Source organism: Pseudoflavonifractor capillosus (assembly GCF_016902575.1).
Classification (GTDB): Bacteria; Bacillota; Clostridia; order Oscillospirales; family Oscillospiraceae; genus Enterenecus; species Enterenecus capillosus_A.
This window is the reverse complement of the sequence record NZ_JACSNZ010000004.1, coordinates 1-57671: the sequence shown is the minus strand read 5'-3', so window position 1 is coordinate 57671 and position 57671 is coordinate 1. Positions and strand designations below refer to the sequence as shown.

Genomic DNA, 57671 nt, shown 5'->3' with positions numbered 1-57671 from the left:
TCCACCAGCAGAGGGATCTCCCCCGCCTGCCACACCTCATTGGCCTGTTCAGGGGTATGGATCCGGCGGCAGGTAACCCCCTCCACCTGGGTCACCCCATCGTACACCGCCTCACACACCGACACCTTCCGCCGGATGGCAGTGGGGTGGGCGCACTCCATGGCCAGAACAGAGAACCCGCACGCATGCAGGCGGAGAATGGTACCCGTGGCCAGGTCTCCACCCCCTCGCACCACAATACATCCGCTCACGGACGAACCACCTTTCCCGCCTTGGCCATGGTCTCAGCAATGACATACATATTGGTGACACTGCCCACCGCCAGCTTCTCTGTCAGACCGTAGTGGTTCAGGCAGGTGCCGCAGGTGAGGATCTCCGCCCCAGCCTCTTCCAGGGTCTTCAGATCCGCCACCGTCTCAGCCCCCTCCACCGACAGCTTGGCACCGCCGTTGTACAGCAGCACCGTAGCCGGGGCCTCATCCAGTTGGGTCAAAGCATACACAAACCCCTTCATCAGAGCACGGCCCAGGGTATCATCTCCCACACCCATGGCGTCCGAGGAGAGCACCACAACCGTGGGGCCCTGCACAGGCAGCGTACAGCTGGGCATCTCCTCCATGAGCTTATCCACCTCGGGACGGTTGGCATCAAAGTCTCCATCTTGGGCAGCGGTGAGGGTGATGCGCCAGCACCCCTCCTCCTTCTGGGTCTGGGCCAGCAGCCCCATCTGGCCCGCCATCTTCTCCACGTTTTGACGGGCAATGTCGTTGTCCACCAGAGTCACAACCGGGGCTCCGTGCTCCCGCAGGGCATTGCGGGTCTCAATCACCGGCAAGGGACAGGCCTTGCCCCGGGCATCCACCAAAATTCCCATATTCTTATCCTCCTTCATTCTGTTAAGGCTCCACAATGATTTCTGTCTCCAGGCGAGGCAGCAGCTGCCCAATGTCTCCACAGGGCAGCCCCAGGCTTCGCACCTCTTCCAGCAGTGCCGTAGCATCCTCCGCCGCCACCGCCAGCAGCAGTCCTCCCGAGGTCTGGGGGTCAAAGAGCAACTCCTCCTGCGCAAAACTCAGACCGTGGAGCGCTGCCCGAGAGACGGCAAAGTTGCGATTGCGCTGTCCGGCAGCTGTGAGGTAAAACTCGTTGGCGCAGTCATAGGCGGTGTCCAGCACCGGCAGTGCGTGGGCATGAATGCGGGCCGACAGATCAGGCCGCAGCATTTCATGCAGGTGACCCAGCAGACCGAACCCCGTCACGTCGGTGGCAGCGTGGACCTGGTACTTGGCCGCCACCTGGGCGGCGTACTTGTTCAGGGTGGTCATGGATTTTATCGCCCCGGCAAAGGCCCCGGCATCCACCTGGTCCAGCCGGGCCGCAGTGCACAAAAGCCCCACCCCCAAGGGCTTGGTGAGAATGAGGTGATCTCCCACCCGCCCGGTGTTATTGGCCAGAATCCGGTCCGGATGCACCACACCTGTCACGGACAGGCCATATTTCACTTCCTGGTCGGCAATGGAATGCCCTCCCGCCAGGGAGCCCCCGGCCTCCACCACCTTTTCACTGCCACCCCGGAGGATCTCACCCAAAATGTTCAGATCCATCTCCTCCGGGAAACACACAATGTTCAAAGCCGTCTTCACCTGGCCCCCCATGGCATAGATGTCGCTGAGGGCGTTGGTGGCTGCCACCTGTCCGAAAAGATAGGGATCGTCCAGCATGGGGGGAAAGAAATCCAGAGTTTGGACAATGGCAATCTGGTCACTGAGGCGGTACACCGCAGCGTCATCACTGGACTGGGCCCCAATGAGCAAATTGGGGTCTGTGGGCCGAGGCAGCCCTGCCAGCACCCGGCTCAGTGCAGCCGGCCCCAGCTTGGCGGTACAGCCACCCCCCCGGCAAAACTTCAGCGGTTCTCCCACGGGAACCCACCTCCTGCAAAATATTTCTCCGCCAGCTGGTCCAGGGCGGCTTTGGCCTCTCCTTCAAAGGCCCGCCATGCCCCAAGCAGCTGCGCTCCCTCCGGGGTCAGCTCCGCTCCTCCGCCCCCCACACCTCCAGCATGGCGGCGCAACAGAGCAAACCCCAGTTCCTTCTCACATTCACGCACTACGTGCCAGGCCTTATTGTAGCTCATGCCCAGCTCCATGGCGCTTTTACGCAGAGAGCCGTGGCTGCCCACCCCCTCCAACAAAGCGGCAATCCCCGGCCCGAACACCTTCTCCCTGCGCACCAGGCGCAGGGTGCTTTTCACTTGCAATCCCTGGTCCATTCCATTATCCTCTCTCAGGTATAACGCTCCATGAAAAAATAGGCTCAACGCCCTCTCATTTATTTGTATACACGTCAATCACAGTTCTGTCAAGGGTTCACCCCCGCTTTGCCTGTATTCTCTTGGCAAAACGGGGGTGTAGTTCAACTTATATGGGGGTTTCTTTCTCCAGCTGGGCCCGGACAAAGGCCAGCACCTGGGAGTACAGCTCATCTCGGTTTTCCTCCGTGATGTGGAAGGTACGGCATCGGGGATGGGTGCGCACTTGCTCCAGAAAGGGCAGCTGCTTATCCTTCACTGCCGCCAATACCGGAACACTGCCATCCAAATGGGTCAGGATGGCCTGACAGAAGGCGGGCGAACAGGTTTCCATGAACCCGATCTCATCCATCACCAACAGCCGCCCCCCTGCCATAGCTGCCACCTGGGGAGCCAGACGTTGGAAGGTCTCAGGGTACACCTGGGGACGGCGGTCTTTGCAGTGGCCCAGCAGGTATTCCGGGCTGCGCACCTGCTCCTCACCCTGGGGGTAGAAGTACACCGGGTGGCCCAGGGTGGGGTGATCTGCATCCTTCTCCTTCCGGGTGAGAAAGCCAGACACGGACACTTCCAATTCCTTCACCAGTCGGCGGATGAGGGTGCTTTTCCCCACGCCCGGAGCACCCACAAGGAGCGTATGGATCATGGCAGGAAAGCGTGAGCGGTGATGCTCTGGTACTGCTCATCAGTGAGCTGGCAGCCGTAGAACAGCTGATAGTACTCCATCACCTCGGCCTTGACATCGTAGTCGCAGTACTGGGGGTAGAGCTGGGCGGTGAGCCAGATGAGTGCCAGATACCGCTGCACGGCGGGCGGAGTTCCCATCCAGTTGTGGGGGCCCGTGGGAACCTGGACATACTGATGGTTTTGGATGGCGCTGATATCCACCCAGGTGTCCCGGGTGTCCACATCCTCATAGATGCTGCCGGGGGCAAAGAGAATGAAGTCGGGATTCCACCGGGCGATCTGCTCCATGGTCACCTCGTTGCCAGTGCCCTTGCTGGTGGGACTGTCCACCACCGCCAGGTTGTTGGTGAGCATGTCCATGACCTCGGCGTGGTAGGAGTCCTTGGCCAACACATTGAGCCCCTCCTGGCCCAGAATATACAGGGCATCCACCTTGTTTTCCCCCACCTGGTCCATGGTGGACTGGGTGCGGTCATACACCCGCTGGCAAAATTGGGCCAGCTCCTCTCCCTTCTCCTCCTTGCCCAGCAGCGTGCCCAGCGTGCGGAAGGTCTGGGGCATGTCGGCCAGAGTAGCGGAGACGTAGACGGTGGGAATGCCGGTCTGAGCTTGCAGGGTGTCCAAGTCCTCGTTGCCAGAGTCCTTGGGCTCTCCGATGTCCACAATGAGCTGAGGGTCTGCCAAGGCCAGTTCCTCCACATTCAGGTCCGCCGAGCCATACAGCTGACCAAAGACTGGAAGCTGGAGATATTCCTCAGCGATGATCCCCTGGGCGGAGTCGTCCCACTCAGATGCCAGACCCACAAACATCTCCGGAGCAATGGCAAAGAGGACGATCTGAGCCAAGGGGCCGGAGGGGACAATTCGGCTGACTTGAGCGGGGATTTCCACCTGTCTGCCACAGTCGTCCACCACCGTACGAGTCTCTGCGCTCTGACTCTGAGACTGCTGGGGGCTGTCCGTCCCCTTCTGTCCCGGTGCGGCACAGGCTGCCAAATTCAATACCATGGCTCCACATAACAAAATAGCCGCCAGTCTTTTCTTCTTCATTCCATACGCTCCTTCTCGTTTGATTCTTTCACCGGGAGAAATACCCGGGCTTTATCTTCCATGAAACTGAATCCCGCCACAGGTACCCCATACAGCTGGGAGATCAACCCATCCTGCATGGTCTCCTGGGGTGTGCCATTGGCCACCACCCGCCCCTGATACAGGGCCAAAATCCGGTGGGAATACTGGTAGGCCTGCTCCGGATCGTGGGTGGACTGGATGATGGCGTACCCCTTCCGGGCCAGATTCCCTATGGTCTCCATGACCCGAAGGCGGTTGCCAAAGTCCAAGCTGGCGGAGGGTTCGTCCATGACCAAAATCTTGGCCTGCTGGGCGATGGCCCGGGCAATGAGCACCAACTGCCGCTCTCCGCCGCTGATATGGCAGTAGCCCCTGTCCCGAAGGTGCGCAATACCCAGCTGAGCCAGGGCAGCCTCCGCCTGGGCCCGCTGAGTCGCCCCAGGGGCAGAAAAGCGCCCAATTTGGGCCGTGGTGCCCATAAGCACCATGTCCAAAACCGTAAAATTGAACACCGGGTTATGGGATTGGGGAATATAGGCGATGGCCTGGGACAGCTCTGATGCCCCCATGCGGGACACATCCCGCCCGTCGATCTGTGTCCCCCCCGCCGTGGGTGTGAGTAGGCCCAGCATACACCGAAACAGGGTACTTTTCCCCGCCCCGTTGGGGCCCAGCACCGACAACACTTCCCCCCGGCGGGCCTGGAAGGAGACATCCCGGAGCACCTGGCGCTGCCCGTAAGAAAAGGAAAGACCGTTCACACACAAGCTCATAACAGTTCCCCCTCCCTGGAGATGAGATAGAGGAAAAAGGGCGCTCCCAAAAAGGAAGTGAGAATGCCGATGGGAATCTCCACCGCCAACAGGTTGCGGGACACATCGTCCACCAAAAGCAAGAAAATGGCCCCCAGCAGCATAGAGGCAGGCATCAAATGCTTGTAGTTGTCTCCCACCAGCTTGCGCCCCAGGTGGGGAATGACCAGCCCCACCCAGCCAATCATACCGCTGGCAGACACGCTGGCGGCGGTGATGAGAGTGGCGCAAACAATCACAGTTCCTCTCAACTCCTTCACGTTCACACCCATGGTTCTCGCCTCTTCATCTCCCAGTGTGAGCAAGTTGATGCGCCAGCGCAGCAGACACAGACCCACAATGCCCACCGCCATGGGAAACAGGGCAAAGAGTACGTCTTTGGGCGCCGTGCCATTGAGGCTGCCCATGAGCCAATAGGTGATGGCAGGCAGCTGATCGTTGGGGTCTGCCACCAGCTTGATGAAGGAGGTTCCGCTGGACACCAGGGAACCAATCATAATGCCCGCCAAAATGAGACCCACCACCCGCCTGCCCCGGGCCCGGTTGCCCACGAACATCACCAAGGCCACAGTGAGCAAACTAAAGCAAAAAGCAGAGAGGGTAACACTTGCTCCGCTGCCCCCCAGCAAAATGGCCAGAGCCGCCCCAAAGGCTGCCCCTGAGGAGGCTCCCAGTAGATCCGGAGAGGCCATGGGATTTTGAAACACCCCCTGGTAGGCCGCCCCGGCCCCAGCCAGACAGCCCCCCACCAGGCAGGCCAAAATCACCCTGGGAATCCGGTGATAGAGCAGCAGGGATGCCTGGGTGGACGTCCACACCTGCTCCACCTCCAGCCCACGCAGTCCCAGCTTTTCCAGCAGGGACACCCCCTTCTGGCCCAGAATGCCCACCAACTCCCCCAACCCAATGGGGTACCGTCCCAGAGTCACCGAGGCCACAAGAGCCACCACCAGCGTTGCCACCAAGGTGACAAACAGGACAGAATATGGGCATCTTTTCATGGGTACACCCCCAAATTTTTCTCCTTCTCTATGACAAAGAGGGAAAACCGTTTGGTTTTTGGCAGATAGTAGGGAAAATCCTCCCGCCCAGTGGGGCACAGATGGGTCTTGAGGTAATCTTCCAGTTCCCACTCCTCCATGGGCTGACAGTAGGCACCCACAAATGCCCTGGCCTCCTCCCTGCTTTTTAGGGGCTGGCCGTACTCCAGGGCGTGGTGCTCCACGGTGTACACCACCCCCATCCTGTCCAGGGTCGCCTGCACCTGGGCGGCTCCGTGGTGCTTCTCCCGCTTGCGGTGGGCGGGGCCAAAGCTGCCCCGGCACTGGTCATACACCGCTAAAATCATCCGTTGCCGGGCGTGGGAAAAGTAGTGCTGCATCCAGCAGCTGCCCCCGTGGAAGAGGGCCAGCACCGTGTCCCACTCCCCTACCAACTCCGCTCCATCCTGACAGATGGGGGTAATATTTGAAACATTTCTCCGTGTGGCTTCCTCCTTCACGGCCTCTACGGCACAGGCGTCCACGTCCACACAGGTAATGTGGCGGCAGTGGGACGCCAGTTCCAAGTCGATGAGTCCCGCTCCGCACCCCACGTCACACAGCGTAGTGTCAGGGGGAATATGGGCACACAAAATCTCCCTCAGCGCCCGGTTGTACCCAGTATATTCCGAGGCGTGGCGGAACCAGTCCACCGTCTGCCTGTTCCATACAATGCGCATCTCTCCCGCCCCCCTCTTTTCTCCCAGTGACCTGGATATCTGTTCAAGTATACCAGATTCTCTCCCAGATGTATGTTGTCCAGACAACCAAACCATGGTATACTGGGCTCCATAGATGAAAGGAGTGGAAGCTATGCAGCCCCTTGCCGACTTACTCCACCGCACCGACTTGCTCCAGAGTTTTTCCCTGGACACCATAGCGCAGCTGCTGATCCCCCGTGGCAGTGTGTCCGAATACCCCAAAGATGCCACCCTGTTCTATCCCCAGGATCGGGTCAATCAGGTGCATGTGCTCCTCTCCGGCAAAGTGCATCTGCTCTACTTTATGTCTAACGGTAAGGTGGATCTGCGCAACGCCCTGGGCCCTCTGTCCATTGTGGGGCTGGACCTTATCTGCACCCGTACCCAAATCTCCCCCTATCAGGCTGTTGCAGCGGAGGGCTGTACGATCTTCTCCTTTCCCGTGTCCCTGCTCCTGGAGCCGGGGACTCTCCCGGAACAAGAGCGGCTGTCCGCCTTAAACCAGCTGCTTATCTCCCTATCCCACATGAATATGCAAAAGGAGTACCGCCTGGCCATTTTGACCCACAACAGCCTGCGGGAGCGAATCCTTATCTACCTGACCATGCAGGCCGCCCGCCGTCACACCCTCTCCTTTTCCATCCCCTTCTCTCGGGACGAAATGGCCAGCTTTCTCAGCGTCAACCGCAGTGCCCTCTCCCACGAGCTGAGCCTGCTGCGCCAGGAAGGAGTGCTGGACTTCCACAAAAACCACTTCACTCTGCTGCAATACCAGCTTCCCCTGGAGCACGGCATCTCCATCCCCTGACACCCACCGAAAAAAACTGCGTCCCAGGTACTCCCCCGGGACGCAGTTTTTTATGCACTTTTGGCTTTTCGGCCCAGTCGGGCATGGCGCAGCACGTGCACCAATACACTGACAAACAGCACCAGGCCGGACACGCCGTGTAAAATCCCCAGCCACATCCCAGGCATAGGCTTGAGCAGAATGCCGCTGACAACCACCAGCACCAGAGATACCAGCATGACCCAATTCAACATACCTTTCATAGAAACCTCCAATTAGTCTTTGCTAACTTCAAGGTCGTTAGTATATGCTAACTGTCATGAATTGTCAAGCCATTTTTTGAAAACATCCAGGGGCGGTGTCCCGCCCCTGGATGTTAGGCTCATTCCAAGATAAATTGATCGCTGTCGGTGATCTTCAAGTCGGTGGAGTAGAAGGCGGTGAGGGCCTCCACCATGTACTGGGAATCCTTCACCCCCGCTGTCTCATAGGCCGAGTGCATGGCCAGCTGAGGAAGGCCCACGTCCACCGTGTGCAGAGACACCTGCTGGGTGGACAGGTTGCCCAAAGTGCTGCCCCCCGCCATATCGCTGCGGTTGGCAAAGGTCTGCACCGGAACCTTTGCATCCTTGCACAGCTGCATGAAGATGGCGGCGCTGATGCCGTCGGTGGTGTACTTCTGGTTGGCAGAGAATTTCACCACGATACCCCGGTTCATGTACACGCAGTTCTCCCCATCGGTCTTCTCCGGGTGGTTGGGGTGGACGGCGTGGGCGTTGTCACAGGAGACCATGAAGCTCTTGGCCACAGCCTGGAAGTATTCTTCCTGGGCATAACCCAGGCCAGTGTGAATGCGCTGAAGCACATCCCGCAGGAAGGTGGACAGAGCGCCCTGCTTGGTGCCGGAACCCACCTCCTCGTTGTCAAAGCAGGAGAACACATTGACTCCGTGGGGGTTCTCCCCCTGCACAAAGGCCTTCAGAGAGGTATAGGCGCACTGGAGGTCGTCCAGTCGGGGAGACGAGATGAACTCCCCCTCTGCTCCCCACATGCTGGGCTCCACCCGAGGATAGAGGTAGAGGTCGCAACCCACCACGTCCTCAGGCTGCACCCCCAGCTCCCTTGCAATCAGCGCATAGTAGCTGTTCTCCCCACATTCCCCGGCGGAGAACAGGGGCAGCATATCCACCTGCTGGTTGAACTTCATGCCGGAATTGACCTCCCGGTTCATGTGGATGGCCACGTTGGGGATGAGGAGCAGGTCACGGTCGATATTCAGCAGCTGTGCGGTGATGGCATTGCCCCGTCGCACCAGCACCCGTCCTGCCAGAGACAGGGGGCGGTCCATCCAGCTGGCGCAAATCATGCCGCCATACCCCTCGGTATTCAGCTGCAAATAGCCACCCTTGCCCTTGAGTTCGGCCTTATCCTTCACCTTATAGCTGGGGGAGTCACTGTGGGAGGCGGTGATCTGGAAATGGTAGTTGTCCAGCTCCTGCCCCACATGGAAAGCAATGATGGAAGAGCCGTTGCGGGTGGTGTAATACTTTCCGCCCCTGACCAGCTGCCAGGACTCGCACTCACGAAGCCGCTGATACCCAGCCTTGTCCAGAATCGTGGCCATCTGAGCCACAGCGTGGAAGCAGCTGGGGCTTTGTTTGATAAAATCCAACACCTCACGGGATGTCTGTCGATACATGATGATGTTCCTCCTAGAAATCGCTTTCCTACATTATACATGAAATCGTTGGATTTTCAATCATACAATGGAAGGGCCGGGATGTGCTGTACCGCACGCCCCGGCTCTCCCCTGTTAAAACACAACCACCAGCAACATTTTGAACTTTTCTTCCCCATACACCCCATGAGGATGTCCTGCGGGCATGACAATGGATTCCCCCTCATGGAGCAGATGGTCCACTCCGTCAATGGTGATCTTGCCCACCCCGTCCAAACAGGTGACGAAGGCGTCCCCTCCCGACTCGTGGGTGCTGATTTCTTCCCCCTGATCGAAGGAAAACAGCGTGACGCTCAGGGCAGGATTTTGGGCCAATGTCTTGCTCACCACCTGGCCGTCCTGGTAAGAAATCTGGTCTTTCAGCACCAGCACCTCTGATTTACTGATGTTCTTCATTTTAACGCCCATATGTGTTTCCTCCTGAAGCCTTTTATGTGTTCTCGCCGAAGAAAAGTTTCATATCCTCCTCCACGTTGCCGATACCCGCAATGCCGAAGTTATCCACCAGCACCTTGGCCACATTGGGGCTGAGGAAGGCAGGCAGCGTGGGGCCCAGGTGAATGTTCTTCACCCCCAGGTACAGAAGAGCCAGGAGTACGATGACTGCTTTTTGCTCATACCAGGCAATGTTGTAGACAATGGGCAAGGCGTTGATGTCCTCCAGGCCGAACACTTCCTTGAGCTTCAAGGCGATGACAGCCAGAGAGTAGGAGTCGTTGCACTGACCGGCGTCCAATACCCGGGGAATGCCGCCGATATCGCCCAGAGGCAGCTTGTTGTACTTATATTTGGCACAGCCTGCGGTGAGGATCACGGTGTCCTGAGGCAAAGCCTTGGCAAACTCCGTGTAGTAGTCCCGGCTCTTGGCCCGGCCGTCACAGCCAGCCATGACCACAAACTTACGGATGGCCCCGCTTTTCACAGCCTCTACCACCTGGTCTGCCAGAGCCAGCACCTGGGCGTGGGCAAAGCCGCCCACGATCTCCCCGGTCTCAATCTGTGTGGGGGCTGCACACTTTTTGGCGTGCTCGATGATAGCAGAGAAGTCCTTGCGTTCCCCAATCTCGCCGGGGATATGCTTACAGCCGGGATAGCCGGCAGCTCCGGTGGTGTACAGGCGATCCTTGTAGCTGTCCTTGGGGGGCACGATGCAGTTGGTGGTCATGAGGATGGGGCCGTTGAAGGACTCAAACTCCTCCTTCTGCTTCCACCAGGCGTTGCCATAGTTGCCCACAAAATTGGGGTACTTCTTGAAAGCGGGATAGTAATGGGCCGGGAGCATCTCAGAGTGGGTATACACGTCCACCCCAGTGCCCTGGGTCTGCTCCAGCAGCATCTCCAAATCTCGCAGGTCGTGGCCGGACACCAGAATTCCCGGATTCTTACCCACCCCGATGTTCACCTTGGTGATCTCCGGATTGCCGTAGGCAGAGGTATTGGCCTTGTCCAACATGGCCATACCCGCCACGCCGTGCTTGCCCGTCTCCAGGGTCAGAGCCACCAGGTCCTCTACGGTGAGGCTGTCATCCAGGGTCGCCGCCAGAGCCCGCTGTAAGAAGGCGTCCACCTCCTCATCGTCCTGGAGCAGCACATTGGCGTGCTTGGAGTAGGCAGACAGCCCCTTGAGCCCGTAGGTAATCAGCTCCCGCAGGGAACGCACGTCCTCATCCTCTGTGGACAGCACCCCCACGGTCTTGGCCTTCTCCTCCCAGTCGCCGGATCCGTCCCACAAAGCAGCCTCGGGCAGTCCTTGGGTGGTGCTCAACTGGGCCAGCAGCTTTGCTTTCTCCTCCAGCGTGGCCCGGATGCGGGCCTCAATGCTCTCCTTATCAAAATTGGCATTGGTAATGGTGGTAAAGAGATTGAGGGTGATGAGGTGATTGATGACGGGGGAAATCTCCTTGCCCTCTCCACGCAAGGCGGTGGTCACAGCAGAAATGCCGCGGCTTACATACACCAGCAGATCCTGCATGGCGGCCACATCTGGCTGCTTGCCGCACACCCCCACCACGGTGCAGCCACGACACCCGGCAGTCTCCTGACACTGATAACAAAACATCTTTTGATCCATGTTGTATACTCCTTTTATTCGCTTTCCAGCCAGCTAATGGCGGTGACGGGACAGGAATCAATGGCCTCCTGCACCTGCGACAAGGTCTCCTCTGTGACAGGCTGGTACACACCGGACTTTCCATCCGCTCCCATGCGAAACACTTTGGGACACATACCCACGCATACCCCACATCCAATACACAGATACTGATCTACCGTTGCATTCATACAAAGCACTTCCTTTCCAGTTGATGCCTTTAGAATGCCACAGTGTCCCCTGTCTTAAACCATTCTCGCCGTGTGACTCATCCTACCATAGTTTTATTTGCGGTTCTGTTGTAATAACAACAATTCTATACAGAAAAATTTACCAGGTGAGGCGACATGCCTCACCTGGTAAAACGTTTATTCCTTATCAGGGCAACACACAAAATCTGAGTCCATATAGTGGGCAAAGGTCTGCACCTGGAACTTCCGGGTTGCACACAGATTTGCCCCATCCTCCGGCACTGCACAGCGCACACAGCGCACCAGCACATCCCGGCGCCCCATCTCCTGGTGGGCCGGAATGGTGAGCACTTTGACGCCCTTGGTCTCCTTCTCCCCTTTGTCGTCCACCTCGGTGAGAATCATCGCCAGAGACACCCGACGGTCAGGGCAGACATCTTTCACCGTTACATCAACCTGGAGAATCCGGCCTACGGAGTCCAAGGCAATCTCCCCGGCATCCACCACCACGGCATCGGTACACCCCTCTACGGTCACATCCACAGGAGTGGGACAAGGCTCCGGGTGAACAATGACATCACACCCCACCCGCACCGTGGGGTCTGGGAACACCACCAGGTTGCCCTGGGCATCGGTGTATTGGATAGACTGGTTGACCAATTTCAGCCCGCCGGTATCGCTGCGGTGGCGAATCAAGAAAGACAGGGTGGCACTCTCCACGGCATCTACCCCCAGACTGTCCATACGCCAGGTCAGCTTGGTGTCCGTCTGCTGCTCCACCGTGCCCTTGTCAGGGGTAAAATCTCGGTGATTTCAAAATCCGGATTTACCTCTTCCACGATTTTCAAATCTGTGGCCCCAGGCTTGGTGAGGTTGGCGGCCAGCTCAGCAAAAATCTCCTCCAGATCTGCGGGGGTGGGAGCAATGGCCACATGAATGGAGTCTGGGTCAGTGGCCTGGGCAAAGGCATCACCATGGTTGGTGCTGCCCCCTGCCACCAAGGCATTCACTGCCCCCTTCAAATTCGCCACCGAGGTAATCATGGCGGTGTCCTGTCGGGCCGTGGTGGCAAAACTCACCACACCCATCTTGGTGCCCGACCCCAACTCGCCGCTGCCACCTCCGTTGGACGTGGCCTGCTGAATAATATCAATAAAGGTATCCGCACCCTCTTTCACAGCGGCCAGGGGCACTCCCGCCATGCTGCCGGAGCGGTCTAGCACCAACACAATGTCAGTGGGATTCTCAATGATATCCGGCGAAGCAGTGAGGGCCAATGTCACCTTGAGTTGGCCGTCGCACTGGATCTCACTGCGGTCTACCACTTTATTGGAACTGGTAATTCCCATCTGGGCAATCCTTCTTCCGGGGGGTCTGCCCCCACCCATTCTATGCCTCAGGCCATGTTTTGCTTGCACCATTCCCAGTCATATGGTATACTTTCTGCATAGGGGTACAGCCCCACTCTTTTTTGCACAAATTGTTAGCTTATGCTAACTTTATTTTTTGTCATTTGTGTTAGCCGCAGCTAATCGAAAGGAGATCGAATTCCCATGATGATGGACAAACGGCTGTTGGCCATGGTGCCGGACAGCAAAAAATTTATTGCCGGCAACGTGGTGTGCCAGTGGATTTCCATGGTGGCCAACGCCGCTTTGGTGTTCACCCTGGGCTGGCTGCTGGAGCAGCTGCTGGCTGGACGCTCCATACAGGTAAAACTGCCCTGGGTGGCAGGAATCGCACTGGTGGCTCTGGTGGTGCGGTGGTTTGCCCTGCGCACTGCTGCTTCCATGAGCCACCTGGCCTCTCGGCAGGTCAAGGGCAGCCTGCGCCGCACCCTCTTTGAGAAGCTCTACACTCTGGGTGCCTCCTACCGCCAGCGCACCTCCACCGCCCAGGTGGTACAGGTGGCGGTGGAAGGGGTGGATCAGCTGGAGATCTACTTTGGCTCCTATCTGCCTCAGTTCTTTTACAGTCTGCTGGCTCCCGTCACGTTGTTTCTCTTTTTGGCACCCATTAGCCTGACCTGCGCCCTGGTGCTGCTGGTGTGTGTGCCCCTCATCCCCGTGGCCATTGCGGCAGTGCAGACCTTTGCCAAAAAGCTGTTGGCCAAGTATTGGGGCAAGTACACCAGCCTGGGGGATCATTTTCTGGAAAACCTCCAGGGCCTGACCACATTGAAAATATACCAGGCTGACGGGGCCCGCCAGGAGGAGATGGCCGTGCAGGCTGAGGAGTTTCGCAAGGTGACCATGAAGGTACTCACCATGCAGCTCAACTCCATTGTCATCATGGATCTCATTGCCTATGGCGGGGCTGCTCTGGGCGCCATTCTGGCCTTGCTTCAGCTCTCCCAGGGACACATCACCCCCGCCGGGTGCTTTGCCATCATTCTACTCTCGGCGGAGTTCTTTCTCCCCATGCGCTTACTGGGCAGCTTCTTCCACGTGGCTATGAATGGCATGGCAGCAGCCCAGAAAATCTACGCCCTTCTGGATTTGGAGGTGCCCACACCTGCCACCGAAACCCTGGAGGGCAATCCCACCTTGGAGTGCCGGGACGTAACCTTCTCCTATGACGGACAGCGCCCCATCCTCCAGGGAGTAAATCTGACCATTGCCCCTGGTTCTCTCACCGCAGTGGTGGGCGAGAGTGGCTGCGGCAAGTCCACCCTCTCCGCCCTGCTGATGGGGCGCAATCAAGGGTATGGCGGACACATTATTCTGGGTGGGAAAGAGCTGTCCACCCTTTCCGAAAACAGCCTCATGGCCCACTGTACCTACATTGGTCACCGCAGCTACCTCTTTAAGGGCAGTGTACGGGACAATCTGCTGCTGGCTGACCCCCACGCCTCGGACGACGCTCTGTGGGCAGTGCTGGAGCAGGTAAACCTGGCTGCCTTCCTCAGAGGGGAGCAGGGGCTGGACACCCAGCTGCAAGAGGGCGGCAGCAACTTCTCCGGTGGGCAGCGGCAGCGTCTGGCCCTGGCCCGGGCACTTTTGCACAACAGCCCATGTACATCTTCGATGAGGCCACTTCCAACGTGGATGTGGACAGTGAAAATGAGATTATGGAGCAGATTCACCGTCTCTCCCGCACTCATACGGTGCTGGTGATCTCCCACCGCCTGGCCAATGTGGCTGGGGCGGACACCATCTTCGCCATGGAAGATGGACGGGTGGTGGAGCACGGCTCCCACCAAACACTGCTGGAGCAAGGTGGACTGTACGCCCATCTGTGGCGCCAGCAACAGGAATTGGAAACTTACAATCAGGAGGTAGCACACCCATGAAAAACCGCAGTAATTTGGCCTGTATGGCCCGTCTCATCACCTTGGTGGGCCCTCTCACCGGCGTGATGCTGGTGGCCATTTTTCTGGGTGTGTTGGGCTTCATTGCTGCCACCCTCATTCCGGTGCTGGGCGGAGTGGGTATTCTCTCTGTTCTCAACCACTCCGACACCCTGCCCCTCATCTTCCTGGTTGCAGCCCTCTGTGCCCTGCTGCGTGGTGTGTTCCGCTACGGAGAGCAGACCTGCAACCACTACATCGCCTTCAAGCTGCTGGCCATTTTGCGGGAAAAGGTCTTTGCTGCTCTGCGCCGCCTGGCCCCCGCCAAGCTGGACGGCCGGGACAAGGGCGATTTGATTTCCGTCATCACCTCAGACATTGAGCTTTTGGAAGTCTTCTACGCCCACACCATCTCCCCCGCTGCCATTGCTCTGGTGATGAGTCTCATCACTGCCGCTTTCTTGTCCTGGTTTCACTGGGCCTTCGGACTTGTTGCCCTGCTGGCCTATGCCACCGTGGGGATCCTCCTCCCGGTTCTAGCCTCCCGCCGCTCTGGAGACACTGGCAACCTCATGCGCCAAAAGGCAGGTCAGCTGTCCGCCTTTGCGCTGGACAGCCTGCGTGGCGTGGATGAGACCATTCAGTACCATGGTCAGGCTCAACGGCTGGAGGAGCTTGAGGGCCGCACCGCCGACCTGGTGGGGGTGCAGCGCACCATGAGCCACATCACCGGAACCAACACCGCTGTCACCCACACTGTCATTTGGGTCTACGACCTGGCTCTGCTGGCCCTGGGGCTGGTACTATTGGAGCAGGGACAGGTGGACTTTGGCGGTGTCCTCATCCCCCTCATCACCCTCATGTCCTCCTTCGGCCCGGTGGTGGCTCTGGCCAACCTGGGCACCACCCTCCAGAGCACCTTTGCCGCTGCCCGGCGGGTGTTGGAGATTCTGGATGAGGAGCCGATGGTGGAAGAGGTGACTGGAAAGGCCACTACCTCCTTTGACGGGGCGGGCTGCCAGAATCTTACCTTTTCCTACGGCGGCGAGACCATTTTGGACGATTTGACCCTGGACTTTCCCAAGGGGAAGGTGGTGGGCATTGTGGGCCGCAGCGGCTCGGGCAAGTCCACCCTTCTCAAGCTGCTCATGCGGTTCTGGGATCGCCAAAGCGGTGAAGTGACCATCTCGGGCCGGGATGTCAAGCACATCAACACAGCCGACCTGCGCACCATGGAAGGGTACATGACCCAGGATACCGACCTATTCCACGACACCATTTTGAAAAATATCCTTCTGGCCCGTCCCGATGCCACCCGGGAAGAGGTGGAAGCGGCCTGCAAGAAAGCCTCCATCCATGACTTCATCCTCACCCTGCCCCAGGGGTATGACACCCCAGTGGGCGAGCTGGGGGACACCCTCTCCGGGGGCGAGCGGCAGCGACTGGGGCTGGCTCGGGCCTTTCTCCACAATGCGCCCTTCCTGCTGCTGGATGAGCCCACCAGTAATCTGGACAGCCTCAACGAGGCGGAAATTCTCCGCTCCCTCCATCGGGAGCGGGAGCAGCGCACAGTGATCCTGGTCAGCCACCGCCGCTCCACCATGGGCATTGCCGACGAAGTGCACTCGGTGGAACATGGGAGGTTGAGCTGATGACTGGGAGTGTGGAAGAAAAACGCCTGCGGGAAAAGAACGTAGTGGGTGAGATGATCGCCATCTACTGTCACGGCAACCATCACACCCCCGCCGGACAGCTGTGTCCCCAATGCCAAGCTCTAAAAGCATACGCCATGGAGCGCAGTGACAAATGCCCCTTTATGCAGGAGAAAACCTTCTGCTCCAACTGCAAGGTACACTGTTACCGGGGTGAAATGGCCACTCAAATCCGGCAGGTCATGCGCTACGCCGGGCCCCGGATGCTCCTGCACCACCCCGTGATGGCTATTCGTCATATGTGGGAAAGTGCCAAAGAAAAAAGACAACAAAACAGGAGATGATGAAGCGATGAAAAAAATGCTCTATGTTGTGGTAGGTTGCCTGGGCCTGGTACTGGGTGCCGTTGGTGCAGTCCTCCCCCTCCTCCCCGCCTTTCCCTTCTTGATGCTGGCCGCCTACTGCTTTGCCCGCAGCTCTCAGCGGCTGCACAACTGGTTTACCTCCACCAAACTGTATCAGAATAACCTGGAGAGTTTTGTCCGGGGCCGGGGTATGACCTGGGGCACCAAAATCCGCATTATGATTACTGTCACCCTGGTGATGTCCATCGGCTTTTTCATGATGGGAAGTGTTCCGGTGGGCCGCATGATCCTGGGCTGTGTGTGGCTGTTTCACATTCTCTTTTTCATCTTTGGCATCAAAACGCTCTCCCCTGCCCAGGCAGAGCACTTCCGTAAGCTGGATCAAGAGGCATCCCAAGCCTAACGTTAACACCCCGTGTGCCGGAGTTTGGACACACGGGGTGTTTTTATGACTATTTTTCCCCATTCCTGCATAGAATACTTCCAACGGAGGTGCCGGAAATGAGTCACAAGCTGCGTCAACTGATAATCTGTATCGCCATCCCTTTGGCGGTGGGTGGCCTTTCCGCCTACCTGACCATGGGGGCTATGGAGACCTTTGAATCCCTGAAACAGCCGCCCCTGTCTCCCCCTGGTTGGCTGTTCCCAGTGGTATGGACGGCCCTGTTCGCTCTTATGGGCATTGCCTCTTACCTGGTGGTTCGCTCTCCAGCCCCTGAGCGGACTGTGAAACGTGCCCTTATCTTCTATGGTATCCAACTGGGGCTAAACTTCTTCTGGACCATTCTCTTTTTCAACCTGGGTCTGTATCTGGTATCCTTCTTCTGGCTGATCCTACTGTGGTGTTTCATTCTGCTCACCACTTTGCAGTTTGCCGCCATTCGGCGCCTTGCAGGATACCTCATGATCCCCTACCTGATCTGGGTTGCCTTTGCTGGATATTTGAATTTCGCCATCTTCTGGCTGAACCGATAAAAAGAGACCTGAAACCATCCGGTTTCAGGTCTCTTGGTGGAGATAAGCGGGATCGAACCGCTGACCTCTTGAATGCCATTCAAGCGCTCTCCCAGCTGAGCTATACCCCCACATTCACTTGTGTCCCCTGCGGAACGAATGTTAGTATACTGCATAGTTCTCCAAATGTCAATGCCTTTTTTCAAAAAAATCAAAAATATTTTTCTTCCCGTGCGGCTCAGCATTTTCCTCCATCGCATACCACATTTTGAGTATCTCCCATATGATTTGAACTACGATCATAGGCGCCCACCAGGGAATCTACTACCGCACCGTCATCAGGTATATTTGGGGATTATATCGTCAGTCCCTGTCCATATGCTTTCAACGACAAATTCTATGAAGGTGAAGGTCTAAAAGGGTATAAAAACTTTTTTCAAAAACTTTTGAAAAAATCGTTGACAAACGCTCTCCCCTTTGGTATACTCACATTCGTTCCGCAAGAGAACACGGCAAATAAAACTGAATCACCGATGGGGGTATAGCTCAGCTGGGAGAGCGCTTGAATGGCATTCAAGAGGTCAGCGGTTCGATCCCGCTTATCTCCACCAAAAATCCGAACGCATCTGCGTTCGGATTTTTCACTTCTTTGCACTTTATCAAACTCTCCCATCAAGAAGGCCTGAAACCAAACCGGTTTCAGGCCTTCTCTTATTTATAGGTTGCTATACCCCATCAGTGAGGCATCCACCGCCCGGGCCACCTCCCTGCCCTCGGCAATGGCCCACACCACCAGGGACTGGCCCCGGTGCATATCCCCAGCGACGAACACTCGCTCCACGCTGGTCTCATAGCTGCCAGGCTGGGTGCTGACGTTGGTGCGGCCATCCCGCTCCACGCCAAAGGCCTGGGCCACATACGCTTCGCTGCCCAAAAAACCTGCGGCAATGAGCACCAGGTCGGCAGGCACCTCCACCTCACTGTCCGGTACCGGCACCATCTGCACCCGCCCGGTGGCCTCGTCACGTTTCGGCTCCAGGCTCACCAACACAGCCCCGCATACCTTGCCTTCAGCGTCAGCTTGGAATTTCTTGACTGTGGTCTGATAGCGGCGGGGATCAGCGCCAAACACGGCAATGGCCTCCTCCTGCCCGTAGTCGGTTTTCAGAACCCTGGGCCACTGGGGCCACGGGTTGTTGGGGGTACGTGCATCCGGGGCCTTGGGCATCATCTCCAGCTGGCTCACCCCTGCCGCCCCCAGGCGTATGGCTGTACCCACGCAATCGTTGCCCGTGTCGCCACCGCCAATGACCAGCACCTGCTTTCCCTCTGCCAGATGGGTGGGCACCTTCTGAAAGTCGCTGTCCAGCAACTCCTTGGTCACCTGGCTCAGAAAGTCCACGGCGAACAGCACACCCTGAGCCTCCCGCCCCGGCACTGGGAGATCCCGAGGCTGGCTGGCACCGCAGGCCAGAACCACTCGATCATACTGTTCCAGCAGCTCCTGGGCAGTGATGGTACGTCCCACATCCACGTTGCACCGGAACTCCACCCCCGCCTGCTCCATGAGAGCAATGCGGCGGTCAATGACCTTTTTATCCAACTTCATGTTGGGGATGCCGTAGCGCAACAGCCCGCCGGGGCGGTCATTGCGCTCAAACACCGTCACCCAGTGGCCCCGTCCGTTGAGCATCCAGGCCGCAGCCAGCCCCGCAGGCCCACTGCCCACAATGGCTACCCGCTTGCCAGTGCGCACTTTAGGGGGTTCCCCGCTAACCAGGCCGTGGGCAAAGGCATACTCGATAACCTGCCGCTCGTTGTCCTTGGTGGTCACTGGCTGACTGTACTCCCCGCAGGTACACGCCGCCTCACAGAGCGCCGGGCATACCCGGGAGGTAAATTCGGGCAAACAGTGGGTGCGGCTAAGGCGAATGTATGCCTGTTCCCAGTTCCCGTGGTACACCAGGTCGTTGATCTCCGGCACCAGGTTATGCAGCGGACACCCGGAGGCCATACCCCCGATCATCATACCAGCTTGGCAAAAGGGGACACCGCAATCCATGCACCGCCCACCCTGCTGTTGCTGCTGCTGTGGAGTGAGCACAGTATGGAACTCATCAAAGTTTTTGATACGCTCCAGAGGCGGGACGGAAGGCCCGTTCTGTCGATGATACTCCATAAATCCTGTGGGCTTTCCCATATCCATCAACCTTCCTTTCCTGCCACACTGGCGTAGAACGCTTCGATCTGCGCCTCTTCCCGGCTCATCCCCTGTTCCTCAAACTGGGCGGAGAGTTGCATCAGCTTCTTGTACTCCTCAGGGATGATCTTTTTGAATCGGGGCAAATAACCATCAAAGTCTGCCAACACCTGCTTTGCCTTGGCCGAGCCGGTGACCTCCACATGGTTGCTCAGCATCTGGCGCAGTTCCTCCCGGTCGTATTTACTCTCCACCTTTTCCATGAGGATCTGGCCCTTGTTCAGGTTGCGGTACAGGGCGTTGTATTCATCCAGCACATACACCACGCCTCCGCTCATACCGGCAGCAAAGTTCTTGCCCGTGGGGCCAAGCACCACCACACAGCCGCCAGTCATGTACTCACAGCCGTGCTCACCCACGCCCTCCACCACAGCACGGGCACCGGAATTGCGTACACAAAACCGCTCACCAGCCATGCCGTTGATGTAGGCCTCACCAGACGTGGCTCCGTACAGCGCCACATTTCCGATGATGATGTTCTCGTGGGGGACAAACTTGGCTTTTTGCGAGGGGTACACCACCAGCTTACCGCCGGAGAGACCTTTGCCGAAATAGTCGTTGCTGTCTCCCTCCAGCTCCAAGGTAAGACCTTGGGGAATGAAAGCGCCAAAGCTCTGACCTCCTGCCCCATGGCAGCGGACGGTGATGGTGTCCTGGGGCAGCCCATGGGGATAACGGCGGGTGAGCTCCGAGCCCAGCAGGGTGCCGAAGCTGCGGTCCGTATTCACCAAATTTACGTTGACAGTGTGTCTTCTTCCAGTTTCCAGACTGTCCTGGATCATGGCACTTTGGAGCAGCACGCACTCATCCTTGGTGCGCTCCAGGTGGAAGTCGTAGGCCTGTTGCGGATCAAAGATAGTCTGACTGTCCGGGACATGGGCTAAAATCCGGCTCAAATCCACCTTGGCTGCCATACCCGTCAGGTCTGTTCTCTGACGAAGCAGGTCAGTGCGGCCCACCATCTCGTCTACCGTGCGCACCCCCAGTTTGGCCATGTATTCCCGCAGTTCCTGGGCAATAAAGCGCATGAAGTTCTCTACGTATTCGGGCTTTCCAGCAAAGCGTTTGCGCAGCTCCGGGTTCTGGGTGGCCACGCCCATGGGACAGGTGTCCAGGTTGCACACCCGCATCATGGCACAGCCCAACGTCACCAGGGGCGCTGTGGCAAACCCAAACTCCTCAGCCCCCAGCAGGGCTGCCACAGCCACGTCCTTGCCGCTCATGAGCTTGCCGTCGGTCTCAATGCGCACACGGTCCCGGAGATCATTTTGCAGCAGAGTCTGGTGGGTCTCCGCCAGACCCAGTTCCCAGGGCAGACCAGCATCCAAAATGGAGCTGAGGGGGGCGGCTCCGGTGCCGCCATCGTACCCAGAAATCAGAATCACCTGCGCTCCCGCCTTGGCCACGCCGGCAGCCACGGTGCCTACCCCGGCCTCAGACACCAGCTTCACCGAGATACGGGCGTACTTGTTGGCATTTTTCAGATCATAGATGAGCTGGGCCAAATCTTCAATGGAATAAATATCGTGGTGAGGCGGCGGGGAAATGAGACTCACCCCCGGGGTGGAATGGCGGGTCTTGGCGATCCAGGGGTAAACCTTCTGGGCGGGCAGATGTCCGCCCTCCCCCGGCTTCGCCCCCTGGGCCATTTTGATCTGAATTTCCTTGGCGCTGACCAGGTAGCGACTGGTGACCCCAAAGCGGCCGCTGGCCACTTGCTTGATGGCGGAGCTGCGGTCGTGATTGGTGCCCGCCGACTCTAACCGTTCATCGCTTTCGCCCCCCTCACCGCTGTTGGACTTGCCGTGGAGGCGGTTCATTGCCACAGCCAGAGCCTCGTGGGCTTCCTGGGAGATGGAACCGTAGGACATGGCTCCGGTCTTGAAGCGGGTGACGATGCTCTCCACGCTCTCTACCTCCTCCAAGGGCACTCCCTGGTCCGGGTAGTTGAACTCCATAAGGCTGCGGAGTGTACCGAATCTCTCCTGATCCACCTGGGTGGTGTACTGCTGGAACATCTGGTAATCCCCGGTGCGGGTAGACTGCTGGAGCAGATGAATGGTCTGGGGATTATACCGGTGCTCCTCTCCCTGGGAGCGCATTTTGTGACGACCCACCGAGGGCAAGGTCAGGTTCACATCCAGCCCCAGGGGATCGTAGGCCTTGGAGTGCTGGGCATCGGTCTGGGCGGCGATATCCTCCAGGGTGATACCACCGATGCGGCTGATGGTTCCGGTGAAGTAGGCATCAATGACCTCCTGGCCAATGCCGATGCATTCGAAAATCTGACTGCCCTGGTAGGACTGGATGGTGGAGATACCCATCTTAGAGGCGATTTTTACGATGCCTTGGAGTACAGCGTGGTCATAGTCCTCCACAGCGGCGTAGTAGTCCTTGCTCAGCAGACCGTCCTGCACCAGCTGGGCCACAGTGGCGTGGGCCAGGTAGGGGTTGATGGCGCAAGCGCCGTAGCCCAGCAGAGCGGCGAAGTGGTGTACCTCCCGGGGTTCACCAGACTCCAAAATCAGAGACATGGCAGTGCATTTTTTCGTCTTAACCAGGTACTTGTGCACAGCCGACACCGCCAACAGCGACGGAATGGCCACATGGTTTTCATCCACACCTCGGTCGGACAATATCAGAATTGTAGCTCCCTTGCGGTAGGCCTTATCCACCTGGACAAACAACTGCTCCAGCACCCGCTCCATGGGTGTATTCTTATAATAGAGAATGGAGACGGTGTCCACCTGAAAGCCCGGGCGGTTCATGGTCTTGATTTTCAACAGGTCCAAATCGTTCAAAATGGGGTTGTTGATCTTCAGTACCCGGCAATTTTCCGGTTTTTCCTCCAGCAAGTTGCCGTTCTTACCTGCATAGACGGTGGTAGAAGTGACAATTTTCTCCCGTACCGAGTCAATGGGCGGATTGGTGACCTGGGCAAACATTTGCTTGAAGTAGTGAAACAGAGGCTGATATTGCTTGGACAACACCGCCAGAGGGGTATCTATGCCCATGGCTCCAATGGGTTCACTGCCGCTCAAGGCCGTGGAACACACACTGTTGCGGTACTCTTCATAGGTATATCCAAAGGCCATTTGCAGCCGGGCACAGTACTCCCGGCTCAGGGGCGGCACCGGCTGGTTGGGTACCTTCAATTCATGAAGCTCCACCAGGTTGCTGTCCAGCCACTCTCCGTAGGGCTCCTGATGAGCATAGCGTTCCTTGATCTCCTGATCCGAGTATACACGACCTTGTACCGTATCCACCAACAGCATTTTCCCCGGGTGGAGCCGCTCTTTGGTCTTGATCTGATCCTCCGGGATTGGGAGCACCCCCACCTCCGAGGAGAGGATGAGCCGACCATCACAGGTAATGTAGTAGCGAGAGGGGCGCAGGCCGTTGCGATCCAACACCGCCCCCATCACGTCGCCATCGGAAAACAAAATGGAGGCGGGGCCGTCCCAGGGCTCCATCATGGTGGCATAGTACTGGTAGAAATCCCTGCACTGCTGAGAGATGGTGTCGTTGTGGCTCCAAGGCTCGGGAATGGCCACCATCACCGCCAGGGGCAGATCCATGCCGCTCATCACCAGAAACTCCAAGGTGTTGTCCAGCATAGCCGAGTCCGAGCCGTCGGTGTGGATCACTGGAAGCACCTTTGTCAGGTCATCCTGAGAAAATTCTCGGGTAGACATGGTCTCCTCCCGGGCCTGCATTTTGTCTGCATTCCCCCGGATGGTGTTGATCTCCCCGTTGTGGACGATAAACCGGTTGGGGTGGGCCCGCTGCCAGCTGGGGTTGGTGTTGGTGGAAAAGCGGGAGTGTACCAAGGCAATGGCGGACTCAAAGTCCTCATCCTGCAAGTCTAAAAAGAAAGTACGCAGCTGCCCCACCAGAAACATTCCCTTGTACACAATGGTACGGCTGGATAGAGAAGGGACATAGGTGTTGTCATTGCTCTGCTCAAAAACTCGGCGTACCATGTACAACTTCCGGTCAAAAGCCAGCCCCGCCGGGATGTCCCCAGGCTTTTTCACAAAGCACTGATAAATAGCGGGCATACACGCCAGAGCCTTCTCTCCCAGCACCTGAGGGGCAGTGGGCACCTGGCGCCAGCCTAGAAACTCCAGCCCCTCCTTGGCCACAATCACCTCAAACATCTTCATGGCCCGGCTTCGCTTTAGCTCATTCTGTGGGAAGAAGAACATGCCTACTCCGTACTCCCGCTGGCCGCCCAGATCGATCCCCAGCCGGGCACACGCTTTGGTGAAGAAACGGTGGCTGATCTGTACCAGAATGCCTACGCCATCTCCCGTCTTCCCTTGTCCGTCTTTCCCGGCCCGGTGTTCCAGGTTTTCCACAATGTTCAGCGCATCCGCCACAATTTTGTGGTTTTTCCGGCCATAAATGTCCACAACTGCTCCAATGCCGCAGTTGTCGTGCTCCAGCTGTGGACAGTACAGGGTCTGCATGGCTTGCTTGGTCATGGTGATTCCCCCTTCGGAATGACTTAAAATAAACACAAGGGCGCCAAAGAATCCACCGAACCTCCTTGTTCGTAGGATTCCTTGACACCCTTGTCATTGCGTATTTTCATGGACAGTCGATTGCCCTGACATCGACTGTTTACTTCGTTAAAGTATACGACACATCTCTTTGCCTTGTCAACCCCTTATCGCATAAATGGCAATCTTCACAAGTTATTACCAATAACATCCACTTGTTTTTGCGCTTTTTGCACTCTTGACGGCATGGAAAAAGGGGCGTATCATAAGCCCATCCAACGGACAACGACGTCATGGAGTTTGTTTCTATGACGCCGTTGTCCTTTTTTATTTTCTGGAGAGGATGGATGAACATGACGAACGTGCCCAGCTACTTTGGATGCAAGGTGTTTGACCAGCGTGTGATGAAGGCCCGCCTTCCCCAAGATATTTACCGCTCCCTGCGCTGCACCATGGAGGAGGGCGCTCCTCTGGAGCTGCCCGTGGCCAATGTTGTGGCCTCCGCCATGCGAGATTGGGCAGTGGAGCAAGGCGCCACCCACTTCACCCACTGGTTCCAACCCATGACCGGTGTCACCGCCGAAAAGCATGACAGCTTTATCTCCCCTGCCCCCGACGGCGGCGTGATTATGGAGTTCTCGGGCAAGGAGCTCATCAAGGGTGAGCCGGATGCCTCCTCCTTCCCATCCGGCGGGCTGCGGGCCACCTTTGAGGCCCGTGGCTATACCGCCTGGGACCCCACCTCCTACGCCTTCATCAAGGGCAAGACCTTGTGCATCCCCACCGCATTCTGCTCCTACGGCGGCGAAGCCCTGGACAAAAAGACCCCCCTGCTGCGCTCCATGGAAGCGCTGAACCGGCAGGCCCTGCGGGTACTCCACCTGCTGGGGGACACCGATGTGAAGTCTGTTCGCACCTCGGTAGGCCCTGAACAGGAATATTTCCTGCTGGATCGCAACCTGTACGACCAGCGCCCCGACCTCATCTACACCGGCCGCACCCTCTTTGGCTCCCGCTCCCCCAAGGGGCAGGAGCTCAATGACCATTACTTTGGCAACATCAAAGAGCGAGTAGCCGCCTACATGGATGAGCTCAACCAAGAACTGTGGCAGCTGGGTATTCTGGCTAAGACCCAGCACAACGAGGTGGCCCCCGCCCAGCACGAGCTGGCTCCCATCTACACCACCACCAACATCGCCACCGATCACAACCAGTTGACCATGGAGATCATGCAAAAGGTGGCCGCCAAGCACGGCCTGGTGTGCCTGCTCCATGAAAAGCCCTTTGCCGGAGTCAACGGCTCTGGTAAGCACAACAACTGGTCAATGGCCACCAACACCGGTGTGAACCTGCTCTCCCCCGGCGACAAGCCCCACGAGAACACCCGGTTCCTCCTCTTCCTGTGCGCCGTCATCCAGGCTGTGGACGACTACCAGGATCTGCTGCGGCTGTCTGTGGCCACCGCCGGAAACGACCACCGTCTGGGCGCCCACGAGGCTCCCCCTGCCGTGGTATCCATCTTCCTGGGCGATGAGCTGTCCGGCATCCTCAAATCCATCCAGGAAGGCAGCCAGTACACCGCTCCCCAGGCAGAAAGCGTCAAGCTGGGTGTCCACGCCCTGCCCCCCCTGCCCCGTGACACCACCGACCGCAACCGTACCTCCCCCTTCGCCTTCACTGGCAACAAGTTTGAGTTCCGTATGTTGGGCTCCTCCAACTCCATTGCCTGCGCCAACATGATGCTCAACGCCGCCGTGGCAGAGTCCCTGCGTCAGTACGCCGACCGGTTGGAACAGGCCCAGGATCGGGTGGCGGAAATCCACCAAATTCTCCGGGACGTCATCGGCCAGCACCAGCGCATTCTCTTTGATGGAAACGGCTACGACGAGAGTTGGATCCAAGAGGCCAAGGCCCGTGGGCTTTTGAACCTGCCCACCACCGCTGACTGTATGCCCTGCCTGCTCCACAAGAAAAACGTGGAGATGCTCACCCATCACGGTGTCTTCTCCTTCCCGGAGATCAAGTCCCGCTGTGAGATCATGCTGGATAACTACTGCAAGACCGTGGAAATCGAGGCCAACACCATGATCCACATGACTCGTCAGGACATTCTCCCCGCTATCCAAAGCTACGCCGCTCATGTGGCCCAGGGCATCTCCGCCAAGCGGGCAGTGCTTAGCACTCTGCCCTGCACCCATGAGGAAAAGCTGCTGGAGCAGCTGTGCACCCTCACCGACCAGATCGCCCAGAACATGGGGACTCTGGAGGCCCTGGAGAGCCGTGTGGAGCAGCTGGACGATGTCACCCAGACCTCGGAGACCGTGCGGGATCAGGTGCTCCCCGCCATGGAGCAGCTGCGCCAGGCTGTGGATCAGGCCGAAACCACCACTGCCAGCGAGTTCTGGCCCTACCCATCCTACGGACAGCTGCTGTTCGGGGTGCGGTAATACAAACAAACGCCACGGGTGCCCATGCCCCCCACCAGGGGACGTGGGCACCCGCACATAAGGAGGAATCACGATGTGTTCCATTATGGGATACTGCTCCCCTACGGCAGACCTGACCGCTTTTGTCCAGGGGTTTTCGAAAACAAAATCTCGGGGCCCCGACGATTCCCAGCTGGTAGAAACTTCCCTGGGAGTGCTGGGCTTCCATCGGCTGGCCATTATGGGCCTGCACCCCCAGGGGATGCAGCCCTTCCAGCTGGACGGCTGCTATGGGGTGTGCAACGGGGAGCTGTACGGCTTCGAAGCCGTGCGGGAACAACTGAAAGAAAAGTACACCTTTCAAAGTGAGTCGGACTGTGAAATTCTGCTCCCCCTCTATAAGGAATACGGGGTAGACTTGTTCGCCCAACTGGATGCAGAGTTTGCCTGCATCATTTTGGACACCCAAGGTGGCCATGTGGTGGCCGCCCGGGATCCCATTGGCATCCGCCCGCTATATTATGGTTACGACCCTGCCGGTGCCATCGTCTTTGCCAGTGAGCCCAAAAACCTGATGGACCTGGTGGAAGAAATTCTCCCCTTTCCTCCAGGCCACTACTACCTGGACGGCAACTTTGTGTCTTATGCCGATATGACCCAAGTAGACCAAGTGGTGGATGACGATCTGGACACCATCTGCGGCAACATTCGGGAAAAGCTGGTGGCTGGTATTCAAAAGCGGCTGGTGTCTGATGCCAAGGTCGGCTTTCTGCTCAGTGGCGGGCTGGACTCCTCCCTGGTGTGCGCTGTGGCTGCCCGGGCCTCTGCCACCCCCATCCGCACCTTCGCCATCGGGATGTCCGGAGATGCCATTGACCTCAAGTACGCCCGGGAGGTGGCCGAGTATATCGGCAGTCAACATACCGAGGTCATCATCACCCAGGAGGACGTCATCTCTGCCCTGGAGCCGGTGGTGGAACTGCTGGCCACCTACGATATCACCACCATCCGGGCCAGCATTGGCATGTATCTCATCTGTAAAGCAATTCACCTTAACACAGATATTCGGGTGCTTCTCACCGGTGAAATTTCCGACGAGCTGTTTGGCTACAAATATACCGACTTTTCCCCCTCTCCCCAGGCTTTTCAGGACGAAGCCGCCAAGCGGATCCGGGAAATCCATATGTATGATGTGCTGCGGGCAGATCGGTGCATCTCTGTCAACTCACTGGAGGCCCGGGTGCCCTTCGGTGACCTGGATTTCGTGCGCTACGTTATGTCCATTGATCCCAAGCTCAAGTGCAATGTTTATGGCAAGGGAAAATACTTGCTACGCCGTGCATTTGAAGGAGATTACCTGCCCTCGAACATTCTCTACCGGGAAAAGGCAGCCTTTTCCGATGCCGTGGGTCACTCCCTGGTGGACGACCTGAAAGCCTACGCCGAGACCTGCTACACAGATGCCGAATTTGAGGTCCGGCGGCAGCGATTTACCCACGCCCAACCCTTCACCAAGGAGTCCCTGCTCTACCGGGAGCTGTTTGAGAAGTACTATCCCGGCCAGAGCCAGATGGTAGCCGACTTCTGGATGCCAAACCGAGACTGGCAGGGCTGCGACGTCAACGATCCCTCTGCCCGTGTGCTATCCAACTACGGTCTCAGCGGACAATAACACCTCTTGGGGGAGCTGCGGGGCAAAATCACCCCGCAGCTCCCGTTTGCTGGTGCTGCATTTGGGGTATGCTAAATTGACCCCTTCGTCCATCTTGCACCCGCTGAAATTCGCCCTTGACTTTCACTGACCCCCATGGTAGAATGGCGGCAGTTGAAAAGGGAGTAGTTTGAAGCTATGCCGTCAACACCTCGGCTCAGGTAACTGGCCTGGCGGTATGCACCCTGCGTGGTAACAAGACTTTTCGACAACTGTCGTGTTTACGGCGGTTGGCGGGGAGTCTTTTTGTTTTACCTCTCCGCCCTCATTTTCAACAAGGAAGGAAGGAATACCAATGACAGACGCCTACTATAAGCAGACACCACAGCAGGCCCTGGACACCCAACACACCTCCGTCAACGGACTGTCCAGTCAAGAGGCCCAGGCCCGTGCCCAGCAATTTGGCCCCAACCAGCTGGCTGAGGGAGAGAAAAAGGGTGTGCTTCAGGTCTTTGCAGAACAATTCAAAGATCTGCTTGTCATCATCCTCATCATTGCAGCTCTCATCTCCGCTGCCTCTGCCAACGTAGAGAGCACCGTGGTCATCTTCGCCGTGCTCATCCTCAACGCCATTTTAGGTACCGTTCAGTACTTCAAGGCGGAAAAATCCCTGGAAAGCCTGAAGGCCATGTCCTCTCCCACAGCTAAGGTGCTGCGGGATGGAAAGCGAGTGGAGATCCCCTCCAACCAGATCGTCCCCGGCGACATCGTGCTGCTGGAGGCCGGTGACATGGTGGTGGCCGATGGCCGCATTTTGGAAAACTACTCCTTAAAGGTCAATGAGAGCTCTCTCACCGGAGAAAGTGAGGGAGTTGACAAGACTGCTGATGTCATCAACGCAGAGCAAGTTGCCCTGGGCGATCAGAAAAACATGGTCTTTTCCGGCTCTCTGGTCACCTATGGCCGGGCCACCGTGCTGGTCACCGCCACCGGCATGAACACCGAGCTGGGCAAAATCGCCACCCTAATGAACCAGACCCAGCAGCGGAAAACGCCCCTCCAGGAAAGTCTGGACAATTTCAGCGCCAAGCTGGCCATTGTCATCATGGTCATTTCCGCCATTGTCTTCGCTCTCTCCATCTTCCGCAGTGGGATGGAGATCCTGGACGCCCTGATGTTTGCCGTGGCCCTGGCTGTGGCCGCCATTCCCGAGGCTCTGTCCTCCATCGTCACCATTGTGTTGGCCATGGGCACCCAAAAGATGGCCCGTCAGAACGCCATCATGAAGGATCTGAAGGCCGTGGAAAGCCTGGGCTGTGTGTCTGTCATCTGTTCGGATAAGACCGGCACCCTGACCCAGAACCAGATGACCCCCCAGAAGGTGTATGCCGATGGCGCTCTGGTAGAGGGAAATGAACTGGATCTGGCCAACCACGTCCAGCGTCTGCTGCTCAAGGCCGCCCTGCTGGCCAGCGATGCCACCCACGATGAAACCACCGGCACCTCCATCGGCGACCCCACCGAGGTGGCCCTGGTGATGCTGGGCGAGCGTTTCGGTGTGGAGGAAGAGACCTACCGCACCCAGCACCCCCGTCTGAGTGAGCTGGCCTTTGACTCTGACCGCAAGCTCATGAGCACCCTCCATGACATCGACGGTGTGCCTACCCTGTTTACCAAAGGCGCCATGGACGTGCTGCTGAATCGCTCCCAGTGGCTGCTCACCTCGGAAGGTCGTGTGCCCCTGACTCAGGAGATGAAAGAGGAGATCGGCCGCATCAACACCCAGCTCTCCTCTGAGGGTCTACGGGTGCTGGCCTTTGCCTACCGGGAGTTGGATGCCATTCGTCCCCTGTCCCTGGAAGACGAGAACACCTTCACCTTCCTGGGCCTCATCTCCATGATTGATCCTCCCCGCCCCGAGGCCATTCAGGCTGTGGCAGACGCCAAGCAAGGTGGTATCCGCACCATTATGATTACCGGTGACCACAAAATCACCGCCACCGCCATTGCCAAGCAGCTGGGTATTTTCCTGGATGGAGATCAGGCCCTGTCCGGAGTGGAACTGGACAACATGTCCGACCAGCAGCTGGATGACTGCCTGGCCTCCGTATCTGTGTACGCCCGGGTGTCTCCGGAGCATAAGATCCGCATCGTCAATGCCTGGCAGCGTCGGGGCAACATCGTATCTATGACCGGCGACGGTGTCAACGATGCCCCCGCTCTGAAAAAGGCAGACATCGGCGTGGCCATGGGTATTACCGGCACCGAAGTATCCAAGGATGCCGCCTCCATGATCCTGGCTGACGACAACTTTGCCACCATCGTCAAGGCGGTGGTCAATGGCCGCAGCGTCTACGCCAACATCAAAAACGCCATTCAGTTTCTGCTCTCTGGCAACACTGCTGGCATCTTCTGTGTGGTATACGCCTCTCTGCTGGCTCTGCCGGCTCCCTTTGAGGCGGTGCACCTACTCTTTATCAACCTGCTCACCGACTCTCTGCCCGCCATCGCCATCGGCATGGAGCCTGCCCGCCGGGGTCTGCTCAATCAAAAGCCCCGAGATCCCAAAGAGCCCATTCTCAACCAGCCTCTGCTGGCTCGCATCGGCATCCAGGGCCTGCTCATTGCCATCGTCACCATGATCGCCTTCTACCTGGGCTATCAAAACGGAGACGCAGCCCTGGCCACCACCATGGCGTTTTCCACCCTCACCCTGGCACGACTGTTCCACGGCTTCAACTGCCGAGGTGCTGAGTCTATCTTCCGTTTGAAGTTCTCCACCAATAAGGCCTCCATCTTGGCCTTCTTCGCCGGCGTGGTGCTGTTGATGCTGGTGCTCTTTGTCCCCGGCCTCAACACCCTGTTCATGGTCTCCCCTGCCTTCGGGGTGTCCAATTTGGGCGAGATCGTTGGCTTGGCCCTCATCCCCACCATTGTCATTCAGATCACCAAGGTGATTTTGGAGCGCAAGTAACCACTCCTCACCTGAAGTAAAATATCCCCCATGTTCCGTCCCTGGAACATGGGGGATATTTCTTGTATGGACAAGGTTATAGCGCGTACTGAGAGATCACGGCGCAGATACGGGCCACATCTGCCCCAGCCGTAAACTCAAAGCGAACACGCCCCAGGCTGCTGAACCACAGCTCCAGTTCACCGTCCAGGTCGAATACCCCGGAAGTCTCTATGGAAAAAGCCTGAATTTTCTTATAGGGCAAACAGGAATAGTCTGTCTTCTTCCCAGTAATCCCCTGCACATTGATGGCAATCACCCGGCGGTTGGTGAACACCACCCCGTCCCGTACCGTGCGGAAAGAGGCCACGATTTCCTCCCCCGGCGCAAACATGGGGGTAATCCGCTCTGCATAGGTGCTGTTGTCCACTACTTTCAGTTTGAGAAAGTCTGCATTTTCAAAATCAATCATACTGTTGCCCCCTTATTTCATTGAATATATTTATGATAGCACGGTCATTCAGCTCTTGTCTACTCCTTGGAAAAAGAAAAGAGAGATAGCTCAGCTATCTCCCCATCTTCTTCTCAATCAACTCCCAGATACTCTTCCAGGCAAAGACCGCTTTCATATACCTTTGTGGCCAGATCCACACCCAGGTAGCGAACGTGCCAAGGCTCATACTGGTAGCCCGTCACACCCTCTTTCCCCTCGGGATAGCGGATGATAAAGCCGTACTCATGGGAGTGTTGGGCCAGCCACTGACCCGCCCCGGTGTCGGCAAATTGCAGATCCACCCAGCCCACATCAAAGGCCAGGCCCGTCTGGTGCTCGGAGTGACCCGGCCAGGCAGAATAGGTGTCCGCTTTTTCAACCCCGTCTTCCTCCACATATTTGTTGTACAGCTTGTCCTGAGTCTCAAAGGAGCGGAACCCACTCATCAGCGGCATGGAGTACCCCGCTTGCCTTGCTCCTTCCTGGAGCTTTAACAGCGCCTCATACGCAGCCTCATCCTCCCCGTCTCCATAGCTCCGGGGTAACGCATACTCCTTATTCACCAGTAAAACCCCATCAATATAGGTAGGCTCTACCGTATCATAGTAGGTATAACTTTTCCCACTGGGTGACACCGGCCCCTGCGTCTGTTCCACAATCGTGTCAATGTGTTTGCCGCCTACCCAATCGGTGGGCTGAGGCGTGGACTCTACCACTTCCTTCTGCGGCTCCACAATCCGCTCCTGCTTTTTCCACTGGGTAACATCCATAGAACACCCGGATATTGTGAGCATAATACCCAAACTTCCCCATATAGCCAGCATCTTTTGTACCGAATTCCTCACGGATAAACCTCCTGTTGCGCATCCATTCCTCTTAATGCATTGATTATCATACACCCGCTTCTCTTCCATGTCAATAATCACCATATCTTCACAGTGCCTGAACTTTTATCCATAAAAAGGCTGTGGCCATAGGTCAGACACACCTTTGGTCTGGCCCATGGCCACAGTAGAATGCGCCACGAAGACAAGAAAAGCTCCTTACTCCTGCTCCATAAGCTCTGCCACGGCACCGATGGCCAGGTCGATGACCCCCTGGGTATCGTGGCACTCCTCGTGGGGCAGACCTGCTTGATCTCGCTCTTGGTTCCAGATACACAGCATCACCGCTCCGGCCCGCAAGCGCAGCACAGACGAAACCACAAACAGGGCCGCAGTCTCCATTTCACTTGCCAATGCTCCCCCTTGGATCCAGGCCTTCCACTTGGCCAGCAGCTCATCCCCCACCGGCATACGCTGGGGTGCATGCTGTCCATAAAAACTGTCCTTACACTGCACCACACCCACATGATGGGGCACACCCTTCCGGGCTGCAACCTTTTGCAGCGCTGCCGTCACCTGGAAATCCGCCACTGCCGGGTACTCAATGGGCAGATACTCCCGGCTGGTGCCGTCCTGTCGGATCGCGGCTTGAACGATCACCGCATCCCCAGCCCGCACCTGCTGCTGCATCCCGCCGCTGGTGCCCACCCGAATCATGGTAGACACCCCCAGTTGGGCCAGTTCCTCCACTGCAATGGCGGTGGAGGGGCCACCAATGCCGTGGGACATCACCACCACAGGCTTCCCACCAATATAGCCCAGATAACTGGTGTATTCCCGGTTGCTGCCTAAAAACTTAGCGTTCTCCATACCCTGGGCGATGGCTTTGATCCGTCCGGGATCTCCCGCCAAAATGGCATACTTGGCCCCCTCCAGCATGGATGCGTCCAACCCAATATGATATTGCATGACTTGCCTCCTTTCCCAGTGTCTTTCATTGATTCTCCTATATGTATATTGTACACTCACCCTCCCATTCGTCAATGAAAACTTCCCACATCCAAGCACGTTTTGCAGCTCCTGACATAGGCTGTAAAAAAGGCATCCGCCAAAAGCCAAGGAGGAACCATGAGACGTCATTGCCATTGTCGCTGCTCTTTGCAGCCAGTTCTGTGCTGTTCCATGCCGGTTCAGCCCTGCCCCATCTGTCCCCCCGGCCCTCCGGGGGCCGCTGCCACCATCACCATTGGCACTGTCACCACCGGGGCCCCAGGCACCCCTGCCCAGGTGACCAATTCCGGCACTGCCCAAAACGCCATACTTAACTTCACCATTCCCCAGGGCCTGCCCGGAGCTGCCCAGCCTGTGAGTCTAGTCTCCGCCTACTCCACTCCGTCCCAGCCCGGAACCTCAGGCACTCCCATCACCTTTGACCGCACGTCCCTGAGCCTGGGTAACGACATTTCCCACACCCCAGGCAGCGACACCTTCACCATCACCCAGCCCGGTGTGTATTCGGTGGAGTTCCACGGCGTCATCACCCCCACGGCCAATAACACCTTTCCAGTGAACATCACCACCTCTCTGGAGGCAAATGGCACAGTGGTACCCGGGGCTTCGGTGCCTTTCACCTTTCAAAACTCTACACAGTCCTCTGAGCCATCCTTCACCGTGCCCATTTCAGTGACCGACGTGCCCACCACACTCCAGATCGACCCCACCGGAGGCAATTATCTGGCAGATGCCGTGTCCATGACCGTCACCCGATTGGGCGACAACTGACCACACCCTCTTTTTTCTTTCCCCAAGAATCATTTGTCTCCGACAAGCAAATCTGATATACTGATAGAGTCTGTCACATTATTTTACAATTTGTTGGGTACCACTCCCTGTGGTCCTTCACCCTTCTGACACACAGAGAAAGGATCGATATCCCCATGGCCAACAAACCCCTTTACACCGTCATTGTCGCCGATGATGAAGATGAGCTTCGTGAGGCCGTATGCTCTATGATCCCCTGGCAAGAGTACGGGTTCAACCTGGTGGGCAGTGCAAGCAACGGTCTGGACGCTTTGCAGCTGGTGGAGCAGTACGCTCCGGATCTGCTGCTCACCGATATCCGGATGCCCTTCATCTCCGGGATTGAACTGGCTCGACACGTCCGGGAAGTGCGTCCTGCCACCAACATTGCATTTCTCAGCGGCTATGATGATTTTGAGTACGCCAAGCAGGCCATCCAATACAACATCATCAGCTATATGCTCAAGCCTCTGACTCTGGAGGGTCTGGGTGCAGAGCTTCGCACCATTCGTGAAAAAATCGATGCCCAGTTTGCTATGTTTCGCCAGGCTGCCACCCGGGGTGCGGGGCAGGATCTCCGCACCACCATGCTGATGTCTCAGGTACTGGACGAGTATGCAGAACCCAGTGACGAAGCGCAGATCACCACCTATGCTCAGGAGTGCGGATTGCTGCGGGACAGTCTGGACCGGCCCTGCTACACCGTCATGGTCACCTCTCTGCTGGAAGAAGACGGTTCCAACTGCACCACCCCGTCCTTCGTCTCCTCCATCAATACCCTGGCCGCCAAATATCTCCGGAACGTCAATTTTTATTCCTCAGGTAAGGTCATATCCGTCTTGATGGGCAATCCATCCGACTTTGAGGAATACCTACATATTTTGGCCGACGAGATCGCACAGATGGCGGATCGAATTCTGAGCAAACGCTGCCGCATCGGTGTCAGCCGCATGGTTCGCTCCCTCACCGCTCTACACACCGCCTACAAGGAGGCTGTGGAGGCCGTGCACCAAGGGGATCCGTCCGAAAGCTGCGTGCAATTCATCAGTGATCTGACTCCCTCTGCCAAGGGAGGAAACCTGCTGTGCCAGCGGGCTTTGGAAGCGCTGGACCAGCACTATATGGATGTAAACCTCTCTTTGGTTTCCCTGAGCACCATGCTGGATGTCAGTCCCAATCATTTGAGTTCCTGTATCAAAAAGTATGCGGGAGAAACCTTTATCAACATCTTGATCCGCAAACGCATGGAAGCGGCCCGGGATATGCTGACCAATTCCAATCTGAAAATTCAGGATGTAGCCCAGCGCTGCGGCTATACCGATCAGCACTATTTCAGCTATTGCTTCAAAAAATACTGCGGCGAATCACCTAATGCCCTGAGACGCCGCCTGGATGCAGAGAAAGCGGGTGGGTGTTGTTGAGAAAACTGTCCCAAACCGGACTGCGCATCACCACCATTTTGGTGTCCATGGTGGTGGGAGTGGTAGCCATCATGCTGCTGTGCTTTATCCTGCTGTTTTTGGATCGCTACCGAAACGCCATGGTGGAAAGCGCCTGCACCAACAGCGTTCAGGCCGTGTCACAGGTATCCAACACCGTCTCTGATTACCTGCTCAACATGAACCAGGCCATGGAACAGGTGGAGCAATCCATGTCAGAATCCGACCAAACCAGGGATGAGTTGTTGTCAGCCTTTTTGGAGTTTCGCCCCGATGTGGTGGCGGTAACCAGCTATTCCGACCAAGGCCAGCTGCTCCAGTGCTGGTCTCCGGGCAGAGAGCCTAAGGAAGAGATTTATCAAAACCTCTCTTTCGATCTCACCCAGGCCCAAAGCGCCACCAGGTCCTATATGTCCACCCCTCATGTGGAAAGCATCTTTGAAGGATACTACCCCTGGGTGGTCACTATGACCGCTCCCCTGCCCCAGAGCAGTTCCGCTGCCTGGGTCTCCCTGGATTTGAGTTTTTCCAGCATCTCTGCCTATATAAATAATGTGAGCATCGGTCAGCGTGGCTACTGCTTCTTGATGGATCAGGCTGGCAACATCGTCTACCACCCCCAGCAGCAGCTGCTCTACTCCGGGTTGCGCAGTGAAGATACCTCCCGCCTGTCTCAGCTGGAGGACGGCGCTCACGCCAACGACACCGTCATCTATTCCCTGACTTCCGTGGAGGGCAGCGACTGGCGGGTGGTGGGCGTGAGCTATGTGGACGAGCTGGTCAACCGCAACGTGCAGGAGATGATACAACTCTCCCTGGTGCTGGCTGTGTTGGTGCTTCTCACCGCTCTGCTCACCAGCTGGCTGCTGTCCAACCTGCTGGGCCGCCCCCTTCGGGGCCTCACCTCCGCTATGGAGAGCTTCGAGGCGGATGCAGACCACTTTGACTATCAGCCTGTGGGCGGTACCCGTGAGGTGCAGGAGCTGTCCTGCTCCTTCGGCCACATGGTCATGCGCATTCAGCAGCTGATGACCACAGTACGGGAGGAAGAGCTGAACCTGCGCAAAACCGAACTCAAGGCCCTCCAGGCCCAGATCAACCCCCACTTTCTCTACAATACCCTGGACTCTATCGCCTGGATGTGCGAGCAGGGACGCAATGCCGATGCGGTGAAGATGGTGCACGCTCTGGCTCGGCTGTTCCGAATCAGCATCAGCAAAGGCCATGAGCTTATCCCCATTTCCCGAGAGATCGAACACGCAGAGAGTTACCTGCAAATCCAGAAATACCGGTACAAAAATCAATTTACCTACCATTTCCATGTGGATCCTACCTGTGTCAATTACCTGTGCAACAAAATTACCCTCCAACCCATCATTGAAAATGCCATCAACCACGGCCTGGATCTGCTGGTGGAGGAGGGCCGCATCGACGTATATGTCCAGCCCGACGGAGAGGATATCCTGTTCCGGGTGGAAGACAACGGCGTTGGCATGAGTCAGGAGCAAATCGTGGCCATCATGGAGCACGACCCCAAGGATCGGGCAGGTATTGGGATCCGCAACGTCAACGACCGCCTTCAGATCTATTTTGGAAAAGAGTATGGCCTGAGTATCACCAGTAAGCTGGATGTTGGAACCTGTGTGGAAATTCGGATGCCTAAAATTTTGGAGGGAAATTATGAAGCGAAATAAGATCATCGTGGTGTGCAGCACCTTGATTTTGCTGCTTCTTTTGGGTTGTTCCCCAAACTCCGCCACCTCCTCCCAGCACACAGTCACCCTCATCGCCAAGTCCACACAGACTGAGTTCTGGCTCTCTGTCTTTGCTGGCGCCGAGGCCGCTGCCACGGAGTACAACCTCAATCTCAACATCATTGGCCCCGCCACCGAAGAGGACTACGAGACCCAGAACAGCATGGTGGCTGACGCTGTGGCCGGTGGTACCGAAGCTCTGGTCTTCTCCGCCATTCATTTCGACAACAATGCCCAGGCCATTGACGCCGCTGCCCAGCAAGGGGTCAAAATCGTGGCCATTGACAGCAATGTGGACTCCCAGGCTGTGAGCACCTATATCGGCACCGACAACTACGCCGCCGGACATATGGCGGCTCAGGCCGCCCTGGATCGGGTAGACGGTTCTCTGAAGGTGGGAATCATCAACTACGATATCAAAAGTGCCAATGGTCAGGAACGGCAGCAGGGGGCCGTGGATGCCTTTGATCTCAGCGGACGCGCCCAGGTGATCAGCATCGTCAACACCCTGGCTGAGTCCAATATGGCCCAGTCAGACACCGCCCAACTTCTCAAACAGCACCCGGAAATCAACGTCCTGCTGGCTTTCAATGAACCTACCAGCGTAGGTGCTGCCCAAGCCATCGAACGTCTGAACTGCTCTGACCAGGTGTTCCTGGTGGGATTCGACTCCAACGTGAACACGGTGGATGGGCTTCAAAACGGCTCCGTAGATGCCCTGATCGTGCAAAACCCCTATGCCATGGGATACCTGGGCGTGGAGAGCGCATACAAGCTGCTCTCCGGCCAGGGCAAAAACCTACCGGAAACCGTAGACACATCCACCCAGATCGTGGATCAGAAGAATTTATTCTCCATGGACAGTCAAAAAGCCCTCTTTGCCTTTGAACAGCGAGATAGCTGGTCATAGTGCACAATTTCGACGTTGAATTTTTTCACATCTTGTTTAGGTAGAATAATTTTTTGCCCTCCTTTCGGTGATTTTTCACCTTGTTTTTCCTGACCAATTCCGTTAGTATAGAGTGCAGAAGATGGAGTTGCGTATGCTCCATCAAACACTGAATCAGAAAAGGAGAATAGTTATGAAGAAAGCTCTTGCTCTGTCCCTGGCCGCCGCTATGGCGTTCAGCCTGGCCGCTTGTGGCGGCGACACCTCTACCAAGGAAGGCGGTTCCACCGGCGGTTCCGACACCGTTGCCAACAAGGATAAGCCCGTTGTTTGGTTTAACCGTCAGCCCTCCAACTCCGCCACCGGCGAGCTGAACATGGAAGCTCTGAGTTTCAATGATGATACCTACTATGTGGGCTTCGACGCCAACCAGGGCGCTGAGCTCCAGGGCCAGATGATTCTGGATTACATCAAGGCTCACATCGACGAGATCGACAAGAACGGTGACGGCATCATCGGCTACGTGCTGGCCATCGGCGACGTGGGCCACAACGACTCCATCGCCCGTACTCGCGGCGTCCGCTCCGCTCTGGGCACTGCCGTGACCAAGGAAGACGACTCCATCGTCAGCAATCCCGTTGGCACCAACACCGACGGCAAGTCCGAGTTCGTACAGGACGGCAAGCTGGAGGTCAACGGCAAGACCTACACCATCCGTGAGCTGGCCTCTCAGGAGATGAAGAACACCGCTGGTGCCACTTGGGACGCCGGTACCGCTGGTAACGCCATCAGCACTTGGGCCTCCTCCTTCGGCGATCAGATCGATGTCATCGCCTCCAACAACGACGGCATGGGTATGTCCATGTTTACCGCTTGGTCCAACGAGAACAAGGTTCCCACCTTTGGTTATGACGCCAACTCCGATGCCGTGAAGGCCATTGCCGATGGTTACGGCGGCACCATCAGCCAGCACGCCGACGTTCAGGCTTACCTGACCCTGCGCGTGATCCGCAACGCTCTGGACGGCGTTGATATGGACACCGGTATCGGCACTGCTGACGCCGCTGGCAACCAGCTGAGCGAGGATGTCTACAAGTACGACGAGGCCACCCGTTCCTACTATGCCCTGAACGTGGCCGTCACTGGCGACAACTACAAGGACTTCCTGGACTCCACCGTGACCTGGGCCCCCGTCTCCAATCAGGTCGACAAGGAGACCAGCCCCGAGAAGAGTGTGTGGCTGAACACCTACAACTCCACTGATAACTTCCTGAGCTCCACCTACAAGCCCCTGCTGCAGAAGTACGACGACCTGCTGAACCTGAAGGTTGAGTACGTCGATGGCGACGGTCAGTCCGAGTCCAGCGTCATTAACAAGCTGGGTAACCCCTCCTCCTATGACGCTTTCGCCATCAACATGATCAAGACCGACAACGCCGCTTCCTACACCAACCTGCTCCAGTAATTGAGCTGAGATTGGAACTGGTAAGATTCCCATTCGCTAATCAGTTGTAACATACGCTATTAGGGAGAAGGAATTCTCCGTCCAGGAGAAGAAATTCTCTGTACGGCAGAAGGAATTCTCCCTAATAGTTTATCTGTGGTAAACCTCGACAGCGTCAGTGGAGCCACTGGAACTGTCAATCTGTAAACAGGAGTAACTAGAATGGCAGATGCAAAAGACGATATTGTCCTGTCAATCCGTGGTATGTGCAAGTCTTTTGGTCGCAACCGGGTACTTGACCACATCAATCTGGATCTAAAGCGCGGCTCTGTTATGGGCCTGATGGGCGAGAACGGCGCTGGTAAGTCCACGATGATGAAGTGCCTGTTCGGCACCTACCAAAAGGACGAGGGCAGAATTTACTTCGATGGCAAGGAGATCAACTTCTCCGGCCCCAAGGACGCCCTGGAAAACGGAATTGCCATGGTGCACCAGGAGCTGAACCAGTGCCTGGAGCGCAATGTAATGGATAACCTGTTCCTGGGCCGTTATCCCACCAGCGCCGGCATCGTAGATGAAGGCATCATGAAGAAAAAGGCCGCTGACTTGTTCCGTAAGCTGGGCTTGACCGTGAACCTGACCCAGCCCATGCGCAACATGTCCGTATCTCAGCGGCAGATGTGTGAGATCGCCAAGGCTATCTCCTACAACGCCAAAGTCATCGTGTTGGACGAGCCCACCTCCTCCCTGACCGTAAAAGAGGTGGACAAGCTCTTTGAGATGATGAGAATGCTCCGGGATCAGGGCATCTCTCTGATTTACATTTCCCACAAGATGGACGAGATTTTTGAGATCTGCGACGAGATCTCCGTGCTCCGTGACGGCAACTTGGTCATGACCAAGCCCTCCAAGGAGACCAACATGAACGAGCTCATCAGCGCCATGGTGGGCCGTTCTCTGGAAAGCCGTTTCCCCCCTGTGGACAACACGCCCGGGGACACCATCCTGTCCGTGCAGCACTTGTCCACCAAGTTTGCCCCCCACCTGAAGGACATCTCCTTCGATGTAAAGGAGGGCGAGATCTTCGGCCTGTACGGTCTGGTGGGTGCTGGCCGTACTGAACTGCTGGAGACCATCTTCGGTATCCGTACCCGTGCTGCTGGCCGTGTGTACTTCCGCAACCGGATGATGAACTTCAACTCCGCCAAGGAAGCTATCGATCACGGTTTCGCTCTGATCACCGAGGAACGTAAAGCCAACGGTCTGTTCCTCAAGTGTGACCTGACCTTCAATACCACCATTGCCAACCTCCATCAGTACAAGAGCGGTTTGGCTTTGTCTGATCCTAAGATGGTGAAGGCCACCAACAAGGAACTCAAAATCATGCACACCAAGTGTATGGGCCCCGAGGACATGATCACCAGTCTGTCCGGTGGTAACCAACAGAAGGTTATCTTCGGCCGCTGGCTGGAGCGTGAACCCCAAATCTTCATGATGGACGAGCCTACCCGCGGCATTGACGTGGGTGCCAAGTATGAGATCTATGAACTGATTATCAATATGGCCAAGCAGGGCAAAACCATCATCGTGGTCTCCTCCGAGATGCCCGAAATTCTGGGTATCACCAACCGCATCGGCGTGATGTCCAACGGTCGCCTCTCCGGCATCGTCAACACCAAGGAGACCAATCAGGAAGAGCTCTTGCGTTTGAGCGCAAAATACCTTTAATGGGAGAAGTTGCATATGGCACCTGTGAAAACAAATATTTTGACGGCTGAGCAGGAGGACAAGCTCCGTCAGTCCATCGACGAATACGTCGGCAGCATTCAAGCGAAGATCGATGCCCTCCGGGCAGACGGTTCCGACAAGGTTGCAGAGATTCAGGCAAATCTGGACAGTCTGAAGCGGGATCGCATCTATACCCAGCAGGAGAAGGACTCCATTGCCTCCGGCTGGCGTAAGGAGTTGGAGAAGGCCAAGGCTGTGGAAGCCAAGAACAAAGCCGAGGTCTCCAAACTCATTGCCGACGCTGAGACCTATCTGAAGGCTCACTTCAAGCAGGACTACTACCAGCCCGTGGCTGCTAGCTGCAAAGAAGAAAAAGCCTTCGCTCAGGAAAAATATCGCGCCACTGTGGCTGAGCTGGAGCAGGAGCACCAGAAGGCTCTGGCCAAGCTCACCGATGCCCAAGAGATCAAAGACGAGAAGTACGTCCACAAAAATCGTCTCTTTGATGCCAAGATGGTGCTCTCCAAGGATCTCCAGGAGATCAAGGATCGCCGCCATGCTGCCTACGAGCATCAGTATCACCTCATTGACATGCTGCGGATGTCCAAGTTCACCTTCGCTGAGTCCATGGCTCAGAAGATCGAGAACTACCGCTACACCTTCAACACCCGTAGCTTCCTGCTGAAGAACGGTCTGTATCTGGCCATTCTGGTCATCTTTATCGCCCTGTGCTTTATCACCCCCGCAGTCAAGGGTGTGCAGCTGCTGACGGTAAACAACGTGTTGAACATTCTCCAGCAGGCCTCTCCCCGTATGTTCCTGGCTCTGGGCGTTGCCGGCCTGATCATGCTGGCTGGTACTGACCTGTCCATCGGCCGTATGATGGGTATGGGTATGACCGCCGCCACCATCATCATGCACAAGGGCATCAACACTGGCTCCGTGTTTGGGCACATCTTCGATTTCACCAACATGTCCATTCCCGCCCGTGTGATTCTGGCTCTGGTTGTTTGTATCGTGCTGTGCACCGTCTTTACCACCATCGCCGGCTTCTTCACCGCCAAGTTTAAGATGCACCCCTTCATCGCCACCATGGCTAACATGCTGGTCATCTTTGGTCTGGTCACTTACGGCACCAAGGGCGTGTCCTTCGGCGCCATCGAATCCACCATTCCCAGCATGATTATCCCCAAGATCGGCACATTCCCCACGATCATCCTGTGGGCTCTGGCCGCAGTGGTTATCGTGTGGTTCATCTGGAACAAGACCACCTTTGGTAAGAACCTGTACGCTGTGGGCGGCAACCCTGAAGCTGCTTCCGTGTCCGGTATCTCCGTGTTCGCTGTTACCGTGGGTGCCTTCATCCTGGCTGGTATTCTCTATGGCTTCGGCTCTTGGCTGGAGTGTATCCGCATGGTGGGCTCCGGTTCCGCTGCTTACGGCCAAGGCTGGGAGATGGACGCCATCGCCGCTGCCGTTGTGGGCGGTGTGTCCTTCACCGGTGGTATCGGTAAGATTTCCGGCGTCGTGGTCGGCGTGTGCATCTTCACCGCTCTGACCTACGCCCTGACCACTCTGGGTATCGACACCAACCTGCAGTTCGTGTTCTCCGGCATCATCATCCTGGTGGCCGTCACTCTGGACTGCCTGAAGTACGTCCAGAAGAAGTAATTCTTCTCACTGCTTCCAACACAAATACACATGAGACATCCCCCACAGCTGTCGCTGTGGGGGATGTCTTTTTCCATCTCGGTTTGAGCACCTCTCCCCTCCCCTGCCGTTGGGTGCAGGTATCCACATCTCATCGGCGTCAAACTATATGATAAGTGCACTCACCTCGCACTCAAGCCCCATAAAGAAACCCCGGAAACCGTGGGATCCAACGGTTTCCGGGGTTAATTTCTTTATTCCCACTCGGGTGCGGATGGTATAATCTAGGTATTTTTCAGTACACTTTTGTGTCTTTTTATGTTCGTATTCTATCCCTTTCATCGGTTATTTTTCTAGTTCCAAATTATTAGAGCCAAAATAGAGCCAAGAAAAGTTATCCTCAAAAATAAACTAACCTTCTTAGAAATATAAATTTTTAAACCATCTTACTCATTATTAAAGCAATAATTAAAGCAATTATTGCAAATCCAACTATGGTTCCCAACCATTTAACTATTTTCATTTTTGTAGGAATATAAGGTTTTAATTCTTCTGTATTGGGTATATTCCACGCTTTTGTATGTTCTACCCAATACCAGTCAACAAAAAATCGATCAAATAGTCCCATTATATACATTATAAATAAACTTTGTATAAAAATATTTCCAAACTCTTTTGCACCATTTACATAGCAAACCATTAATGGCACAAGAATAAAACAAGGCAAGTATAAAACTATAATTGATATAATGGTTTGTTTCTTTATTTCTTTTTGAGTAGTATATCCTAATTTTATTGCTTTTTCTTGAACATTCTTTTCGTAAAACACAGTAAATTTTTCAGGACCATTTGCTATACCAATAACACAAAACATTAAAAGTATAAAACATAATACTATACCTTCCATTAGTAGCATTAGAATTAACATTAAAATCAACTCGCTTTCGAATTGGAATTTGAATATCAGTAAATTATGACCTCTCAACAGAGGTTACAGTGTTTTAATAAAATCCTCCAAAAGCCTTGAAAATAAAGGATTTATCGCAATGTGTTCGCCTTATCTCTTTATACGATTACACACAAGTTTATTCTTTCCCTCTTTGCTCATAAGGGCAAATACAAGGGCAAGAAAATCTCACAACAAGATATAACAGAGTGTGGCAATCGGAGAACTGTGATGTATGTGCGAATATATTATAACGGAGGATTTTTCAATGGACAAGTACATTTACGATGATAAAAATGGTATGTGGTATGAACTGCAAGGAGATTATTATATTCCTTGTTTTATCTTACCAGCCGAAAAAGAACAACCTATCGGTTTGTGGGGACAGCGGCACTTGCGGTATCTGAAAGAATACCACAGAAATACATACACAACGCTATTGACAAGCGGCAGGCTGAACACTTACCTTGCCGACATTGACAGACAGGCACAAGAACGCTTTGAAATACTCACAGAGCAGATGAAACAGGCACAGGGTATCACGGAGCAGTTAAAGGTTGAAAACACCTTAGAGTGGGTTGGTCGAATGAACAACATACGGGCGTGTGCTATGGAGGTTGTGAATGAGGAAAACATCTACAATTAAAGCATTGTAACGAATTTGACTGTAAAATCGTGGCGAGTAGGGATAACTTACCCGCCCTATTTTATGCTCTATGAGCCGCTTAAACAAGGCTTTTGACACCGAAAAGCGTTATATTACTTAACATTTGTTATAGACGGCGGGTAGGGTATACTCCGTTTGCTCAGTTAATGGCATTTTAATGCCAGATTTTGTACCTCTTACAACAAACCCGTTGAGAAAAAAATATGAATGATTATATTATAATAATCGAAGGAGGTGCGGTATGGATATTCAGATTATTGAGCACATAAAAGAAACATTAAGCGTAGTTATTCAGTGCAATAAAATTGATGATGAAGTAATGAGATTAAAATCGCATATCGAATCATTTGACAATAAATTGTATGCCCAAAAAGACGGTACACAATTTTGGGTAAATTTATCAGAAGTATTATACTTTGAATCTGTAGATAATCATACATTTTTATACACGCAGGAAGATGTTATGGAAATCAAACAAAGATTATATGAACTGGAGGAAATTTTATCCGATAAAGACTTTGTCCGAATTTCAAAGTCACTTATTGTAAACATAAATAAAATCCGTTCCCTAAAACCAGAGTTAAATCGTACCATTTTAGTAACGTTGTGTAATGGAGAGTTATTATATATTTCCAGAAAATATGTCCCGTTTGTGCGGAAATTATTATCAATATAGGAGGATGGCAATGAAAAACAACAAAAATGATATCATAAAATTTTTCGTTTGGATGAGAAATGGAATTGCTTTTTGCACGACGTGGCTTCTTATCATCTGGATAGCATATTGTCATATTTCCAATCAGCAACAAATTTCGGTAAGTATGTTAACTAAACTACTGTTTTTTGTGATTGGTGGCGTGCTGATTTTTAATATTCTTTTTACAAAGGTTTTTATTAAAAATTGGACTTTCACAAAAAGATTAACCTGCTTTATGGTGTTGCTTAGCTTATACGAGTGTCTAAACTTCTATTGGATGGGATTTTTTAGCGGTATAGGGACATTTATTCAGTGGTTAGTTTTTATCGGAATTATATGTGTTCTTTATTTCATTTGTATTGCAATATACCAGAGGTATAGCAATAAGCAAGGAGAAATTTATACGCAAGCTTTGATAAAATATCAACAACAAAGGAGAAATGTAAATGGGAAATAGAAAAGAGTTAGTATCATCATTGCAAGAACTGAGAGAAGATAATATAAGAAAACAAAAAAGAGGATTGCATTTTATTGTTGCTTCTGTTTTCATTTGGGTAGCAGTCTTAGGTATCCATATATCCTCATTGCCGATTTTGTCAAAAAACTTATTCACCTTTTGCTGTTCAACACCATTAGTTCCGTTGGCTTTTTTACTCTCGAAAATTTTGAAAATTGATTTTCAAAATAAAGAAAATCCACTTTCAGGATTGGGGTTACTTATTTCACTTAATCAAATGCTCTATATATTGATTGCTATGTGGGTATATGCAGTTATGCCAGAAAAAATGCTGATGGTTTATGCTATAATTTTTGGAGCCCACCTTTTGCCATATGGTTGGCTATATCAATCAAAAACATATTATGTTTTTTCTATTTTGATACCGATTATTGTATTGTTGCTTGGGATATATGCTCCGACATTTTTTGTGGCGGTATTTATGCTTATCACAGAGATAATTTTCTGTAGTTTGCTAATTCTTGAAAATAAAAAGGTTAAGTCAAAGATGTCTCTTCAGACAGCACGAAAAATATTATAAAAGCCTTTCGATATTACTCTAAAAATAATGCTCCATCAGAGAAATAGAGCCAAAGTAGAGCCAATATGCATAAAGAAGCCCCGGAAACCGTGGGATCCAACGGTTTCCGGGGTTAATTTCTTTATTCCCACTCGACAAAGCCTAATCAATTTTGTTTAGAGATTATTCTCTGTCGTATTCGTGGTGCTTTTGATTATTTGATGTATCCATATTATCCTGCCTATACGGGCTAATGTTATCATTTTGTTATCGGCATTGATAACACTCGCTCTGTAACTGCGGATAATAGCAATATGTTTCGACTCAAATTATAAGCTATTTTGTTAAGAAAATCCACACCTAATAGCTACAAAATTGTCTCACTCTCTTTGCAATGGCCGTTTATATGGTACATTCACTCCCAGAGCATCCAAAGGAGCTGTAATCAAAATGGAAAGGACAGCAACCGACAGGACAATTCATCCGACCTATTCTGTTTGATTTTCTGCTTTGAGCGGTTCGGTTATACCTTCACGCTCTGCCATCTGCTTTACCAGCCGAAGAAATATATCTTCCGCCTGTGCGTCAATATCGGCAAGGTGACTGTTCAAGCTACAGGATGTAAGCGATCAACACAGGTCAGACAGGCTATTTTGGCAGAAAATTTACTGTCGAATGATATCATCTAAAAATTCAGTTATCTCTACGTTGTAAGCCGAGCCCGGAATAAAGGTAAACTTCTCCGTAATGATATCGTATTCCTCTAAATATCCCTCAATTTCCAATTTGAGGTCCTCAATGAACTCGGTATCTTCAATGAAAGAAAGGCAGTCGCTTTTACTCATAAAAACACCCCGGAATGGCAAAGCAGCGGCATCCTCCAGCACCTGATACAGATCGGCCGTCATTCCATCATCCACTCCAACTATAAAATACCAAAAATCCGCATGAGGCACAGTCCCCTCTTTCAATTGGCACAAATGAGTTTCCCATACTGTAATCTGCACGTCTTTCCAAAGCAAAACACAGCTGTCCTCCGTGTGTGAAGCCCCGGGGAACCCAGCAAACCGCTCCAGCGTATGTATCAAAGTGGATTTTCCTACACCCTCTGCTCCCAAAAGACAGACAGAAACTGACCGGGCCACTGATGGCTTGTTCTGGTGTGGAATTTTCTGCAGCTTTTCCTCAGAATTCCCATTAACCTTTGATTTCCTCTTAAACAAACTCATCTCTCATCGCTCCTTCTCTGAACTTTGATCAATCGGTCTTCTTTTCTTGCCTAGTATGTCATAAAGCAACTTACCGGTCAGGTTAGTTTTATTGGTTAGCAAATATCCTACCGGCGATTGTAGTTTTAGAAGTATATAGTAGCAAATTTCCCCCTGATTGGTTTTGAAGCGGCAGAATAACCATCGACAGTTATTTCATCTGTTGTAAAATTTTTTGTGCGTGATGTGTTGCAAAACTGTTGCAAAAACGAATCAGCGATTCAAGCTGTAAATGCCGCAAACCCGTATAAATACTGGGGTTTTCCGGGTCTCTGAAATCATTCCCACTCAATCGTGGCAGGAGGCTTGGAGGTGATATCGTAGCAGATACGGTTGATGCCAGGCACCTCGTTGACAATACGGACGCTGATCTTGTCCAGCAGATCATAGGGGATGCGTGCCCAGTCAGCTGTCATAAAGTCGCTGGTGGTGACAGCACGCAGGGCCAGAGTGTAGTCGTAGGTACGACCGTCACCCATGACGCCCACGGAACGGGTATTGGTCAGGACAGCGAAATACTGGTTGATGTTCTTATCCTCGCCAGCGGCTGCGATCTCCTCGCGATAGATGGCATCGGCCTCCCGCAGGGTGTCCAACTTCTCCTTGGTCAGGTCACCGATGACACGGATGGCCAGACCAGGTCCGGGGAAGGGCTGACGACTGACCAGGTACTCAGGCAGCTGCAGCTCACGGCCCAGCTGACGCACCTCGTCCTTAAACAGCAGGCGCAGAGGCTCCAGAATCTCTTTGAAGTCCACATAGTCAGGCAGGCCGCCCACGTTGTGGTGGCTCTTGATGACAGCGGCATCACCGGCACCGGACTCAATGACATCGGGGTAAATGGTGCCCTGAGCCAGGAAGTCCACAGCGCCGATCTTCTTGGCCTCTTCCTCGAAGACACGAATGAACTCCTCACCGATGATCTTGCGCTTGCGCTCAGGCTCGTCCACACCAGCCAGCTTGGCCAGGAAGCGGGCCTCGGCATCCACTCGCACGAAGTTCATGGCCCACTTGGAGAAAGCGGCCTCCACCTCGTCGCCCTCATCCTTACGCATGAGGCCGTGATCCACAAACACACAGGTGAGCTGGCTGCCCACAGCCTCGGCCAACAGCGCAGCGCACACAGAGGAGTCCACGCCGCCGGACAGAGCCAGCAGCACCTTACCATCGCCCACCTTCTCACGGATGGCTGCAATAGCAGTGTTCTTATAGTCCTCCATGGTCCAGTCGCCAGCAGCGTGGCACACCTCATAGAGGAAGTTGCGAATCATCTTCAAGCCGTTTTCGGTGTGGTTGACCTCGGGGTGGTATTGCACGCCATAAAAGCCCTTCTCTTCGTTGGCAATGGCCACGTTGGGGCAGTTAGCACTGTGGGCCACCAGCTCAAAGCCCTGAGGCACCTGAGCCATGTAGTCGCCATGGCTCATCCAGGAGATGCCCTGCTCAGGCAGGCCCTTGAAGATGGGGCTATTGGTATTGTACCAGGTCTCGGTCTTACCATACTCCCGGGCAGTGTCGTCCTGGGCGGGGGTGACCTGGCCACCCAGGGTGTGGGCCATGAGCTGGCAGCCGTAGCAGATGCCCAGCACAGGCACGCCCCAGGTAAAGATCTCAGGATCCACCTTGGGAGACCCCTCCTCGTACACGGAGTTGGGGCCGCCGGTGAAGATGATGCCGATGGGGTTCATGGCCTTGAGTTCGGCCAAGGGGGTGGTATAGGGCTTGACTTCGCAGTAGACGTTGCACTCACGCACACGGCGGGCGATGAGCTGGTTGTACTGACCGCCGAAGTCCAGCACGATGACAGTTTGATGTGCCATACTGGTTTTCCTCCCTTAGATGGTAGTCACGTCGATGGGGCGCAGGTCTGCGCTGCGGCTCTGCTCACGGACGGTGAGCATGGCCCGGGCGGTGTCGATGGCGGTGACACAGCCCACAGAGTGTTCCACCGTAGCCCGGCGAATCTTGAATCCGTCGGTATCCTGACGGCGGCCCTTGGTGGGGGTATTGATGACCAGGTCAATGGTGCCGGAGGCAATCATATCGCTGATATTGGGGTGAGCCTCGGAGACACGGGCCACCTGGGTGCAAGGCACGCCAGCCGCCTTGAGCACCTCACAGGTTCCGGCAGTGGCCAGAATCTCGATTCCCATATCGGCAAAGCCACGGGCAATGCCCACAATCTCCTGCTTGTCCTCGTCCTTGACGGTGATGATGATACGGCCGCCCTTCTTGGGCACACGCATGTTGGCGCCCTTAAAGGCCTTGAGCAGTGCCTGGGGGAAGGACTCGGCAATGCCCAGCACCTCGCCGGTGGACTTCATCTCAGGGCCCAGGCCGGTGTCAACGTCGGTGAGCTTCTCGAAGGAGAACACAGGCATCTTCACAGCGTAATAGTCGGCTTCCTTGTAGATGCCAGTGCCGTAGCCCAGGTCCTTCAGCTTCTGCCCAACCATCACCTTGGTGGCCAGATCAATGATGGGCACTCCGGTAACCTTGGAAATATAGGGGATGGTACGAGAGGAACGGGGATTGACCTCGATGACGTACACATCATCGTTGTAGATGATAAACTGGATGTTGATTAGGCCAATCACACCCAGAGCCTTGGCCAGATCCCGGGTATAGCGTAGGATGGTCTCCTTGTGCTTATCCTCCACATGGATGGTGGGATAGACAGAGATGGAGTCACCGGAGTGAACACCAGCCCGCTCGATATGCTCCATGATACCGGGAATCAGAATGTCCTCGCCGTCAAACACGCCGTCCACCTCAACCTCACGGCCCATGAGATACTTATCGATCAAAATGGGGTGCTCCTGGACGGTGCGGTTGATGATGCGCATAAAGTCAGTGATGTTGCGGTCGTTATAGGCGATCTCCATGCCCTGACCGCCCAACACGTAGGAAGGACGCACCAGCACCGGATAGCCAATCTCATGGGCGGCCTGGAGGGCCTCCTCGGTGGTGAACACGGTACGGCCCTTGGCACGGGGAATGCGGCACTGGTTGAGGATCTCGTCGAAACGCTCACGGTCCTCAGCTGCATCCACACCGTCAGAGGAGGTGCCCAGGATGGGTACCCCCATCTCGGTGAGCGCCTTGGCCAGCTTGATGGCGGTTTGACCGCCGAACTGCACCACGGCGCCGTCGGGCTTTTCCTGTTCCACGATGTTCTGCACGTCCTCGGCAGTCAGAGGCTCAAAGTACAGCTTATCGGCCACATCAAAGTCGGTGGACACGGTCTCGGGGTTATTGTTGACGATGATGGTCTCATATCCCAGCTTTTTCAATGCCCACACAGAGTGCACAGAGCAATAGTCGAACTCAATGCCCTGGCCGATGCGGATGGGGCCAGAACCCAGCACCAGCACCTTCTTGCGGTCGTGCTCGCCGTCGTTGGCCTCGTTCTCACCGTCATAGGTGCAGTAGTAATAGGGGGTCTCTGCGTCGAACTCGGCAGCACAGGTGTCCACCATCTTGAAGGAGGGCACGATGCCGTATTTCTCCCGCAGAGCCTTCACGTCCTTCTGTTCCATACCGCACAGCTTTCCAATGTAGCTGTCAGCAAAGCACATCTCCTTGGCTTCCTTCAGGGTATCCACATCGGGGACACCACGGCAAGCCTTCAGGCGCTCTTCCATGTCAATGATGCGCTTGAAACCGTCCAGGAACCACAGATCCATCTTGGTGATCTGGTTGATCTTATGGGGGGACACGCCGCGGCGCAGCGCCTCAGCCACCACGAACAGGCGCTCGTCGGTGACCTGAGCCAGCAGATCCTCCACCTCGTCGGTATAGAGGTCATCCAGCTTATCCAGCTTCAAAGCCCGCACGTTCAGCTCCAGGGAGCGGATGGCCTTCATCAGGGCGCCCTCAAAGGAGTTGGCAATGGCCATCACTTCGCCGGTGGCCTTCATCTGGGTGCCCAGGGTGCGGCTGGCGGTGGTAAACTTATCAAAGGGCAGGCGTGGGATCTTCAGCACGCAGTAGTCCAGGGTAGGCTCAAAACAGGCAGTGGTCTTGCCGGTAACAGCGTTGGGAATCTCATCCAGAGTATAGCCCAGTGCCACCTTGGCAGCCACCTTGGCAATGGGATAGCCAGTGGCCTTGGAGGCCAGTGCAGAGGAGCGGGACACACGGGGGTTGACCTCGATGACAGCATACTCAAAGCTGTCGGGGTTCAAAGCAAACTGACAGTTACAGCCGCCCTCGATCTCCAGGGCAGAGATGATATCCAGAGCGGCGGTACGCAGCATCTGGAACTCCTCGTTGGCCAGAGTCTGGGTGGGAGCCACCACGATGGAGTCGCCGGTGTGCACGCCCACGGGGTCAATGTTCTCCATGGAGCACACGGTGATGACGTTACCGGCGGAGTCACGCAGCACCTCGAACTCCACTTCCTTCCAACCAGCGATGCAGCGCTCAATGAGCACCTGGTTGACGCGGCTGAGGTTGATGCCGCGGTCGGCAATCTCCCGCAGAGAGGGCTCGTCGTAGGCAATGCCGCCGCCGGTGCCGCCCAGGGTGTAGGCGGGACGGACGATGACGGGATAGCCGATGGAGTTGGCAAACTCCACAGCCGCATCCACGCTCTCCACCACCTCAGAGGTGACGCAGGGTTGACCAATCTCCTCCATGCAGTCCTTAAAGCCCTGGCGGTCCTCGGCCTTACGGATGGACTCGGGGGAAGTGCCCAGCAGCTTCACCCCGTACTTGGCCAGGGTACCGTTCTCGTGGAGAGCCATGGCCAGGTTCAGGCCGGTCTGACCGCCCAGGGTGGGCAGAATGGAGTCGGGCCGTTCCTTCTCGATGACCTGAGTCACGGTGGGGATATTCAGAGGCTCAATGTACACATGATCGGCAATGTCCTTGTCGGTCATGATGGTGGCGGGGTTGGAGTTGACCAGTACCACCTCCAGGCCCTCTTCCTTCAGGGCACGGCAAGCCTGGGTACCGGCGTAGTCAAACTCAGCGGCCTGGCCGATGACGATGGGGCCGGAGCCCAGCACCAGTACCTTCTTGATTTCAGGATTCTTAGGCATTACTTGTCACCTCCCATGGATGCGATGAAACGGTCAAACAGATACTCGGTGTCCCGGGGGCCGGCGTTGGCCTCGGGGTGGAACTGGGTGGTAAAGCAGTTGGGGCGCTTGTAGCGCAGGCCTTCCACCGTGTTGTCGTTGACGTTGATGTGGCTGATCTCGGCCACCTCAGGGTGTACGGAGTCGGCCAGTACCATGTAGCCGTGGTTCTGGCTGGTGATAAACACCCGGCCCTCGGCGATGTCCCGCACGGGGTGGTTGCCGCCACGGTGGCCGTAGTCCAGACGTCCAGTGGAAGCACCAGTGGCCAGAGCCAGCATCTGGTGGCCCAGACACACGCCGAACATGGGGATATCACTGTCATACAGCTTCTTGAGCTGAGCAATGCACTCCACATTCTCGGCGGGGTCGCCAGGGCCGTTGGAAAGCATCACACCATCGAAACCACCCTCCAGCACCGTCTCAGCGGCGGTAGTGGCAGGAAACACGGTGACCTCACAGCCACGGCGGCACAGACAGTCGATCATGTTCTGCTTCACGCCGTAGTCCATCATCGCCACACGGTACTTCTGTTCACCCACAGCAGGGAACACTTCCTGCTCCTTGCGGGTGACCCGCTCCACGGTGCCCTCTACCTTATAGGCACGGAGCTTTTCCAAAATCTCCGCCACATTAAAATGCTCCGCACAGGTAATCATGCCGTTCATGCTTCCCTGATTGCGGAGGATCTTGGTCAGGGCACGGGTGTCTACCCCTTCAATACCTGTAATATTGTGTTCTTTCAAAAAGTCGTTGAGCTCGCCCTCGCAGCGGAAGTTGCTGCCCCGAGGAGACAGATGACGCACCACAAACGCCTCCACCCAGGGACGGGAGGATTCGTTGTCCTCATGGTTGACTCCATAGTTGCCGATGAGGGGATAGGACATGACCACGCCCTGTCCGGCATAGGAGGGGTCGGTCAAAATTTCCTGATACCCGGTCATAGAGGTGTTAAACACCATCTCACACACACGATCTGCGGTGGCTCCGATGGATCGACCTTGGAACATAGCACCATTGGCCAGAATCAAAGTTGCCTTCAACATATATCCCACCTTTTATATATACTTGGTTTATTCTATCGCAAAAGCAGCTAAAATACAAGAAATTCTGATGTGCTTTTTTATTTTGCCATAAAAACCGGAATTATGGCCAAAGGGCAGGCATATCCCCATTGCTTCACGGGCAAAATGTTCAATAAGCCACATTTTGCCGGAGGTGTTTTCATGTTTGTAGTGCTCATTCGCACGCTGGTACTCTACGCTCTACTGGTGGTAGGTATCCGTCTGCTGGGAAAGAGGCAGCTGGGAGAATTGGAACCCTCAGAATTGACCCTGGCGCTCATCATTGCCGATTTGGCCAGCGTCCCCATGCAGGACAATGGCATTCCCCTGTTGGCTGGAGTCATCCCCATCATCGTGCTTTTGTCCATCGCTTCCATTCTCTCCATTCTGTCCACCAAATCCATCCGCTTTCGCACCCTCCTCAGCGGGCGTCCCAGCGTGGTGGTGCGTCAGGGACGGGTGGTGGAACAAGCCCTGCGTGCCAACCGCCTGACCTTGGACGAACTCATGGAGGAACTGCGGATCCTGGGCCACCCCTACCTGGAGGAAATCCATACCGCAGTCCTTGAAACCAATGGCCAACTATCTGTACTCCCCTATGCCGCTCAGCAGCCCGCCACCGCTGGACAGATGGGCTTATCTCCGGATGAACCTGGGCTGCCCCTGGTTTTAATCAGCGACGGGCGGCTGTTATCCCAAGACCTGCGGGGACGGGGCTACGGGGATGAATGGTTGACCCAACAGCTCCAGGCCCGAGGTCTCTCCTCCCACAAGCAGGTGTTTCTTATGACGGTGGACGACCTGGGTCACACTTGCTGCATTCCTAAGGAGGGCGTACAATGAGACGACTGGTGTGTTCCCTGCTGCTCCTGGCTTCGCTGCTGGGCCTCACCTCCCTCCACGTATGGTATCTCACGCAGCAGACCCGCTCCCTCTCCCTTCAGCTGAATCAGGCGCAACAACAAGTAGAGGCCGGAAACTGGGATGAAGCCTTTGCCCTGACCCAGCGGGCTTGGAAGCATTGGGAAAATCAAATGTTCTATCTTCACACAACCCTCCACCACGATGATATCGACCAGGTGAGCACTGCCTTTCAGGAAACTCTGGCCATTTTACAACAGCAAGAGCAGCCAGGAGAATATGCTGCTGCCAACGCCCGCATTCTCTACCAACTGGAGTTGCTGGTAGAGGCTGAGCTCCCCTCGCTGAAAAACATTTTATAAAACTGCGGGAATGAAATAGAAAGGGCGTGTGCCTGAACCTTTTAGGTCTCATGCACACGCCCTCTCCCCTCAGGTTTCTGGCTTAGTAGCCCTTACCCATGGGATTCTTGTTGTCCATGCCGGACTTCTTGCAATTCTCAGGAGACTGCTTCTTGCGGTTCTCGGTGCCCTGGTGCTTGCAATTTTCAGAGCTGGTCTTGCTGGGGGTACGGCTGTAATTCTTATCCATGATTATCACCTCACTGTCAGCAGTATGCCACCGCCCTTTCTTCTTTATACCGTGTGAAAAAAATTTTCTCACAGTGGTACACACCCGCAAAGTTTTATGTTATAATTTCAACAATCTTATCATCACAAAGGAAAGGATGATCCGCCCGTGAAATGTCCCTTTTGTGCACACCCTGAAAGTAAGGTGGTAGACTCCCGCCCCGCTGACGAAGGCAGCAGCATCCGCCGCCGTCGGGAGTGCCTGGCCTGTCACAAGCGCTTTACCACCTATGAGACCATGGAGAGTCTGCCCCTAGTGGTCATCAAGCGGGACGGCCGCCGCCAGGCCTTTGACAAAAATAAGCTCATGGGCAGCATGCTCAAGTCCTGCGAAAAGCGCTCTGTTCCCACCGACACCCTGGAGCGGATTGCCGATGAAATTGAGCAGGCCCTGCAAAACGAGCTGATGCGGGAGATCCCCTCCACTCAGATCGGCGAACTGGTGATGGAAAAGCTGCGAGATGTGGATGAGGTGTCCTATGTGCGCTTCGCCTCGGTATACCGCCAGTTCAAAGACATCAACACCTTCATGGATGAGCTCAACAAACTCTTGAAGGAGCGATAACATATCATAACATCAGGCCCGCTTTTCCCTTATGAAAAGCGGGCCTGATCTTTCTTTTCACGCATAGTCTGAGCTGTCCTCTCATACTCTGTTATCACCATACAGGAAATGAGGGATATATGCCATGAAAGCCGTGCTCGCCCTGTCCCTGGCTGTGCTGTGCCTGATGCCCATTCCGGCCAGGGCTGCCCAGGTAGATATCACCGCCCCCTCCGCCATTCTCATGGAGAAGAGTACAGGCGAGGTGCTCTTTGAGCAGGACTCCCACGCCGTCTATGAGCCTGCCTCAGTGACCAAGGTCATGACGCTTCTCCTGGTCATGGAGGCCATTGATGCCGGGCAGCTGTCTTGGGATGACATTATCACTGCGTCTCCCTACGCCTGCTCCATGGGTGGATCTCAAATCTGGCTCAAAGAAGGGGAACAACTCACCGTCCGTGAGATGGTGAAAGCCGTAGCGGTTGCCTCTGCCAACGACTGTGCCGTAGCCTTAGCCGAAGCAGTAGCTGGCAGCGAAAGCGTCTTTGTTCAGCGGATGAATGAGCGGGCCAAAGAACTGGGCATGGAGTCCACCGTGTTCTGCAACTGCACTGGGCTGCCCGCAGAGGGTCACGTGTCCTCCGCTTACGACATTGCTCTGATGAGTCGAGAGTTGATTTTGAATCATCCTCAACTGCGGGAGTTCACCACCATCTGGATGGACACTCTGCGAGAAGGGCAATTCCAGCTGACCAACACCAACCGTCTCATCTACTCCTATCCCGGCGCCACGGGGCTGAAAACCGGCTCCACCGACAGCGCCCTCTACTGTCTGTCCGCCACCGCTGAACGAGACGGCATGGAGCTGATTGCGGTGGTCATGCACGCCGCCACGCCCAGCGACCGCTTTGACAGCGCCGCTGCCCTGCTCAACTACGGCTTTGCCAACTACACCCTCACCCAGGTCTACCCCGACCAGGTTCTCCCTCCCATCGCCGTGCTGCTGGGAGAGCAGGACACGGTGCAACCGGAATTGGCCCGTGACTGCACCATCCTCACCCAACAGAGCCAAAGCGCCTCCATTACCACCCAAATTCATCTGCCCCAGGAGGTTTCCGCCCCTGTGGAGGAAGGACAAAAGCTGGGAGAAATGGTGGTATACCTGGATGGAAAGGAACATGAAACGGTGGACCTGGTGGCATCCTCCGGAGTGCCCCGGCTGACCACTCTGGGTATCTTCCAGGAACTGCTGGATGTGCTCTTTTTCCTCCCCGCCAACTCATAATAGGAACCCCCCGGCATAGCCGGGGGTTCTTCATATGCGGGCAAAGCCCTTTGTTACTAGCCACGCCTAAAGGCGTTAGTACGGTCTGCCATCTGCGAAAGACTAAT

The 57671-nt window shown here is 55.3% G+C and carries 52 protein-coding genes, 2 tRNA genes and 1 pseudogene (1 of these 55 running past the window's edge); 26 read left to right on the top strand and 29 right to left on the bottom strand.

From position 1 onward, the window contains the following. The 9 genes from yqeB to H9X86_RS02530 all read right to left on the bottom strand — a co-directional run. Positions 1-251, bottom strand: the 5' end (the start) of a protein-coding gene (gene yqeB, locus H9X86_RS02570; protein WP_204900016.1) for a selenium-dependent molybdenum cofactor biosynthesis protein YqeB. 586 nt of this gene lie to the left of the window's left edge; 251 of the gene's 837 nt are visible here — the first part of the coding sequence; it begins with the start codon at positions 249-251; the stop codon falls past the left edge of the window. Beyond that, a complete protein-coding gene (yedF, locus tag H9X86_RS02565; RefSeq protein ID WP_204900015.1) occupies positions 248-874 on the bottom strand; it encodes a sulfurtransferase-like selenium metabolism protein YedF in 627 nt (208 codons plus the stop codon). Before yedF ends, yqeB begins: the two co-directional genes overlap by 4 nt. 22 nt (positions 875-896) lie before the next feature. After that, positions 897-1922, bottom strand: a complete 1026-nt coding sequence (selD, locus tag H9X86_RS02560) for a selenide, water dikinase SelD (protein WP_204900014.1) — start codon at positions 1920-1922, stop codon at positions 897-899. Beyond that, positions 1907-2272, bottom strand: coding sequence for a winged helix-turn-helix domain-containing protein (locus tag H9X86_RS02555; protein WP_204900013.1), 366 nt, complete (start codon positions 2270-2272; stop codon positions 1907-1909). Before H9X86_RS02555 ends, selD begins: the two co-directional genes overlap by 16 nt. 148 nt (positions 2273-2420) lie before the next feature. Further along, a complete protein-coding gene (locus H9X86_RS02550) occupies positions 2421-2957 on the bottom strand; it encodes a nucleoside-triphosphatase (RefSeq protein ID WP_243416799.1) in 537 nt (178 codons plus the stop codon). Beyond that, on the bottom strand, positions 2954-4048 hold the full coding sequence (locus tag H9X86_RS02545) for an ABC transporter substrate-binding protein (RefSeq protein ID WP_204900011.1): 1095 nt from the start codon (positions 4046-4048) through the stop codon (positions 2954-2956). Before H9X86_RS02545 ends, H9X86_RS02550 begins: the two co-directional genes overlap by 4 nt. Continuing rightward, positions 4045-4842 (bottom strand): ABC transporter ATP-binding protein, encoded by a 798-nt coding sequence (locus H9X86_RS02540; RefSeq protein WP_204900010.1) that lies wholly within the window; start codon positions 4840-4842, stop codon positions 4045-4047. The genes H9X86_RS02545 and H9X86_RS02540 overlap by 4 nt, the downstream gene beginning before the upstream one ends. Next, complete coding sequence (locus tag H9X86_RS02535; RefSeq protein ID WP_204900009.1) at positions 4839-5882, bottom strand: FecCD family ABC transporter permease; 1044 nt, start codon at positions 5880-5882, stop codon at positions 4839-4841. The genes H9X86_RS02540 and H9X86_RS02535 overlap by 4 nt, the downstream gene beginning before the upstream one ends. Next, positions 5879-6601 carry a class I SAM-dependent methyltransferase gene (locus tag H9X86_RS02530; protein WP_204900008.1) on the bottom strand — a complete coding sequence of 241 codons (723 nt, stop codon included), beginning with the start codon at positions 6599-6601 and terminating at the stop codon, positions 5879-5881. The genes H9X86_RS02535 and H9X86_RS02530 overlap by 4 nt, the downstream gene beginning before the upstream one ends. A gap of 133 nt (positions 6602-6734) precedes the next feature. Here H9X86_RS02530 and H9X86_RS02525 point away from each other — a divergent pair, with 133 nt between their 5' ends. After that, the gene (locus tag H9X86_RS02525; protein WP_204900007.1) at positions 6735-7430 is read left to right on the top strand and encodes a Crp/Fnr family transcriptional regulator; all 696 of its coding nucleotides are present in this window, start codon (positions 6735-6737) and stop codon (positions 7428-7430) included. A gap of 50 nt (positions 7431-7480) precedes the next feature. On the opposite strand, the gene H9X86_RS02520 is transcribed toward H9X86_RS02525, so the two are convergent. From H9X86_RS02520 to H9X86_RS12435, 7 genes are all read right to left on the bottom strand, one after another. After that, a complete protein-coding gene (locus H9X86_RS02520; RefSeq protein ID WP_204900006.1) occupies positions 7481-7672 on the bottom strand; it encodes a hypothetical protein in 192 nt (63 codons plus the stop codon). A 119-nt stretch (positions 7673-7791) separates the two neighbouring features. Continuing rightward, entirely contained in the window at positions 7792-9108 is a 1317-nt protein-coding gene (locus H9X86_RS02515) for a M18 family aminopeptidase (RefSeq protein WP_204900005.1), read from the bottom strand. Between the two features lie 114 nt (positions 9109-9222). After that, a complete protein-coding gene (locus tag H9X86_RS02510) occupies positions 9223-9555 on the bottom strand; it encodes a cupin domain-containing protein (protein ID WP_204900004.1) in 333 nt (110 codons plus the stop codon). A gap of 22 nt (positions 9556-9577) precedes the next feature. Further along, entirely contained in the window at positions 9578-11218 is a 1641-nt protein-coding gene (gene hcp / locus H9X86_RS02505; RefSeq protein WP_204900003.1) for a hydroxylamine reductase, read from the bottom strand. Between the two features lie 14 nt (positions 11219-11232). Next, positions 11233-11427 carry a ferredoxin gene (locus H9X86_RS02500; protein ID WP_204900002.1) on the bottom strand — a complete coding sequence of 65 codons (195 nt, stop codon included), beginning with the start codon at positions 11425-11427 and terminating at the stop codon, positions 11233-11235. Positions 11428-11604: 177 nt separating this feature from the next. After that, positions 11605-12207 (bottom strand): hypothetical protein, encoded by a 603-nt coding sequence (locus tag H9X86_RS12440; protein WP_243416798.1) that lies wholly within the window; start codon positions 12205-12207, stop codon positions 11605-11607. Beyond that, positions 12180-12776 carry a vWA domain-containing protein gene (locus H9X86_RS12435; RefSeq protein WP_243416797.1) on the bottom strand — a complete coding sequence of 199 codons (597 nt, stop codon included), beginning with the start codon at positions 12774-12776 and terminating at the stop codon, positions 12180-12182. Before H9X86_RS12435 ends, H9X86_RS12440 begins: the two co-directional genes overlap by 28 nt. Positions 12777-12980: 204 nt before the next feature. Between H9X86_RS12435 and H9X86_RS02490 the strand changes: the two genes are divergently transcribed. From H9X86_RS02490 to H9X86_RS02470, 6 genes are all read left to right on the top strand, one after another. Beyond that, the gene (locus tag H9X86_RS02490; RefSeq protein ID WP_346011415.1) at positions 12981-14543 is read left to right on the top strand and encodes an ABC transporter ATP-binding protein/permease; all 1563 of its coding nucleotides are present in this window, start codon (positions 12981-12983) and stop codon (positions 14541-14543) included. Further along, positions 14498-14719, top strand: a complete 222-nt coding sequence (locus H9X86_RS12855) for a hypothetical protein (protein WP_346011414.1) — start codon at positions 14498-14500, stop codon at positions 14717-14719. Before H9X86_RS02490 ends, H9X86_RS12855 begins: the two co-directional genes overlap by 46 nt. After that, complete coding sequence (gene cydC / locus H9X86_RS02485) at positions 14716-16368, top strand: thiol reductant ABC exporter subunit CydC (protein ID WP_204900001.1); 1653 nt, start codon at positions 14716-14718, stop codon at positions 16366-16368. Before H9X86_RS12855 ends, cydC begins: the two co-directional genes overlap by 4 nt. Beyond that, positions 16368-16712, top strand: a complete 345-nt coding sequence (locus tag H9X86_RS02480) for a nitrous oxide-stimulated promoter family protein (RefSeq protein ID WP_204900000.1) — start codon at positions 16368-16370, stop codon at positions 16710-16712. The genes cydC and H9X86_RS02480 overlap by 1 nt, the downstream gene beginning before the upstream one ends. 7 nt (positions 16713-16719) lie before the next feature. After that, on the top strand, positions 16720-17136 hold the full coding sequence (locus H9X86_RS02475; RefSeq protein ID WP_204899999.1) for a YbaN family protein: 417 nt from the start codon (positions 16720-16722) through the stop codon (positions 17134-17136). 98 nt (positions 17137-17234) lie between these two features. Next, on the top strand, positions 17235-17708 hold the full coding sequence (locus H9X86_RS02470) for a TspO/MBR family protein (RefSeq protein WP_204899998.1): 474 nt from the start codon (positions 17235-17237) through the stop codon (positions 17706-17708). A gap of 34 nt (positions 17709-17742) precedes the next feature. On the opposite strand, the gene H9X86_RS02465 is transcribed toward H9X86_RS02470, so the two are convergent. Beyond that, a tRNA-Ala gene (locus H9X86_RS02465) sits at positions 17743-17818 on the bottom strand. A 404-nt stretch (positions 17819-18222) separates the two neighbouring features. On the opposite strand from H9X86_RS02465, the gene H9X86_RS02460 reads away from it, so the two are divergent. Further along, positions 18223-18298 (top strand) — tRNA-Ala (locus H9X86_RS02460). A gap of 104 nt (positions 18299-18402) precedes the next feature. On the opposite strand, the gene H9X86_RS02455 is transcribed toward H9X86_RS02460, so the two are convergent. Both H9X86_RS02455 and gltB read right to left on the bottom strand, forming a co-directional pair. Then, complete coding sequence (locus tag H9X86_RS02455) at positions 18403-19887, bottom strand: glutamate synthase subunit beta (protein ID WP_204899997.1); 1485 nt, start codon at positions 19885-19887, stop codon at positions 18403-18405. Positions 19888-19892: 5 nt separating this feature from the next. Continuing rightward, on the bottom strand, positions 19893-24434 hold the full coding sequence (gltB, locus tag H9X86_RS02450) for a glutamate synthase large subunit (protein ID WP_204899996.1): 4542 nt from the start codon (positions 24432-24434) through the stop codon (positions 19893-19895). 371 nt (positions 24435-24805) lie between these two features. Between gltB and H9X86_RS02445 the strand changes: the two genes are divergently transcribed. From H9X86_RS02445 to H9X86_RS02435, 3 genes are all read left to right on the top strand, one after another. Further along, positions 24806-26899 (top strand): glutamine synthetase III family protein, encoded by a 2094-nt coding sequence (locus H9X86_RS02445; protein WP_204900099.1) that lies wholly within the window; start codon positions 24806-24808, stop codon positions 26897-26899. A gap of 73 nt (positions 26900-26972) precedes the next feature. Beyond that, the gene (asnB, locus tag H9X86_RS02440) at positions 26973-28550 is read left to right on the top strand and encodes an asparagine synthase B (RefSeq protein ID WP_204899995.1); all 1578 of its coding nucleotides are present in this window, start codon (positions 26973-26975) and stop codon (positions 28548-28550) included. Between the two features lie 334 nt (positions 28551-28884). Then, positions 28885-31503 (top strand): cation-translocating P-type ATPase, encoded by a 2619-nt coding sequence (locus H9X86_RS02435; protein WP_204899994.1) that lies wholly within the window; start codon positions 28885-28887, stop codon positions 31501-31503. A gap of 76 nt (positions 31504-31579) precedes the next feature. On the opposite strand, the gene H9X86_RS02430 is transcribed toward H9X86_RS02435, so the two are convergent. The 3 genes from H9X86_RS02430 to udp all read right to left on the bottom strand — a co-directional run bounded on the left by H9X86_RS02430 (position 31580) and on the right by udp (position 33768). Then, entirely contained in the window at positions 31580-31954 is a 375-nt protein-coding gene (locus H9X86_RS02430; RefSeq protein WP_204899993.1) for a PH domain-containing protein, read from the bottom strand. A 113-nt stretch (positions 31955-32067) separates the two neighbouring features. Further along, entirely contained in the window at positions 32068-32769 is a 702-nt protein-coding gene (locus tag H9X86_RS02425; protein WP_243416796.1) for a M15 family metallopeptidase, read from the bottom strand. Between the two features lie 249 nt (positions 32770-33018). Next, positions 33019-33768: a uridine phosphorylase gene (udp, locus tag H9X86_RS02420; RefSeq protein WP_204899991.1), complete on the bottom strand. Its 750-nt coding sequence runs from the start codon at positions 33766-33768 to the stop codon at positions 33019-33021. Between the two features lie 159 nt (positions 33769-33927). Here udp and H9X86_RS02415 point away from each other — a divergent pair, with 159 nt between their 5' ends. The 7 genes from H9X86_RS02415 to H9X86_RS02385 all read left to right on the top strand — a co-directional run bounded on the left by H9X86_RS02415 (position 33928) and on the right by H9X86_RS02385 (position 43524). After that, entirely contained in the window at positions 33928-34581 is a 654-nt protein-coding gene (locus H9X86_RS02415; RefSeq protein ID WP_204899990.1) for a spore surface glycoprotein BclB, read from the top strand. A 155-nt stretch (positions 34582-34736) separates the two neighbouring features. Then, positions 34737-36020: a response regulator gene (locus tag H9X86_RS02410; protein WP_204899989.1), complete on the top strand. Its 1284-nt coding sequence runs from the start codon at positions 34737-34739 to the stop codon at positions 36018-36020. Then, positions 36011-37732, top strand: coding sequence for a sensor histidine kinase (locus tag H9X86_RS02405; RefSeq protein WP_346011413.1), 1722 nt, complete (start codon positions 36011-36013; stop codon positions 37730-37732). The genes H9X86_RS02410 and H9X86_RS02405 overlap by 10 nt, the downstream gene beginning before the upstream one ends. Then, entirely contained in the window at positions 37719-38702 is a 984-nt protein-coding gene (locus tag H9X86_RS02400) for a substrate-binding domain-containing protein (protein WP_204899988.1), read from the top strand. The genes H9X86_RS02405 and H9X86_RS02400 overlap by 14 nt, the downstream gene beginning before the upstream one ends. A 172-nt stretch (positions 38703-38874) precedes the next feature. Beyond that, positions 38875-40146, top strand: a complete 1272-nt coding sequence (locus tag H9X86_RS02395) for a substrate-binding domain-containing protein (RefSeq protein WP_204899987.1) — start codon at positions 38875-38877, stop codon at positions 40144-40146. A gap of 201 nt (positions 40147-40347) precedes the next feature. Next, positions 40348-41853 (top strand): sugar ABC transporter ATP-binding protein, encoded by a 1506-nt coding sequence (locus H9X86_RS02390; protein ID WP_204899986.1) that lies wholly within the window; start codon positions 40348-40350, stop codon positions 41851-41853. 15 nt (positions 41854-41868) lie between these two features. Beyond that, entirely contained in the window at positions 41869-43524 is a 1656-nt protein-coding gene (locus H9X86_RS02385) for a galactose/methyl galactoside ABC transporter permease MglC (RefSeq protein WP_204899985.1), read from the top strand. A gap of 415 nt (positions 43525-43939) precedes the next feature. Here H9X86_RS02385 and H9X86_RS02380 read toward each other — a convergent pair whose 3' ends face one another. After that, positions 43940-44431, bottom strand: coding sequence for a hypothetical protein (locus tag H9X86_RS02380; RefSeq protein ID WP_204899984.1), 492 nt, complete (start codon positions 44429-44431; stop codon positions 43940-43942). A gap of 286 nt (positions 44432-44717) precedes the next feature. Between H9X86_RS02380 and H9X86_RS02375 the strand changes: the two genes are divergently transcribed. The 4 genes from H9X86_RS02375 to H9X86_RS02360 all read left to right on the top strand — a co-directional run bounded on the left by H9X86_RS02375 (position 44718) and on the right by H9X86_RS02360 (position 46850). Continuing rightward, positions 44718-45095, top strand: coding sequence for a TnpV protein (locus H9X86_RS02375; RefSeq protein WP_021949478.1), 378 nt, complete (start codon positions 44718-44720; stop codon positions 45093-45095). A 262-nt stretch (positions 45096-45357) separates the two neighbouring features. Beyond that, positions 45358-45792, top strand: coding sequence for a LytTR family DNA-binding domain-containing protein (locus tag H9X86_RS02370; protein WP_087166875.1), 435 nt, complete (start codon positions 45358-45360; stop codon positions 45790-45792). Positions 45793-45802: 10 nt separating this feature from the next. Beyond that, positions 45803-46270 (top strand): hypothetical protein, encoded by a 468-nt coding sequence (locus tag H9X86_RS02365; RefSeq protein WP_087242999.1) that lies wholly within the window; start codon positions 45803-45805, stop codon positions 46268-46270. Continuing rightward, a complete protein-coding gene (locus tag H9X86_RS02360; RefSeq protein WP_204899983.1) occupies positions 46260-46850 on the top strand; it encodes a DUF7010 family protein in 591 nt (196 codons plus the stop codon). Before H9X86_RS02365 ends, H9X86_RS02360 begins: the two co-directional genes overlap by 11 nt. A 467-nt stretch (positions 46851-47317) precedes the next feature. On the opposite strand, the pseudogene H9X86_RS02355 reads toward H9X86_RS02360, so the two are convergent. The 5 genes and pseudogenes from H9X86_RS02355 to H9X86_RS02335 form a co-directional block, all read right to left on the bottom strand. Beyond that, positions 47318-47443, bottom strand: a pseudogene (locus H9X86_RS02355) (TnpV protein); the annotation flags it as partial. A 51-nt stretch (positions 47444-47494) separates the two neighbouring features. Then, entirely contained in the window at positions 47495-48058 is a 564-nt protein-coding gene (locus tag H9X86_RS02350; protein ID WP_204899982.1) for a hypothetical protein, read from the bottom strand. 317 nt (positions 48059-48375) lie between these two features. After that, entirely contained in the window at positions 48376-49917 is a 1542-nt protein-coding gene (guaA, locus tag H9X86_RS02345) for a glutamine-hydrolyzing GMP synthase (protein ID WP_204899981.1), read from the bottom strand. Positions 49918-49932: 15 nt separating this feature from the next. After that, complete coding sequence (carB, locus tag H9X86_RS02340; protein WP_204899980.1) at positions 49933-53142, bottom strand: carbamoyl-phosphate synthase large subunit; 3210 nt, start codon at positions 53140-53142, stop codon at positions 49933-49935. Beyond that, complete coding sequence (locus tag H9X86_RS02335) at positions 53142-54227, bottom strand: carbamoyl phosphate synthase small subunit (RefSeq protein ID WP_346011412.1); 1086 nt, start codon at positions 54225-54227, stop codon at positions 53142-53144. The genes carB and H9X86_RS02335 overlap by 1 nt, the downstream gene beginning before the upstream one ends. A gap of 180 nt (positions 54228-54407) precedes the next feature. Between H9X86_RS02335 and H9X86_RS02330 the strand changes: the two genes are divergently transcribed. Further along, positions 54408-55088 (top strand): DUF421 domain-containing protein, encoded by a 681-nt coding sequence (locus tag H9X86_RS02330; RefSeq protein ID WP_204899979.1) that lies wholly within the window; start codon positions 54408-54410, stop codon positions 55086-55088. After that, the gene (locus H9X86_RS02325) at positions 55085-55468 is read left to right on the top strand and encodes a DUF4363 family protein (RefSeq protein ID WP_204899978.1); all 384 of its coding nucleotides are present in this window, start codon (positions 55085-55087) and stop codon (positions 55466-55468) included. Before H9X86_RS02330 ends, H9X86_RS02325 begins: the two co-directional genes overlap by 4 nt. An 82-nt stretch (positions 55469-55550) precedes the next feature. Here H9X86_RS02325 and H9X86_RS02320 read toward each other — a convergent pair whose 3' ends face one another. Continuing rightward, the gene (locus tag H9X86_RS02320; protein ID WP_204899977.1) at positions 55551-55697 is read right to left on the bottom strand and encodes a hypothetical protein; all 147 of its coding nucleotides are present in this window, start codon (positions 55695-55697) and stop codon (positions 55551-55553) included. A 147-nt stretch (positions 55698-55844) separates the two neighbouring features. Between H9X86_RS02320 and nrdR the strand changes: the two genes are divergently transcribed. Next, entirely contained in the window at positions 55845-56300 is a 456-nt protein-coding gene (nrdR, locus tag H9X86_RS02315) for a transcriptional regulator NrdR (protein ID WP_204899976.1), read from the top strand. A gap of 124 nt (positions 56301-56424) precedes the next feature. Further along, the gene (locus tag H9X86_RS02310; protein ID WP_204899975.1) at positions 56425-57564 is read left to right on the top strand and encodes a D-alanyl-D-alanine carboxypeptidase family protein; all 1140 of its coding nucleotides are present in this window, start codon (positions 56425-56427) and stop codon (positions 57562-57564) included. Positions 57565-57671: the final 107 nt, after the last annotated feature.

Excerpts from the sequence above, each read along its gene's own strand:
- yedF (WP_204900015.1), bottom strand. The coding sequence starts at position 874 with ATGGGAATTTTGGTGGATGCCCGGGGCAAGGCCTGTCCCTTGCCGGTG.
- H9X86_RS02555 (WP_204900013.1), bottom strand. The coding sequence starts at position 2,272 with ATGGACCAGGGATTGCAAGTGAAAAGCACCCTGCGCCTGGTGCGCAGG.
- H9X86_RS02550 (WP_243416799.1), bottom strand. The coding sequence starts at position 2,957 with ATGATCCATACGCTCCTTGTGGGTGCTCCGGGCGTGGGGAAAAGCACC.
- H9X86_RS02545 (WP_204900011.1), bottom strand. The coding sequence starts at position 4,048 with ATGAAGAAGAAAAGACTGGCGGCTATTTTGTTATGTGGAGCCATGGTA.
- H9X86_RS02540 (WP_204900010.1), bottom strand. The coding sequence starts at position 4,842 with ATGAGCTTGTGTGTGAACGGTCTTTCCTTTTCTTACGGGCAGCGCCAG.
- H9X86_RS02535 (WP_204900009.1), bottom strand. The coding sequence starts at position 5,882 with ATGAAAAGATGCCCATATTCTGTCCTGTTTGTCACCTTGGTGGCAACG.
- H9X86_RS02530 (WP_204900008.1), bottom strand. The coding sequence starts at position 6,601 with ATGCGCATTGTATGGAACAGGCAGACGGTGGACTGGTTCCGCCACGCC.
- H9X86_RS02525 (WP_204900007.1), top strand. The coding sequence starts at position 6,735 with ATGCAGCCCCTTGCCGACTTACTCCACCGCACCGACTTGCTCCAGAGT.
- H9X86_RS02520 (WP_204900006.1), bottom strand. The coding sequence starts at position 7,672 with ATGAAAGGTATGTTGAATTGGGTCATGCTGGTATCTCTGGTGCTGGTG.
- H9X86_RS02515 (WP_204900005.1), bottom strand. The coding sequence starts at position 9,108 with ATGTATCGACAGACATCCCGTGAGGTGTTGGATTTTATCAAACAAAGC.
- H9X86_RS02510 (WP_204900004.1), bottom strand. The coding sequence starts at position 9,555 with ATGGGCGTTAAAATGAAGAACATCAGTAAATCAGAGGTGCTGGTGCTG.
- hcp (WP_204900003.1), bottom strand. The coding sequence starts at position 11,218 with ATGGATCAAAAGATGTTTTGTTATCAGTGTCAGGAGACTGCCGGGTGT.
- H9X86_RS02500 (WP_204900002.1), bottom strand. The coding sequence starts at position 11,427 with ATGAATGCAACGGTAGATCAGTATCTGTGTATTGGATGTGGGGTATGC.
- H9X86_RS12435 (WP_243416797.1), bottom strand. The coding sequence starts at position 12,776 with ATGGGAATTACCAGTTCCAATAAAGTGGTAGACCGCAGTGAGATCCAG.
- H9X86_RS02490 (WP_346011415.1), top strand. The coding sequence starts at position 12,981 with ATGATGATGGACAAACGGCTGTTGGCCATGGTGCCGGACAGCAAAAAA.
- H9X86_RS12855 (WP_346011414.1), top strand. The coding sequence starts at position 14,498 with ATGGAGCAGATTCACCGTCTCTCCCGCACTCATACGGTGCTGGTGATC.
- cydC (WP_204900001.1), top strand. The coding sequence starts at position 14,716 with ATGAAAAACCGCAGTAATTTGGCCTGTATGGCCCGTCTCATCACCTTG.
- H9X86_RS02480 (WP_204900000.1), top strand. The coding sequence starts at position 16,368 with ATGACTGGGAGTGTGGAAGAAAAACGCCTGCGGGAAAAGAACGTAGTG.
- H9X86_RS02475 (WP_204899999.1), top strand. The coding sequence starts at position 16,720 with ATGAAAAAAATGCTCTATGTTGTGGTAGGTTGCCTGGGCCTGGTACTG.
- H9X86_RS02470 (WP_204899998.1), top strand. The coding sequence starts at position 17,235 with ATGAGTCACAAGCTGCGTCAACTGATAATCTGTATCGCCATCCCTTTG.
- H9X86_RS02455 (WP_204899997.1), bottom strand. The coding sequence starts at position 19,887 with ATGGGAAAGCCCACAGGATTTATGGAGTATCATCGACAGAACGGGCCT.
- gltB (WP_204899996.1), bottom strand. The coding sequence starts at position 24,434 with ATGACCAAGCAAGCCATGCAGACCCTGTACTGTCCACAGCTGGAGCAC.
- H9X86_RS02445 (WP_204900099.1), top strand. The coding sequence starts at position 24,806 with ATGACGAACGTGCCCAGCTACTTTGGATGCAAGGTGTTTGACCAGCGT.
- asnB (WP_204899995.1), top strand. The coding sequence starts at position 26,973 with ATGTGTTCCATTATGGGATACTGCTCCCCTACGGCAGACCTGACCGCT.
- H9X86_RS02435 (WP_204899994.1), top strand. The coding sequence starts at position 28,885 with ATGACAGACGCCTACTATAAGCAGACACCACAGCAGGCCCTGGACACC.
- H9X86_RS02430 (WP_204899993.1), bottom strand. The coding sequence starts at position 31,954 with ATGATTGATTTTGAAAATGCAGACTTTCTCAAACTGAAAGTAGTGGAC.
- H9X86_RS02425 (WP_243416796.1), bottom strand. The coding sequence starts at position 32,769 with ATGCTCACAATATCCGGGTGTTCTATGGATGTTACCCAGTGGAAAAAG.
- udp (WP_204899991.1), bottom strand. The coding sequence starts at position 33,768 with ATGCAATATCATATTGGGTTGGACGCATCCATGCTGGAGGGGGCCAAG.
- H9X86_RS02415 (WP_204899990.1), top strand. The coding sequence starts at position 33,928 with ATGAGACGTCATTGCCATTGTCGCTGCTCTTTGCAGCCAGTTCTGTGC.
- H9X86_RS02410 (WP_204899989.1), top strand. The coding sequence starts at position 34,737 with ATGGCCAACAAACCCCTTTACACCGTCATTGTCGCCGATGATGAAGAT.
- H9X86_RS02400 (WP_204899988.1), top strand. The coding sequence starts at position 37,719 with ATGAAGCGAAATAAGATCATCGTGGTGTGCAGCACCTTGATTTTGCTG.
- H9X86_RS02395 (WP_204899987.1), top strand. The coding sequence starts at position 38,875 with ATGAAGAAAGCTCTTGCTCTGTCCCTGGCCGCCGCTATGGCGTTCAGC.
- H9X86_RS02390 (WP_204899986.1), top strand. The coding sequence starts at position 40,348 with ATGGCAGATGCAAAAGACGATATTGTCCTGTCAATCCGTGGTATGTGC.
- H9X86_RS02385 (WP_204899985.1), top strand. The coding sequence starts at position 41,869 with ATGGCACCTGTGAAAACAAATATTTTGACGGCTGAGCAGGAGGACAAG.
- H9X86_RS02380 (WP_204899984.1), bottom strand. The coding sequence starts at position 44,431 with ATGTTAATTCTAATGCTACTAATGGAAGGTATAGTATTATGTTTTATA.
- H9X86_RS02375 (WP_021949478.1), top strand. The coding sequence starts at position 44,718 with ATGGACAAGTACATTTACGATGATAAAAATGGTATGTGGTATGAACTG.
- H9X86_RS02370 (WP_087166875.1), top strand. The coding sequence starts at position 45,358 with ATGGATATTCAGATTATTGAGCACATAAAAGAAACATTAAGCGTAGTT.
- H9X86_RS02365 (WP_087242999.1), top strand. The coding sequence starts at position 45,803 with ATGAAAAACAACAAAAATGATATCATAAAATTTTTCGTTTGGATGAGA.
- H9X86_RS02360 (WP_204899983.1), top strand. The coding sequence starts at position 46,260 with ATGGGAAATAGAAAAGAGTTAGTATCATCATTGCAAGAACTGAGAGAA.
- H9X86_RS02350 (WP_204899982.1), bottom strand. The coding sequence starts at position 48,058 with ATGAGTTTGTTTAAGAGGAAATCAAAGGTTAATGGGAATTCTGAGGAA.
- guaA (WP_204899981.1), bottom strand. The coding sequence starts at position 49,917 with ATGGCACATCAAACTGTCATCGTGCTGGACTTCGGCGGTCAGTACAAC.
- carB (WP_204899980.1), bottom strand. The coding sequence starts at position 53,142 with ATGCCTAAGAATCCTGAAATCAAGAAGGTACTGGTGCTGGGCTCCGGC.
- H9X86_RS02335 (WP_346011412.1), bottom strand. The coding sequence starts at position 54,227 with ATGTTGAAGGCAACTTTGATTCTGGCCAATGGTGCTATGTTCCAAGGT.
- H9X86_RS02330 (WP_204899979.1), top strand. The coding sequence starts at position 54,408 with ATGTTTGTAGTGCTCATTCGCACGCTGGTACTCTACGCTCTACTGGTG.
- H9X86_RS02325 (WP_204899978.1), top strand. The coding sequence starts at position 55,085 with ATGAGACGACTGGTGTGTTCCCTGCTGCTCCTGGCTTCGCTGCTGGGC.
- H9X86_RS02320 (WP_204899977.1), bottom strand. The coding sequence starts at position 55,697 with ATGGATAAGAATTACAGCCGTACCCCCAGCAAGACCAGCTCTGAAAAT.
- H9X86_RS02310 (WP_204899975.1), top strand. The coding sequence starts at position 56,425 with ATGAAAGCCGTGCTCGCCCTGTCCCTGGCTGTGCTGTGCCTGATGCCC.